Here is a 56,816-nt window from a genome sequence, read left to right as displayed (position 1 = left end):
CGTCGATCAGGAAAGAACCGCGCAGCGCAACGCCCGCTTCCGGGTGCTCAATGCCGTAGGCTTTCTGGATTTCGCGTTTGATGTCAGCAACCATTGCGTATTTCACTGCACCGATGCCGCCTTTGTCGACAGGGGTGTTACGCCATGCGTTGTGGACAAATTCAGAGTCGAAGGAAACGCCAACAACTTCAACGCCGCGCTTCTGGAATTCTTCGTAACGTTTGTCGAATGCGATCAGTTCAGACGGGCAAACGAAGGTGAAGTCCATCGGCCAGAAGAACAGAACGGTGGTTTTACCGTTGGTATGCTGTTTGAAGTTGAAGTTTTCAACGATCTCACCGCTACCCAGTACCGCAGCTGCTGTGAAATCCGGAGCCTGACGAGTTACCAGTACCATATAATTCTCCTGCAAAGTTAAGGGGTTTTTGGAACGCAACGCGGGCCAGTATAGAGAGTGTTCGGGAATAAGACAAAGAGGCGCTGGCAATCAATGAGACAGGTTTTGTCTATCAATCTTTTGCCGGATGGCGGCTACAGCTTATCCGGCGGGCAATGCGGGCTGCGATCAAAGGGTTTTACGCCGCGCCTGTTCCATCATTTGCGGATAAAACTGCCAGAATCGTTCTTCTAACGCATCGTAATGCGTATCGAGGTCATACCATGAGTCGCGTAGGGCATCGAGCCGTGGACGGCGGCTGGCCATGCCGTTCAGGACGTTCTGGATAAAATCCATGTCCCGGTAGCGCTCAAGCCATTTCTCTGACCATATATAGTTGTTCAGATTGATAAAGCGCGGCGGCGATTCCGGCAAAATAGTGGTTACCTGGGTACGGGCATAGCGCACAAAGTCCGTCAGCGGGAAGTCAGGGGAGATTTCCGACCAATGGCGCGACAGAAAATGATCCCACATAACGTCCAGCGTAATCGGCGCGACGCGGCGCGTTTCGCTACGAAACCACTCTTTGGCTTCACGCACCTGCGGTAAGTTATCGGTCATCACATCGATACGACGATGCATAAAGATGCCTGCTACCACATCAGGCGAGTAGTGCGTTTCCGGATTACCCCGGACAAAATCGGCCAGCAGATTGCCGGAAAGCGAGCTATCGGCAAGGTGAGCGAGATGCAAATGTGCAAGAAAATTCATAGTTAAACGTTTATCCAGAGGGGTAAAGGTTGCAGGGAGAACGCCCCGGCACTAGACTACCCGCCTCTTATTTTAGTCTGAGTCAGTGTCATGCGCGTTACCGATTTCACCTTTGAATTACCCGAATCCCTGATTGCCCACTATCCGCAAACTGAGCGCAGTAGCTGCCGCTTGCTGTCTTTGGACGGGCCGACGGGCGCGCTGACGCACGGTACTTTCACCGATTTGCTCGATAAGCTCAACCCTGGAGATTTGCTGGTCTTTAACAACACCCGCGTCATTCCTGCGCGTCTGTTTGGTCGTAAAGCCAGCGGCGGCAAGATTGAAGTGTTGGTCGAGCGTATGCTGGATGACAAACGTATTCTGGCGCATATTCGTGCCTCGAAAGCGCCGAAACCGGGTGCCGAGCTGCTGCTGGGCGACGACGAAAGTATTAAAGCGACGATGGTTGCCCGCCATGACGCGCTGTTTGAAGTTGAGTTTAACGACGAACGCAGCGTGCTGGATATCCTCAACGCCATCGGCCATATGCCGTTGCCGCCATATATCGACCGTCCGGATGAAGACGCCGACCGCGAGCTGTACCAGACCGTATACAGCGAAAAACCGGGTGCCGTCGCTGCACCGACCGCGGGTCTGCATTTTGACGATCCGCTGCTGGCTAAACTGCGCGATAAAGGCATTGAAATGGCGTTCGTCACCCTGCACGTTGGCGCGGGTACTTTCCAGCCGGTGCGCGTAGACACCATCGAAGACCACATTATGCATTCCGAATATGCGGAAGTGCCGCAGGATGTGGTGGACGCGGTGCTGGCGGCGAAAGCGCGCGGTAATCGCGTGATTGCGGTAGGTACCACCTCCGTGCGTTCGCTGGAAAGTGCGGCGCAGGCGGCCAAAAACGATCTCATCGAGCCGTTCTTCGGCGATACACAAATCTTTATTTATCCAGGCTATAAATATCAGGTGATTGATGCTCTGGTCACTAACTTCCACCTGCCGGAATCGACGCTGATTATGCTGGTTTCCGCATTTGCTGGTTATAAAAACACCATGCACGCCTATCATGAAGCGGTAAAAGCGGAATATCGCTTTTTTAGTTACGGGGATGCCATGTTTATCACGTACAATCCGCAGGCTATTTCTGAGCGACCGTGAGAAGGCTATCTCACTTGCCATTTTGATGTCGGGCAGTGCTCGCCATCCTCTCGTACTGCGTGTACGCTCCGGTGGCTGTGCGCTGGTCGCCCCCCAAACTGGCTGCGCCGATTGCGCCTTCGCCAGTGGGTTAATATATTTTTACTCCGTGGAGTAATTCCGTGGGGAAAGTTTAATCATCAGACTGTCTCTCTGATGCAGGAGAAAAAATGAAATTTGAACTGGATACCACAGACGGTCGCGCTCGCCGCGGCCGCCTGGTTTTTGAACGTGGCGTAGTAGAAACGCCTGCTTTTATGCCGGTCGGTACTTACGGCACCGTGAAAGGCATGACGCCGGAAGAAGTTGAAGCAACCGGCGCACAGATCATCCTCGGCAACACCTTCCACCTGTGGCTGCGCCCGGGTCAGGAAATCATGAAACTGCACGGCGATCTGCACGATTTCATGCAGTGGAAAGGGCCGATCCTCACCGACTCCGGCGGCTTCCAGGTGTTCAGCCTGGGCGATATCCGTAAGATAACCGAGCAGGGCGTGCATTTCCGTAACCCGATCAACGGCGATCCGATTTTCCTCGATCCCGAGAAGTCGATGGAGATTCAATATGATCTCGGTTCCGATGTCGTGATGATCTTCGACGAATGTACACCGTATCCGGCCGACTGGGACTATGCTAAACGCTCAATGGAGATGTCTTTGCGTTGGGCGAAGCGCAGCCGTGACCGTTTTGATAGTCTCGGCAACAAAAATGCGCTTTTTGGCATCATTCAGGGCAGTGTTTACGAAGATTTACGTGATATCTCCGTCAAAGGTCTGGTAGATATCGGCTTTGATGGCTACGCTGTCGGCGGTTTGGCTGTCGGTGAGCCGAAGGAAGATATGCACCGCATTCTGGAACATGTTTGCCCGCAGATTCCGGCAGATAAACCGCGTTACCTGATGGGCGTCGGCAAACCAGAAGATCTGGTTGAAGGCGTGCGTCGCGGTATCGATATGTTTGACTGCGTGATGCCAACGCGAAATGCCCGTAATGGTCATTTGTTTGTGACTGACGGCGTGGTAAAAATTCGTAACGCGAAACATAAAAGCGACACCAGTCCGCTCGATGCTGAGTGTGATTGTTACACCTGTCGCAATTATTCGCGCGCTTACTTGCATCATCTCGACCGTTGCAACGAAATATTGGGCGCGCGACTCAACACGATTCATAACCTTCGCTACTACCAGCGTTTGATGGCGGGTTTACGCAAGGCTATTGAAGAGGGTAAATTAGAGAGCTTCGTGACCGATTTTTACCAACGTCAGGGTAGACCAGTTCCACCTGTGAACGTTGATTAATTTTAATAATGAGGGAATTTGAATGAGCTTTTTTATTTCTGATGCGGTAGCGGCAACAGGTGCTCCGGCGCAGGGCAGCCCGATGTCTCTGATTCTGATGCTGGTGGTGTTTGGTCTGATTTTCTATTTTATGATCCTGCGCCCACAGCAAAAGCGTACCAAAGAACACAAGAACCTGATGAACTCCATTGCGAAAGGCGATGAAGTACTGACTAACGGTGGTCTGGTGGGTCGCGTGACTAAAGTAGCAGAATCTGGCTACATCGCTATCGCGCTGAACGACACCACTGAAGTGGTTATCAAACGTGATTTCGTAGCTGCCGTTCTGCCGAAAGGCACCATGAAGGCGCTGTAATTTATTGTTTTCCCAAAGGGAACTGCCGTGTTAAACCGTTATCCTTTGTGGAAGTATGTCATGCTGATCGTCGTTATTGTCGTCGGTCTGCTCTATGCGCTTCCCAACCTGTATGGTGAGGATCCGGCTGTTCAAATCACTGGCGTGCGCGGTGCCGCCGCCAGTGAGCAAACGCTGATCCAGGTCCAGAAAACGTTACAAGAAGATAAAATCACACCTAAGTCTGTGGCTCTGGAAGAGGGTGCTATTCTCGCGCGCTTCGACTCCACTGATACCCAACTGCGCGCACGTGAAGTATTAATGGGCGTACTGGGCGATCAGTACGTCGTGGCGCTTAACCTTGCTCCGGCAACCCCACGCTGGCTGGCTGCCATTCACGCAGAACCGATGAAACTCGGTCTTGACTTGCGTGGCGGCGTTCACTTCCTGATGGAAGTGGATATGGACACCGCGCTGAGTAAGTTGCAGGAACAAAATATCGATAGCCTGCGCAGCGATCTGCGTGAAAAAGGCATTCCTTATACTACTGTTCGCAAAGAAGATAACTACGGTCTGAGCATCACTTTCCGTGATAGCAGCGCCCGTGATGAAGCTATCTCTTACCTGAGCAAACGTCACCAGGATCTGGTTATTTCCAGCCAGGGCAGCAATGCTCTGCGTGCGGTAATGACCGATGCGCGCCTGAGCGAAGCCCGTGAATACGCGGTACAGCAGAACATCAACATTCTGCGTAATCGTGTTAACCAACTGGGTGTTGCTGAGCCGGTGGTACAACGTCAGGGTGCTGACCGCATTGTGGTCGAACTGCCGGGTATTCAGGATACCGCGCGTGCGAAAGAAATTCTGGGCGCAACCGCGACGCTGGAATTCCGTCTGGTAAATACCAACGTTGACCAGTCCGCTGCGGCATCCGGGCGTGTACCGGGTGACTCGGAAGTGAAACAGTCTCGTGAAGGTCAGCCGGTTGTGCTGTACAAGCGCGTGATCCTGACCGGTGACCATATCACCGACTCTACTTCCAGCCAGGACGAATACAATCAGCCGCAGGTTAACATCTCGCTGGATAGCGCAGGTGGTAACATCATGTCCAACTTCACTAAGGACAACATCGGTAAGCCGATGGCGACCCTGTTTGTGGAGTACAAAGACAGCGGTAAGAAAGATGCTAACGGTCGTGCAGTACTGGTGAAACAGGAAGAGGTGATTAACATCGCCAATATCCAGTCTCGTCTGGGTAACAGCTTCCGTATCACCGGTATCAACAACCCGAACGAAGCACGCCAGCTTTCCCTGCTGTTACGTGCCGGTGCGTTGATTGCGCCAATTCAGATTGTTGAAGAACGTACCATCGGCCCAACCCTGGGTATGCAGAACATTAAACAGGGTCTGGAAGCATGTCTGGCCGGTCTGGTGGTGTCTATCCTGTTCATGATCTTCTTCTATAAGAAGTTCGGTCTGATTGCGACCAGTGCGCTGATTGCTAACCTGGTGCTGATTGTCGGTATTATGTCGTTGCTGCCGGGTGCTACGCTGAGTATGCCGGGGATTGCGGGGATCGTCTTAACCCTTGCTGTCGCGGTCGATGCGAACGTACTGATCAACGAACGTATCAAAGAAGAGTTGAGTAACGGGCGTTCGGTGCAGCAGGCCATCAATGAAGGTTATGCGGGCGCATTTAGCTCCATCTTTGATGCGAACATTACGACGCTGATCAAGGTCATCATCCTGTACGCAGTGGGCACCGGGGCAATTAAAGGGTTCGCGATTACTACCGGTATTGGTGTGGCGACGTCGATGTTTACCGCGATTGTCGGTACACGTGCCATCGTAAACCTGCTGTATGGCGGCAAGCGCGTCAAAAAGCTGTCAATCTGAGGAGTGCGAAGTGGCACAGGAATATACTGTTGAACAATTGAACCACGGCCGTAAAGTCTGGGACTTTATGCGCTGGGACTACTGGGCTTTCGGCATTTCAGGTTTCCTGCTGATTGCGGCCATCGTGGTGATGGGCGTACGCGGGTTTAACTGGGGTCTCGATTTCACCGGTGGTACGGTTATTGAAATCACGCTGGAAAAACCGGCCGATATGGACGTGATGCGCGATGCGCTGGAGAAAGCGGGCTTCGTTGATCCGCTTCTGCAGAACTTCGGCAGCAGCCACGACATTATGGTACGTATGCCGCCAACTGAAGGTGCAGACGGCGGTCAGGTGCTGGGTAGTAAAGTGTTGAGTGTGATTAACGAATCCACCAACCAAAACGCCGCGGTGAAGCGAATTGAATTCGTGGGTCCGAGCGTGGGTGCAGACCTGGCGCAAACCGGTGCGATGGCGCTGATGGCGGCGTTGATCTCCATCCTGGTGTACGTCGGTTTCCGTTTTGAGTGGCGACTGGCGGCAGGGGTAGTTATCGCGCTGGCGCACGACGTGATTATCACACTTGGGATCCTGTCGTTGTTCCATATCGAGATTGACCTGACTATCGTCGCATCACTGATGTCGGTAATCGGTTACTCGCTGAACGACAGTATCGTTGTATCTGACCGTATTCGTGAAAACTTCCGCAAAATTCGTCGCGGTACGCCTTACGAAATCTTTAACGTGTCACTGACTCAAACGCTGCACCGTACGTTGATTACGTCCGGTACAACGTTGATGGTTATTCTGATGCTGTTCCTGTTCGGTGGTCCGGTACTGGAAGGCTTCTCGCTGACGATGCTGATCGGTGTTTCTATCGGTACTGCGTCTTCTATCTACGTGGCATCGGCGCTGGCGCTGAAGCTGGGTATGAAGCGTGAGCACATGCTGCAGCAGAAGGTCGAGAAAGAAGGGGCGGATCAACCGTCGATTCTGCCTTAACCCATCCAGGAGTGAAGATACTGGAATCCCGATCGCAAGGTCGGGATTTTTTTTGCCTGTGAATTAGCGACAGGTAATTATCTTTTCCTGTCGCCACACTACTGACAGTATGCTGTCAGTAGCCCTGTCTTATAGTCCTCCTGAGATTACCCACACAGGCAGGAGGAAGTATGAGCAACGTAATTAATTGGTTTGAAATCCCCGTGGCACAAATGGATCGCGCCATCGCTTTTTATGAGCCAGTGATGCAGGTTTCTTTGCGTAGGGAGAACATGGACTGCGCTGAGCTCGCCGTATTTCCGCATCAGGATCCCGCTCCCGGCGGGGCGCTGGCTAAATTTGATGGTATTACGCCTTCAGCGCAGGGCGCTATTATTTATCTGCATACGGACGATTTGGCTGCAACGCTTGAACGCGTCGCCACTGCTGGCGGTCAGTGTGTGTTTGGCCCACTCGAACTGGGGCAGGACATTGGTACGATTGCGCTATTTACTGACAGCGAAGGCAATCGTGTTGGTTTACATCAACCCGCGTAATATTTTCAGCACTGAGGATTAAAATGAGCAGACGCGCCGACCGCTTGTTTCAGATTGTGCAAATCCTGCGTGGCAGGCGAGTGACAACGGCGGCGCTGCTGGCAGAGCGTCTTGAGGTTTCTGAACGGACGATTTATCGCGATATCCGCGATCTCTCTTTATCCGGCGTGCCTATTGAAGGCGAAGTGGGCAGCGGATACCGCTTAATGGCCGGGTTTGATCTACCGCCGTTGATGTTAACGCATCACGAATCAGAAGCATTGATGGTAGCGATTCGGTTGCTGAAAACATGGGGTGGGGATTCACTCTCACAGGCGTTGGAATCCGCGCAGGAAAAAGTGTTGGCGATATTGCCGCCAGAGAGTCGGCGCAGAGCCGAGCAAACGCGGATTTTCGCGCCAGATTTTGGTAATCAGCCGCATTCACGTAGTGCCTTCGATCTCATACATCGCGCGGTTTCAGCACAGCAGGTGCTGGCGCTGCATTATCGCGATGAGTCCGGGAACCTCTCCTGGCGCGACGTTCAGCCGCTGGGATTATTTTTCTGGGGCGAGCACTGGCTGCTGGTTGGCTGGTGCGAGAAGCGTGACGATTATCGTTGCTTTCGCGTTGATCGATGTCTGAAGATTACGCCACTCGACAGGCATTTTCGCGAATCGGCAGATCGCTCGCTAAGTGACTTTTTGCGTAAAGTACGCTGTGAAGACCAGCCATAAAAAAGCCAGCGGTTAAGCTGGCTTGTCTGCGAAACATTGTCTGGATTAGAAGTTGTAACCTACGACCAGGTAACCACCCCAACCGGTAGATTTCGCGCTGAAATCGCCTTCGCCCCAGTTCAGGGTATCTCCACCTTTCCACTGGCCGCCGTTATGGAAGTAACGCGCTACGACGGAGTAATGCCAGTGATCGTAGTTCAGCGCCAGGACGTGGCTGGACGCGATAGAGTTGCTGGTGCGGTTCGGATCATCACCCAAATCTGAGCCCCAGTCGAAGTTGGTGAAGCCGATGTAGGTCAACTGGCCGCCCCAAACCTGGGTGATCGGCACAAAGTATTTCACTTTGAAACGGTAGCCATCCCACTCGTTTTCGTTGGATGCGCCATAGTTCTGCCACTGGTATTTAGCATACACGTTCAAAGACAGACCCATCGGCAGACCGGTATCGATATCGGTACCCAGACCCATATACCAGGTGCTCTGGCGGCTGGCTTTGTTATCACCCATATCGTAGATGTAGTTGTTGGCGAAATACCATTCTTTGAACGGACCAAAGCTCAGGTCAGCACCGGTCAGTTTGTCGATGGAGAAACGCGGTTCGATTTCCATAAACAGCGGGGAACCGTCAGACCAGATACCTTTATCGTTGCCGTTACCCCAGTCGAAGGTTTTCGGAATATCGATGTAGCCATAGAAGTCAAACCAGTCTTTTTTAGCAAACGCTTCGTATTCCAGATACACGTCGTTGTTCAGTTTCGGGGAGAAACGGGTGTGATAGCTACCCACCACGTTAACGCTCTGGTGCCACCAGTCGGACAGATATTGCGGTTTGTCATTTTCTGCTGCGTTGGCAGTAAAAGACGAGGAGAGCGCCAGCACTGCACCGGCTGCAAGTAATGTTTTTTTCATATGTATGCCACTGTTTGAAATCCCTTTCGGGAGTGAAAAATGCGCAATTTGCGTTTCTAAATATTTCGTAATTCTTCGGAGCCTATTATAAAAATCATTGTTCACAAAAATATGTCTTGTTTCACAGTTCTATCATTTACGTAATCGATTGCGTTCACGTTTGCGTACTTTAGGCGGCGAATTGTACTGGCTCCCATGAATGTTGCCAAGTTTTACCAGAAATATCGGTTATGTCAGGGGAGTAACAAAATGGAGCAGAGTGATGTTGCGGAACGCACAAAACGTTCCGCAAAAAAGTTTATTGGCTAACAGGCTGGACGTCGTGGATGCGCACAAATCCTAACTGATCTGGAGTGAGGCCATTTATCTGTAACGGAATGTCTACGTCGCTGGGAGCAAGAATACTCGCCGGAGCGTTGACCAACTGGTTATGAACGTTCACTTCCTGATAGTTGTCCGTGGTGCCCTGAATTTGCCCGTACTCGACGGTGGCGCTAAAAGCGGGTAAAGGCGTGTTGGATTCACCCTGAATCCGTAGCGTCAGGCGCGTACCATCGGCGTTCGGTGCAATGTTCACCAGCGACATGCGTAAGGTGCCAATCTGGCTGTCCAGTCGTGCCGGGGTTTTGGAACCCGGTAGCAGATAGACGCCGCTGGTTGATTTTGCATTCAACATATTTTGTTGCGTAATTTTTACCGTTTCCTGATTAAGCTGCGTCATCTCTTTATTCAACGTGCTAACGCTTTGATGCATCTGGCGTACTTCGCTTTGCTGTGCGCAGGCACTAAGACTAAAGAGACTTCCCACCAGGAGAATTCTTAGGTAACGTCTTGTCATTGTGATTACTTCCTTCATTGTCGCGATAGCATAATGGTAGTGTGCACTGAGCACGAAGGCATCGATCCTTTGTCTCAAAAGCGCAGCGCCTTTGTTGTCACGGCAGTTCAGGGTAAAATAGATTCTGTTAACCACTGAGGTACAGGACGCCGTATGCATTGCCCATTCTGTTTCGCCGTAGACACTAAGGTAATTGACTCTCGTCTTGTAGGCGAGGGCTCCTCGGTACGCCGCCGTCGGCAGTGTCTGGTTTGTAACGAACGTTTCACCACTTTTGAAGTGGCTGAACTTGTCATGCCGCGCGTTGTGAAAAGCAACGATGTGCGTGAACCCTTTAATGAAGAAAAGCTGCGCAGCGGCATGCTCAGAGCGCTTGAGAAACGGCCTGTCAGCGCAGATGACGTCGAAATGGCGTTAAACCATATCAAATCACAGCTGCGTGCGACGGGCGAGCGTGAGGTGCCGAGTAAGATGATTGGCAACCTGGTGATGGAGCAGTTGAAAAAGCTCGATAAAGTCGCCTACATCCGCTTTGCCTCTGTCTACCGGAGTTTCGAAGATATCAAAGAATTTGGCGAAGAGATTGCTCGCCTACAGGACTAAGCCATGCAGGATGAATTGTACATGGCGCGCGCGCTGAAGCTTGCTGCGCGCGGACGTTTTACCACTCACCCCAACCCCAACGTGGGCTGCGTGATTGTGAAAGATGGGGAGATCGTCGGTGAAGGATATCATCACCGTGCGGGCGAACTGCATGCCGAAGTTTATGCTCTGCGGATGGCCGGAGAAAAAGCGCAGGGGGCAACTGCCTACGTGACGCTCGAACCCTGCAGTCATCATGGTCGCACGCCGCCGTGTTGCGATGCGCTGATTGCGGCGGGGGTGTCGCGTGTGGTTGCGGCGATGCAGGATCCCAATCCGCAGGTCGCAGGACGTGGGCTCTACCGTTTACAGCAGGCGGGCATCGACGTCAGCCACGGGCTGATGATGAGCGAAGTTGAGCAACTGAATAAAGGCTTCCTCAAGCGCATGCGTACGGGATTCCCGTATCTTCAGCTTAAGCTTGGCGCGTCGCTTGATGGCCGTACGGCGATGGCCAGCGGTGAAAGCCAGTGGATTACCTCGCCACAGGCGCGCCGCGATGTGCAACGCTTGCGCGCGCAAAGCCATGCCATTTTAACCAGCAGTTCTACGGTGCTGGCAGACGACCCTCAGCTTACCGTGCGTTGGTCGGAGCTAGGGGAGTCAACTCAGGCGAGTTACCCGCAGGAAGAGCTGCGCCAGCCAATCCGCATTGTTCTTGATAGCCAGAATCAGGTCACACCGGAGCACCAAATTGTGCAACAGCCAGGAGAAACCTGGATTGTCCGGACTGAAGACGACCCTCGTAGCTGGCCGGAGACGGTGCGCAGCCTGAAGGTGCCGGAACATAACGGGCATCTGGATCTGGTGGTGCTAATGATGCAACTGGGCAAACAGCAAATTAACAGCATTTGGGTTGAAGCAGGCCCAACGCTCGCAGGGGCATTATTACAGGCCGGTTTGGTCGATGAGCTAATCGTTTATGTTGCGCCTAAACTGTTAGGCAGCGATGCGAGAGGATTATGTGTGCTTCCAGGCCTTGAGAAACTGGCTGACGCACCCCATTTCAAATTCAATGAGATACGCCAGGTGGGCTCGGACGTTTGCCTGCATTTAACGACTGCGTGAGGCTTTCTGATTTAGAGGAAGCAGCGCACAGAATATTATGATAAAATCCGCCCCCCTTACGGGGCCATAAATCGAACCCGAAGGAAGAATATGAACATTATTGAAGCTAACGTTGCTACCCCGGACGCTCGCGTCGCCATCACCATTGCGCGTTTCAACAACTTTATCAATGACAGCCTGCTGGAAGGTGCTATCGACGCCCTGAAACGTATTGGCCAGGTTAAAGATGAAAACATTACCGTTGTTTGGGTTCCAGGTGCATATGAGCTGCCACTGGCGGCCGACGCACTGGCAAAAACCGGTAAATACGACGCGGTGATTGCGCTCGGTACGGTGATCCGTGGCGGTACCGCGCACTTCGAATATGTGGCTGGCGGTGCAAGCAATGGCCTGGCGCATGTCGCTCAGGACAGTGGCATTCCGGTAGCCTTCGGTGTTCTGACCACCGAAAGTATTGAACAAGCCATCGAACGTGCTGGCACTAAAGCCGGTAACAAAGGCGCAGAAGCTGCACTGACTGCGCTTGAAATGATTAATGTATTGAAAGCCATCAAGGCCTGATTTTTGTAAGGGGAAATCCGTGAAACCTGCTGCTCGTCGCCGCGCCCGTGAGTGTGCCGTCCAGGCGCTCTACTCCTGGCAGTTGTCCCAGAACGACATCGCTGATGTTGAATACCAGTTCCTGGCGGAACAGGACGTTAAAGATGTCGACGTTCTGTATTTCCGTGAACTGCTGTCCGGGGTGGCGACTAACAGCGCGTACCTGGATGGATTAATGAAGCCTTATCTGTCTCGTCTGTTGGAAGAGCTGGGTCAGGTAGAAAAAGCTGTACTGCGTATTGCGCTGTTTGAATTGTCTAAACGTAGTGATGTGCCGTACAAAGTGGCCATCAACGAAGCGATTGAACTGGCAAAAACCTTCGGCGCCGAAGATAGCCACAAATTCGTGAACGGCGTACTGGATAAAGCAGCACCTGTGATTCGCCCCAACAAAAAGTAATCCCGAGGCCGGCTGGATGGTGGAACCTGTTTCCGCTGTCCCCGGCTTTTTCTTTTTTTTCTGCTGAGGCATAACGTATGGCATGTGGCGAGTTTTCCCTGATTGCCCGTTATTTTGACCGCGTAAGAACTTCTCGTCTTGATGTCGAAACCGGTATTGGTGACGACTGCGCACTTCTGAACATCCCTGAAAAACAAACGCTGGCGATCAGTACCGATACGCTGGTGGCAGGTAACCACTTCCTCCCCGACATTGATCCGACCGATCTCGCGTGGAAAGCGCTGGCGGTGAATTTGAGCGATCTGGCGGCGATGGGGGCAGATCCTGCGTGGTTGACGCTGGCGCTCACGTTACCTGACGTCGATGAAGCCTGGCTGGAAGCCTTCAGCGATGGCCTGTTTGAACTCCTCAATTACTATGATATGCAGCTGATTGGCGGTGACACCACGCGTGGGCCGCTGTCGATGACGCTGGGTATCCATGGCTACGTCCCCGTTGGGCGGGCCTTAAAACGCTCTGGCGCGAAACCGGGTGACTGGATTTATGTTACCGGCACGCCGGGTGACAGTGCGGCCGGGCTGGCGATTTTGCAGAACCGATTGCAGGTTGCAGATGCAACAGACGCGGACTATCTGCTGAAACGCCATCTGCGTCCCACGCCGCGTATTTTGCAGGGACAAGCCCTGCGCGATCTGGCCAGTGCGGCTATCGATATTTCCGACGGTTTGATTTCCGATTTGGGGCACATCGTTAATGCCAGCGGCTGTGGCGCACGGGTTAACGTTGATGTGCTGCCATACTCCACGGCATTGTCACAGCACGTTGAGCCGGAACAGGCCCTGCGCTGGGCGCTCTCGGGCGGTGAAGATTATGAGTTATGCTTTACCGTACCGGAAATTAATCGTGGTGCGCTGGACGTGGCGCTGGGAAATCTCGGCGCAGCGTTTACCTGCATTGGGCAGATGAGCGCGGACGTGGAAGGCATTCACTTTACGCGCGATGGAAAACCCGTCACGTTTGACTGGAAAGGATATGACCATTTTGCCGCGCCTTAAAAAAGATGTCGCCAAAAGCCGCCTGAGTATGCGCAATCCGTGGCACCTGTTAGCCACCGGTTTTGGCAGCGGGCTGAGCCCAATTGTTCCTGGCACGATGGGATCGCTGGCGGCGATCCCTTTTTGGTATTTAATGACCTTTCTGCCGTGGCAGCTGTATTCGCTGGTGGTGATGTTATCTATCTGTATCGGCGTTTATCTGTGCCATCAAACGGCGAAAGATATGGGCGTGCACGATCACGGTAGTATTGTCTGGGACGAGTTTGTCGGGATGTGGATTACCCTGATGGCGCTGCCGACAAACGACTGGCAGTGGGTTGCCGCCGGATTTGTGATTTTCCGTATTCTGGATATGTGGAAGCCGTGGCCGATTCGTTGGTTCGATCGCAACGTGCATGGCGGGACGGGAATCATGATCGACGATATTGTGGCTGGAATACTCTCTGCCGGAATTTTGTATTTTATCGGTCATCACTGGCCGGTAGGTATCATTTAACCCTTTTCAGGGGCTATTGTAGGCCCGATAAACGCCGAGACATCGGGCGATCAGTGCCGGATGCGCTATGCTTATCCGGCCTACAATCTTCAACCGCGCTTATTTAAATCCCACCACCGGATGCTGTTTGTACGGCGTTTCCAGCTCGGCAATTTGCTCCGGCTTCAACGTTAAATCTACCGCGTTGAGCAACTCATCCAGCTGTTCCTCACGCGAAGAGCCAATAATTGGCGCTGCCACGCCGGGTTTGCTCAGCAGCCAGGCCAGCGCAACCTGTGCCCGCGTTACACCCAACTCCTCACTGACACCGGTCAGTCGTGCGGCGATTTGCGCGTCGTTTTCATCGCTCTCGTTGTACAAATTTTTACCGACTTCATCGGAAACCAGACGTGCGGTCGTTTCTCCCCAGGGACGCGTCAGGCGACCGCGCGCCAGCGGGCTCCATGGGATGACGGCCACGCCTTCCTGATAGCAAAGCGGCAGCATTTCGCGTTCTTCTTCGCGGTAGATTAGGTTGTAGTGATCCTGCATGCTGACGAACTGCGCCCAGCCGTGTTGCTTCTGTAAGGCCAGAGCCTGGGCAAACTGTGAAGCGTGCATGGATGAGGCGCCAATATAGCGAGCTTTACCGGCTTTCACGACGTCGTTTAGAGCCTCCAGCGTTTCTTCGATTGGCGTGTTGTAATCCCAGCGGTGAATTTGCAGGATGTCCACATAGTCCATACCCAGGCGTCTGAGGCTGTCGTCGATTGAGCGCAGGATTTGTGCGCGGGATAAACCTTCCGCTAAATCATCCACCTGGTGAAAAACCTTGGTAGCGACCACGACATCTTCGCGGCGGGCGAAATCACGCAGCGCACGGCCGACAATCTCTTCGCTACTGCCAGCGGAGTAGCTGTTGGCGGTATCGAAAAAATTAATGCCGCCCTCAAGGGCGTGTTTGATTATTGGGCGGCTGCTTTCTTCAGGTAGCGTCCAGGCGTGATTGCCGCGATTGGGTTCGCCAAATGTCATGCAACCCAGGCAAAGGCGGGAGACCCGTAGGTCGGTTTTTCCTAAGATGTTGTATTTCATCAATCCACTCCTGCTTAGCTCGTGATGAATTAAGCATAGCAGGAGCGGGGAGGGGATTATGCCAGCCAGGCCTTGATTTTGGTCTCAATTCCGGCGGCATTCAGACCCAGATCGGCACGAGCTTCATCCTGAGTTCCCTGCGGGATGAAGAAGTCTGGTAGGCCAATGTTCAGCACCGGGACGGGCTTACGATGGGCCATCAGCACTTCGTTTACGCCGCTGCCAGCACCACCCATAATGGCGTTCTCTTCAATGGTAACCAGCACCTCGTGTTGGGCAGCCATTTCAAGGATCAACGTTTCATCCAGTGGTTTTACAAAACGCATATCGACCAGCGTGGCGTTCAGCGACTCTGCTACCTGAGCGGCTTCCGGCATCAGGGTACCGAAGTTGAGAATCGCCACTTTTTCCCCGTGACGTTTCACGATGCCTTTACCAATTGGCAGTTGTTCCAGCGGGGTCAGCTCAACGCCTACCGCGTTGCCGCGTGGGTAGCGCACGACCGTTGGACCGTCATTGTAGTGATAGCCGGTGAACAGCATCTGGCGGCATTCGTTTTCATCACTCGGGGTCATGATGACCATTTCCGGGATGCAGCGCAGGAAGGAGAGATCGAAAGCCCCCTGATGGGTTTGTCCATCTGCGCCAACAATCCCTGCCCGGTCAACGGCGAACAGGACCGGCAGTTTCTGGATGGCTACATCGTGCAGCACCTGATCGTAGGCGCGTTGCAGGAAGGTCGAGTAAATGGCTACCACCGGCTTGTAGCCGCCAATCGCCAGACCGGCAGCAAACGTCACCGCGTGCTGCTCGGCAATCGCCACATCGAAATAGCGGTCCGGGAACTTACGTGAAAACTCCACCATTCCGGAACCTTCGCGCATCGCCGGGGTGATTGCCATCAGCTTATTGTCTTTCGCTGCGGTCTCGCACAGCCAGTCACCGAAAATTTTTGAATAGCTCGGCAGGCCGCCACTGCTTTTCGGCAGGCATCCGCTGGACGGATCGAATTTGGGTACCGCGTGGAAGGTTATCGGATCTTTTTCCGCAGGCTCGTAGCCACGACCCTTTTTGGTCATGATGTGCAGGAACTGCGGGCCTTTCAGATCGCGCATGTTTTTGAGCGTAGTAATAAGCCCCAGCACGTCGTGACCGTCCACCGGACCGATATAGTTAAAGCCCAGTTCTTCAAACAGAGTCCCCGGCACAACCATACCTTTAATGTGTTCTTCAGTACGTTTGAGCAGTTCTTTAATCGGCGGCACGCCGGAGAAGACTTTCTTCCCGCCTTCGCGCAGCGAGGAGTAGAGTTTGCCAGAGAGCAGCTGTGCCAGATGATTGTTCAGCGCGCCAACGTTCTCTGAAATCGACATTTCGTTGTCGTTGAGGATAACCAGCATGTCGGGCCTAATATCGCCCGCGTGGTTCATCGCTTCAAACGCCATCCCTGCGGTGATGGCTCCATCACCAATCACACACACGGTACGGCGCTCTTTACCTTCTTTCTCGGCGGCAACGGCAATACCGATACCTGCGCTGATGGAGGTTGAAGAGTGCCCAACGCTCAGTACGTCATACTCGCTTTCACCGCGCCATGGGAACGGATGCAGGCCGCCTTTCTGACGAATGGTGCCGATTTTATCGCGGCGACCAGTCAGAATTTTGTGCGGATAAGCCTGATGTCCCACATCCCAGATTAACTGGTCAAACGGGGTGTTGTAGACATAGTGCAGCGCGACGGTGAGTTCCACCGTGCCCAGACCAGAGGCGAAGTGCCCGCTGGAACGGCTTACGCTGTCGAGCAAATAGCGGCGCAGTTCGTCGCAAAGCTTTGGCAGGCTCTCTTTTGGCAGCAGACGTAACTCCTGGGTGGAGTCGACCAGCGCCAGGGTCGGGTATTTGGCTATATCAAAACTCATCGCAAGCTCATGGGATATGTTGGTTTATTTATCACGCTGGATTATGTAGTCCGCTAGCGCTTCCAGTGCCGAGGTATCGAGTGACTGTGCGGCCAGCAGACTTAGCGACTGGCGGGCGTCCTCGATTAAATCCCGGGCTTTATTCTGGGCTTGCTCAAGACCCAGAAGTGCAGGATAGGTACTTTTGCCAAGCTGCTGGTCAGCACCCTGACGTTTACCCAATGTTGCAGTATCGCCTACCACATCCAGGATGTCATCCTGAACCTGGAAAGCCAGACCGATGCTTTCTGCGTATTTGTCGAGTATTGGCAGGCATTCTCGCCCTTTATCGCCAGCACTTAACGCCCCCAAACGCACGGCGGCGCGAATCAATGCTCCGGTTTTATGGCGGTGAATCCGCTCCAGTGCATCCAGCTCAACCTGATGACCTTCAGCTTCCAGATCCAGTGCCTGGCCGCCGCACATACCGGCGATGCCGCTGGCCTGAGCCAGTTCAGAGATCATCGCGATGCGGTCATGGTCAGTGACTTCCGGCATTGGGGCGTCGCTGATAATGGAGAATGCCAGCGTTTGTAGCGCATCTCCGGCCAGGATCGCATTTGCCTCGCCAAATTTTACGTGGCAAGTCGGCAGACCGCGTCGCAGGTCATCGTCATCCATCGCGGGCAAATCATCGTGCATCAGCGAATAGGCATGAATGCATTCGACGGCGGCAGCGGGAGCATCAAGCGTACTCAGGCTGACACCAAACATCTGACCGGTCGCATACACCAGGAACGGGCGCAGACGTTTACCGCCTAATAATGCGCCATATTGCATGGTTTCTACCACGGGAGTGTTCTGAAAGGGCAGTGGCGCGATAAAACGGCTCAGTGCCTGGTTTGCCTGCTCAACGCAAGCCTGTAGCTGCTGCGTAAAATCCATTTACTCATTATCCGGTGTAAAAGGCGTAAGGGCGGCGTCTTCAGTATCTGACAGCAGGATTTGTACGCGCTGTTCAGCCTGTTGTAATTTGACCTGTCCCTGACGCGCCAACTGTACGCCACGTTCGAATTCGTTCAACGCTTCTTCTAACGGCAGGTCGCCGCCTTCCAGACGGGTAACAATTTGTTCCAGCTCGCTCAGCGCGGTTTCAAAACTGGCGGGCGCTTCATTTTTCTTCGGCATAATGAATGTCTGACTCTCTGTATTGGCAGCACAAGACTATGGTAACGGACTCGCACTGATAAGCAAATAACGCGCAATGTGCACAGTAGCCGCGTGATGGTGATATACTTGCGCGCCTGGATGCAGTCGCGGGTATGGGCTGCTGTATTTTTTTCCATTACAAGTCATTCAGACTTGCCTAAGAACCATTGCCGCCATGAAGTTTATCATTAAATTGTTCCCAGAAATCACCATCAAAAGCCAATCTGTGCGTTTGCGCTTTATAAAAATTCTGACAGGGAACATTCGTAACGTTTTAAAGCACTATGATGAAGACCTTGCCGTTGTCCGTCACTGGGATCACGTTGAGGTTCGCGCTAAAGATGAAAGCCAGCGCCTGGATATTCGCGACGCGCTGACCCGTATTCCGGGTATCCACCACATTCTCGAAGTAGAAGACGTGCCGTTTACCGATATGCACGATATTTTTGAGAAGGCACTGGTGCAGTATCGCGATCAACTGGAAGGTAAAACCTTCTGTGTACGCGTGAAGCGTCGCGGGAAGCATGAGTTTAGCTCCATTGAGGTGGAACGTTATGTTGGCGGTGGACTGAACCAACATATTGAATCTGCACGCGTGAAGCTGACGAAGCCGGATGTGACCGTTAATCTTGAAATCGAAAACGACCGTCTGCTGCTGGTTAAAGGCCGCTATGAAGGTATTGGTGGTTTCCCGATTGGGACGCAGGAAGACGTACTGTCGCTGATTTCCGGCGGTTTCGACTCCGGTGTGTCCAGCTATATGCTGATGCGTCGCGGCTGCCGTGTGCACTATTGCTTCTTTAACCTTGGCGGCGCAGCGCATGAAATCGGCGTTCGCCAGGTGGCGCATTACCTGTGGAATCGCTTCGGTAGTTCGCATCGCGTGCGTTTTGTTGCTATCAACTTTGAACCGGTGGTCGGTGAGATCCTGGAGAAAGTTGATGACGGCCAGATGGGCGTGGTTCTCAAACGTATGATGGTTCGCGCGGCGTCGAAAGTCGCTGAGCGCTACGGCGTACAGGCGCTGGTAACCGGTGAAGCACTGGGCCAGGTGTCCAGCCAGACGCTGACCAACCTGCGTCTGATCGATAACGTATCCGACACCCTGATCCTGCGCCCGCTTATCTCCCATGATAAAGAGCACATCATCAATCTGGCGCGTGAAATTGGTACCGAGGACTTTGCCCGTACCATGCCGGAATACTGCGGTGTGATTTCAAAAAGCCCGACGGTGAAAGCGATCAAAGCGAAGATTGAGGCCGAAGAAGAAAACTTCGATTTCTCTATCCTCGATAAAGTGGTTGAAGAAGCGAACAATATCGATATTCGCGATATCGCCCAGCAGACGCAGCAGACCGTGGTAGAAGTGGAAACCGTGAGCGGTTTCGGCCCGAATGACGTAATCCTTGATATCCGTTCTGTGGATGAACAGGATGATAAACCGCTGAAGATTGAAGGTGTGGGCGTCGTTTCTCTGCCATTCTACAAGCTGAGCACTAAATTCGGCGATCTGGACCAGAGTAAAACCTGGCTGCTGTGGTGTGAACGCGGAGTGATGAGCCGTCTGCAGGCGCTTTATCTGCGCGAGCAGGGCTTTGAGAACGTGAAGGTGTATCGCCCGTAATTGACTAAACACCGTGTTGTAGGCCGGATAAGGCGGGTACGCCGCCATCCGGCAATATAACGATATTATTCAAACCGCACGGGAAGCGTCTTCCCGTTCGACTCCCAGACCCCCTGATAGACACCGTCTTTTAACTTTAGCGTTATCTTCTCTTGCGTTTGTTCAGCCGCAGATGTCTTTAGTTCATAATGTCGATTGTCGGCTGCGTCGCATTTGCCGGTCAATTCAATCGGTGCGCCAAATTTTTGGTAAAAGTAAGCCCCTTCAAAAAAATCACCGTATTTGCAGTCCACCTTCAACACAATACGCATGCTTTTTCCCAGCGTGCCGTACATGACTTTGCCGTCAATGCCGGGCGCTGGCGAAACTGGTGTTGTACTCTTTGCGGTAGTCAGATATTGGCCGTACGGTGTGAGTCGATTTTGCAGTTCTGCGGTTGGGATTTTCGTTGTGAAATCACCCAACTCGTCGAGCGCACGGCTGGCGTGGTTGCTACAGCGTCCGTTCAGGAAAGCCAGATGGTCTTTTTGCAGGGAGAATTTGTCGATGTAGTACAAACCGTCGGTGTAGGTTGCGCACGATGCGTAGAATTCGGCATAGTTAAAATCTTCACCTTTCTCTTCTTTTATTTGTTCTGGTGTTTGCGAATTATGTGCCGTAACAAAGGTATCGATTTGGCCGCGGATATTTTTTCTGATGCGGGTGTTTAATTCGGCGATTGTAGCCCGGGAAAAGAGATCGTTAAGGGTAATTGCCGCACCGCTGGCTAAATCGAAGCTGATCGGCACATTGTACGACTCGCAATACGCCCCGCAACCTTCGATAAACATGTTGAGCGTCAGGATTTTTGCGTCGCGATACTCAACCGTGTAGTCAAGGTTTGCGGTGGGATTCATGGCTGATTTCGCAAACTGATTTACTGTGGCCTTTGGAGTATTGCCCGGTAGCTGATTGATAAAGCTTGCGAAAATATAATCGTTAATGCGTTTTGCAACTTTGGGGTTATCCGTCGAGGAAAACCATGGCACGCGATACTGCATTTCAGTGCTTCCGGGATAGCGATACTCAATACTCTTTATTTCGAGTTGCGTCGCTGTGGCATAACCGGAAAGGAGCAGTAAAGCCACTCCACTCAGATATCCTTTCATTATGATTCCTTATAAGGGAGTGGCTCGAAGATTTACTCGTAGTAGTTATAGATTCCCGCGGCCATCACCAGTTGTGACGCCACCTCGTGAGCTTTTTCGCGACTCACCAGAAGATCAATGATTTTCAAACCGAAATCGATTGAGGTTCCCGGTCCCTGGCTGGTTAACAGATTGACGCGCGGATCCCATACGACGCGCTTGTCCTGCCACTGGTCAGCGGGAATTTTGTCTTTCAGCGCCGGAAAACCGGTCATGTTACCGATGGGGAAAATATCGTGTGGGACGAGTACGGTGGCGGCCGCGGCGCAAATTGCCGCGACAATGCGCCCGGAACGATGAAACTGTTTCACGGTTTCGATAAGCAGCGGGCTGTCGCGAAAACACTCGGCGCCTTTAATACCGCCCGGTAGCACGATAATGTCGAAATCGCCGTCAGCAACTTCGACTAATGGTGCATCCGCCAGCAGCTTTACTCCGCGTGAGCACACAATAGTCAGGCCGCCATCGCTGGCGACGCTGGCGGTTGTGACCTTAATTCCGCCGCGAACCAGCAGATCGATAGTGGTGACCGCTTCGGTCTCTTCACTACCAGGGGCGAGACATACCAGTGCTTGAGCGCTCATACTCACTTTCCTTTCTCTTAACCATTTCAAACAGGTGGGCATTTTCCGGAACGGCGATGCCGTGCGCGCGGGCGCGTTTTAACAAATAACCGGTAATGTAGTCGATCTCAGTATGGCGCAGGGCACGTATGTCTTGCAGCATCGATGAGATATTTTCCGCCGTACTGTCAATCACTTGCTCGACATAATAGCGTAAATCATCCACAGATGTGTGGTGGCCTTCGCGTTCAATGACCGCGGCCACTTCCTCGCAGATGAGTGCTATTTTTTCAGGATGATGGCGTAACTCGCCGTTTGGGCAATCCCATAATGCGGTCAGCGGGTTAATGACACAGTTGACGGCCAGTTTGCGCCACAGCTCGGCGCGAATAGTGTCGTGCCAGGCGACGTCCGGTAGCACCTCTTGCAGGACTTCAGCCAGATAACTGAAATCACCGTCTTGTTCACGCGCCGGACCAATGCGCGTTGTTCCCTGAGCGACATGAATGATGACGTTGCCGTCACGGCGTGCCGCGTGGGTGGTGGTGCCCATCAGCAGAGGTTGCTTAATGCTATGCAGCTCTTCAATCGTCCCCATACCGTTGTGAATCAGCAGAATCGGGGTGGTTTCAGGCAGAATTGCGGCCAGGCCTTTTACCGCATCAGAAACCTGCCAGGCTTTCAGGGTGACCAGCAGCAGGTCGCTTTTTGCCAAAAAGTCGGGGTCGTTTGCCGTCAGGGATTCATTAAAAACTGACCCATCCGTGTCGATCAGGTTTACGCTACAATAGGGTTGCGGTACGCGTAGCCACCCTTGCACCTCATGTCCATGTTTGCATAGCGTGGTAAGCCAAAGCTGTCCTAGCGCTCCACATCCCAGTACGGTAATTTTCATTCTTCCTCCTCACCTGCAACAGCACCAGGTGTTAATCCATATCGGCCGTACCCCATTATTGTTCGCAGGTATCAGTACCACGTACAATTAAAGGATACAGCCTAGTATAGCGCTGTCTGTTGGGTAACTTTGCAGGTATTATGCTTCGCATCAAAAATGAAGGGAGAGGAAAAGATGCCATCTTTCGATATTGTCTCTGAAGTTGATCTTCAGGAAGCCCGTAACGCGGTAGATAACGCCAGCCGCGAAGTGGAGTCACGCTTTGATTTTCGTGGCGTTGAAGCGACTTTTGAGCTGAATGAGTCAAATAAGACGATTAAGGTGCTGAGCGAGTCTGATTTTCAGGTCAATCAGTTACTGGATATTCTGCGTGCCAAGCTGCTCAAACGCGGTATTGAAGGCACGTCGCTGGACGTACCAGAAACCTTCGTGCACAGCGGTAAAACCTGGTTTGTTGAAGCTAAGCTGAAACAAGGCATTGAAAGTGCAGTGCAAAAGAAGATCGTTAAGCTGATCAAAGACAGCAAACTGAAGGTGCAGGCGCAGATTCAGGGCGAAGAAATCCGTGTAACCGGCAAGGCGCGTGACGACCTGCAATCCGTTATGGCGCTGGTTCGCGGCGGCGACCTCGGTCAACCGTTCCAGTTCAAGAACTTCCGCGATTAAGTCGTTATGTCAGATGGCGTAAGCCGCCATCTGACAAATCTCATCTTTACGCCTGGCTGATGGCCTGCTCAACCTCAAATCGATTGGTGACTTTGCTGTCGATTTTCACGTAGGCCGAATGTTCTTTCGCGACAATTAACACTTCGCTTATCCCTTCTTTAGCCAGCAGACGCTGCTTCAGGGTGTCATCCGCAGCAATTTCAGGTGGGATTTCCACCCGCAGGCTGCTGACATACGGCGGCTCTTTCATTGTACTCGCCACCAATAACCACACTGCCGCCAGAAGCGCACCGGCCAGGAATACGGCCTGACCATCAAACATTTCAACCACCCAACCGCCGAGCGAACCGCCAATCGCCACGCCAAGAAACTGGCTGGTGGAGTAAACGCCCATTGCCGTGCCTTTATAGCCAGCCGGAGACTCTTTACTGATAAGCGAGGGGAGGAGGGCTTCCATCAGGTTGAAGGCGAGGAAGAATATCTGCACGCCCGCAATCAACCCCCAGAAACGCACGTTAGCGCTCCACAATACAATCTCTGCAATAAGTATCAGTAACACGCAGGCGAGGAACACGCGTTTCATGCGGCGCTTCACTTCGGCGTAAATGATGAACGGCACCACGGAAACAAAAGACAGCAACATCGTCACCAGATAAATTTTCCAGTGCTCTGCGGCGGGGAAGCCTGCTTTCGCGAGTTGGCCTGGTAAGGCAACGAAGGTGGACATCAGCAATATGTGCAGACACATGATGCCAAAGTTGAGCTTCAGCAGTTTGGGCTCTGCCAGCACTTTACTGAAGCTGCCTTTTACCATCCCCGACTCGCGGTTCAGCACGTGGGTAGTGCTATTGGGAACGACCCAAATGGTCAGCACGATACCCGTGGTAGCAAGGGCTGCAATCATCCAGAACAGCGCGTGTAGCCCCAGCGCATGGGTAACGATTGGTCCCAGCACCATCGCAATGGCGAAGGTGATACCAAAGCTGACGCCGATAAACGCCATCGCTTTGGTACGGTTTTGCTCACGGGTTAAGTCGGAAAGCAGCGCCATTACGGCAGCAGCAATCGCGCCAGAACCTTGTAGGGCACGACCAAGAATAATGCCCCAGATTGAATCGGAGAGGGCGGCAATTATGCTGCCGAGAACGAATACCGCCAGCCCGCCGACGATAAGTGGCTTACGACCAATGCGGTCAGAGAGCAGGCCAAAGGGGATCTGGAAAACGGCCTGGGCCAGACCATAAATACCGATAGCAAGGCCTATCAGCGCTTCGCTGGCACCCTGTAGCGCCATACCGTACGTGGTCAGAACCGGCAGGACCATAAACATGCCAAGCATGCGCAACGAGAATACGGTCCCTAAACCCCAGGTGGCGCGCAACTCACCGGGCGTCATTTTGTAATCGTTCATTCCCACCTCTGTATTAATTTCGCGCCTAGTGTAAAGCGCTAAGCAGGCTGGGTAAATATGCGCTTTATTAACAAATGTTGGGGTTGTGAGGGGCGTCGGCTGGAGACGAAAATGCCGGATGGCGATTTGAACGTAACTTACCCGGCCTACAAGCAATGTGCTTTTTTGTAGGCCGGATAAGGCGTCAGCCGCCATCCGGCAAAGAAGGTGTGACGATTAACTTACCAGACGTAAGTCAGCAGGTTCTGCGAGTTTGGCACCATAAAGTCAACGGACATCATCACGGAAAGCGCGGTAATGGCGATGATAGAGAAGCCGAACAGCTTGCGCGCCCAGACTCTGTCATCTTCCACTTTATAACCGCGCAGCGCCATGCCCAACCACCAGACGCTCACCGCCGCGGCAACAATCAGGTATTTATAACCTGCATAGCCGCCCAGGGTTAGCATCAGCGTGGCGATAGCAAACGCCACGATGTACAGCGTGATATGGTTCTTCGCGACCGAAATACCTTTCACCACCGGAAGCACCGGGATGTTGGCAGCCTGATAATCCTTGAAGCGGAAAATCGCAATCGCGTAAGAGTGCGGCATCTGCCACAGGCTGAAAATAGCCAGCAGAATCAGCGCACCGCTATCGAACTCACCGGTTACGGCACAGTAGCCAATCACCGGCGGCGCAGCGCCGGAGAGTGAGCCAATCAGCGTGCCATAAACGGAATGGCGCTTCATGTACAGGCTATAAACGCCCACATAGACCACGAAGCCCATTACCCCCAGCCAGCAGGCCAGAGGGTTCGCGCCAAACCACAGCAGCATAAAGCCAGCAATACCCAGCAGGGTGGCGTATACCAGCGAGACCGCAGGGGAAATCAGACCTTTAACCAGCACGCGGTTTTTGGTCCTCTCCATCTTCCTGTCGATATCCCTGTCGATGTAGTTGTTAAATACACAACCCGACGCCACAACCAGTGACACCCCAACCAGCGTGTAGATAAACAGGGGATAATCAATGCTGCCTTTCGAGGCCAGCAGGAATCCCCCAATCACCGAGATCAGGTTGCCAAAGATGATGCCTGGTTTCGTTACTTGCAGGTATTGCTTAAACATCATAATCGCCGCTCTTAGTGCATCATCATGTTGTAGTTAAGGTTCCACATAATCCAGATGGAGCCCACAACCAGGATGGCGATGATTAGCACAGTAAAGACAAAGGCCGTCATGTTCCAACCTTCATCAGATTTGCTATTCATGTGCAGGAAGCACACCAGGTGCACCAGAATCTGTACCACTGCCATTGCCAGAATAGTTCCCAGAATGACGGCCGGTGAGGCAGAACCTGTCATCACCATCCAGAACGGAATGACCGTCAGGATGATCGACAGGATAAAACCTGTCATGTAGGTTTTTACGCTGCCATGGGATGCGCCGCCGCTCTCGTTAGAATGACTCATTACATCGCCCCCATCAGATAAACAACAGTGAACACACAGATCCACACCACATCCAGGAAGTGCCAGAACAGGCTCAGGCACATGATGCGGGTACGGTTAGTACTGGTCAGGCCGCGACGAGCAACTTGCACCATCAGCACTGCCATCCAGATAAGACCGGAGGTGACGTGCAGACCGTGCGTGCCGACCAGCGCGAAGAACGCAGACAGGAAGCCACTGCGATCCGGGCCCATACCGTTAACAATCAGGTGATGGAATTCATAGAGTTCCATCCCGATGAATCCGGCACCGAACAAGAAGGTCAACGCCAGCCAGGAGATAACCTGGCTCTTGTTGTTCTTGTACATGGCAATCGCTGCCATGCCGTAAGTAATGGAGCTGAATAACAGCAGGAATGTTTCAACCAGAACGAACGGCAGTTCAAAAATGTCCTTACCTGTCGGGCCACCTGCGGTGCCGTTCACCAGAACGGCATAGGTTGCAAACAGAATAGAGAACAGAATGCAGTCGCTCATCAGGTAGACCCAGAATCCGAAGATCTTGGTCTGGCCTGCATCGTGGTGCCCGTGTTCGTGCGCGTGGGCAGTCGCGTGCGTTAAAGTATCAGTTGCCATTTTTCAGCCCTGCCTTAGTAATCTCATCGAAATGCTGGTTTTCCAGTTTTTCGACTTCCGGGACCGGCACGTAGTAATCCACGTCTTCATCAAAGCTTTTCACAATCCAGCTGATGATCATGCCTGCGAAGCTTGCAATCGCCAGCCACCAGATATGCCAGATCATGGCGAAACCAAACAGTGTTGCGAAGGCGGTAATGACGATACCGGCACCGCTGTTCTTCGGCATATGAATTTCTTCATAGTGCGCAGGCTGCTTGTACGCTTCACCTTTTTCTTTCATTTCCCAGAAGGCATCACGCTCGTGAACGTGCGGCACAACGGCAAAGTTATAGAACGGAGGCGGGGAAGAGGTTGCCCACTCCAGCGTACGACCACCCCATGGGTCACCGGTCAGGTCACGGTTCTGCTCGCGGTCGCGAATAGAAACGAAGATCTGAATCAGCTGGCACAGGATACCCAGTGCAATCAGCGCGGCGCCGCAGGCGGCAACGACCAGCATCGGATGGAACTGTGGATCAATCTGCTGGCTGAGGCGACGGGTCATACCCATGAAGCCCAGCACGTACAGTGGCATAAATGCTACGAAGAAGCCGATGATCCAGAACCAGAATGCGCGTTTACCCCAGGTTTCGTTCAGCGTGAAGCCAAACGCTTTTGGCCACCAGTAGGTCATACCAGCGAAGCATCCAAATACGACACCGCCGATGATAACGTTATGGAAGTGCGCGATCAGGAACAGACTGTTGTGCAGAACGAAGTCCGCACCCGGCACCGCCAGCAGTACACCGGTCATGCCGCCGACTGAGAAGGTGACGATAAAGCCAATCGTCCACAGCATTGCTGAGTGGAATACGATACGGCCCTGATACATGGTGAACAGCCAGTTGAAGATCTTCACCCCGGTCGGGATGGCGATAATCATGGTGGTGATACCGAAGAAGGCGTTTACGTTAGCGCCTGCACCCATGGTGAAGAAGTGGTGCAGCCAAACAACGAACGACAGAACGGTGATACACACGGTTGCCCACACCAGCGAGGTGTAACCAAACAGACGTTTACGCGAGAAGGTTGCCGCGATTTCGGAGAACACACCGAAGACTGGCAGAACCAGAATGTACACTTCCGGATGGCCCCAGGCCCAAATCAGGTTGATGTACATCATCATGTTGCCGCCCATATCGTTGGTAAAGAAATGGGTGCCCAGATAGCGATCCAGGGTTAGCAACGCGACGGTAACCGTCAGGATTGGGAAAGAGGCGATAATCAGGATGTTCGCGCACAGAGATGCCCAGCTAAACACCGGCATCTTGAACATGGTCATTCCTGGTGCACGCATCTTAATGATGGTCACAAAGAAGTTGATACCGGTCAGGGTTGTACCAATACCGGACAACTGGACTGCCCATATCCAATAGTCGACCCCGACGCTTGGACTGTACTCTATTCCCGAAAGTGGCGGATACGCCAGCCAACCGGTCTGCGCGAATTCACCCACGCCCAGAGACAAGTTAACCAGGATTACGCCGACAACGGTGAACCAGAAGCTCAGGTTGTTCAGGAACGGGAATGCAACGTCACGTGCGCCGATCTGCAGCGGAACCACCAGGTTCATCAGACCGATAACAAATGGCATTGCCACGAAGAAGATCATAATCACGCCGTGAGCCGTGAAGATCTGGTCGTAGTGGTGAGGAGGCAGGAAGCCCGCTTCACCTGCAGAAGCCAGCGCTTGCTGACTACGCATCATGATGGCGTCGGCAAAGCCACGAATCAACATGACGATTGCGACGATGACATACATGATGCCAAGGCGTTTGTGGTCAACCGAGGTTAGCCACTCTTTCCACAGGTAGGTCCACTTACCGAAGTAAGTGATAAGGCCCAGTAAGGCCGCACCACCGATGATAATGGCAGCAATCGTAACCATGACAATAGGTTCATGGAACGGAACTGCATCCAGCGTCAATTTTCCGAACATCGTATTCTTCCTCGGCCCCTTAGTGAGCGGATTCCGCGTGGCTCATGTCCATGCCTTCCATTCCTTCGTGTGCGCTGTGCTCACCTTCGGGTTGGGACATGTCCATGCTCTTACCGTGAGCCATAAATTTGTTAATAACGTCTTTAAACAAATCCGGTTTCACGTTGGAGAAGTATTCCACCTGGTTGTATTCGCTTGGCGCAGCCACTTTCTCGAACGCTGCCATGTCGCTCATGGTGTTCGTGGACTGTTTAGCTTTAGCAACCCATTGGTCGAATTCGGCGCGGTCCTTTGTTGCGATAGCCTTGAACTTCATACCGGAGAAGCCTGGTCCGCTATAACTTGCGGAGATACCATCATAAGTACCGACTTCGTTGGCGATCAGATGCAGTCGAGTCTGCATACCGGCCATGGCATAAATCTGGCTACCCAGACGCGGGATAAAGAAGGAGTTCATCACGGAGTTGGAAGTCACTTTGAATTCAACCGGAGTATTCGCCGGGAAGGCGATTTCATTCACGGTAGCGATACCCTGTTCCGGATAGATGAAGAACCATTTCCAGTCCATGGAAACCACTTCGATGGTAATGGGCTTCTCGTCATGCGCCAGCGGTTTGCTTGGCTCAAGAGCGTGAGTGGTTTTCCAGGTCAGGACGGCAAGGAAAATGATGATTAAGATCGGCACCGTCCAGACCACAGCTTCCACTTTATTGGAGTGTGACCAGTTCGGGCTGTACTTCGCATCTTTATTGCTTGCACGATACTTCCAGGCAAAACCAACAGCCATCAAGATGGCGGGAATAACGACAATCAACATCAGGCCAAATGCCGTCAGTATCAATGACCGTTGTTCCAGTCCAATCTGTCCTTTAGGGTCAAGCAGCGCAGAATTACAGCCACTGAGTAATGCAGTGCCTGCAATTAATGACAACCATCCCAAACTTTTATTGTATTTCCTGAGTCTCATTTAACGACCTCAATTCCACGGGACCGGGTGGCGTTTAAAGTGTGAGGGCATTTTACGGGAAGGTTACATTACTGTAAACATCTCTAGATCTGTGTTACTGGGTTCTGCCGTGCATGTCACATATGTTGCAATATATGTCGCTTTGGCTTTAAGAACCTGTTGCAACATCACGTTATAACGAAAGCGGGGAGGCGGGGGGCGTACTGAGGGCAATTGGTATAACCAATACGAAAATAAAACAATTGCTTAACAATTGATTATCAATAAACGGACAATTGAAGAACAAAAAATAAATCTATCGTGGCTGAATCGAGTAAGGAAAATAGTATATATAAAAGGCGTCAATAATTTCCAAATTCTTTGGCGCACAAAATAACAAATATTATTTTTAGCAGTTGTTGCTTATTTCGCCGTTATAATTACGTAGGGTGATTACAACGGCGATATTAATGCGGGTTTTTTACGCCAGACGTGTTTTACGCAGTGCCAGATAATCCAGCAATCCACCAAAAACGACCCCGCAGACTGCGACCACCACCGAGACTTCAAGCAGTTCTGGCAGGAAGGAGAAGTTGGTGTAATCCAGCGCGTTCATGGTTAACAGCAGCAGCCAAACCAGCAGCAGGCAGCAGCCCGCAACCAGCGTCATTAATGCCAGACTGTACGCCCCACGAAATTCCGTGCGTGGAATAAAGCTTTCATTTTGCCAGCTATGTTCCAGAGTCTGGCGGCATACCAGCAGCAGTATCAGACCAGGAATCGCGGCAAACACCGAGAACAGATAAAACGTCGGCCAGCCGTGTGCTTCGACAAACCAACCCGCTATCGGGCCAACGTAAACGCGGCCAACGGCAGAAAGCGCGGAGAGGAGGGCGAACTGGGTCGCTGAGAAGGACTTATTGCACAGCGTCATTAATAAGGCGACAAATGCTGCCGTGCCCATTCCACCGCACAGATTTTCAAAGAAGACGGCGGCCGCCATGCTAAACATGTGTTTGTCCGTGATGGACAGTAGCCAGTAGCCCGCATTCGACGCCCCTTGCAGGATGCCGAAAATAAGCAATGCGCGGAACAGCGAAAGGCGCTGCATCAGGATCCCGCCGTACAGCGCGCCAACAATGGTGGCCAGTAGCCCCAGTGTTTTATTCACCACGCCAACTTCACCGGCATCAAACCCAACGCCGCGGATTAAAAAGGTGGTGGTCAGGCTCATGGCAAAGGCATCCCCGAGCTTATACAGCACAATAAGCAGTAAGATCAGCCAGGCGTTGTTACGACCAAAGAAGTCGCGCAGCGGAGCCGCAACCGCCTGTTCCAGCGTTTTAGGCACCGGAATGGTGTCAGTCGGTTCGGGTGCTAACAGGGTGGCGATGATACAAGGAATCAACAGCGCAGCCATCAGCCAGTACATCCCTTGCCAGCCCAGCCAGCGATCGGCCATCCACAGGGCCAGTCCGCCTGAAACCAGCATCCCTAATCGATAGCCCAGCACGCTGATCGCCGCGCCGGTGCCGCGGTCTTCAGCGGGCAATACGTCGGTTTTCCAGGCATCAAAGACAATATCCTGCGATGCAGAGCAAAATGCGATCACTACTGCGAGTGCAGCCATCCAGCGTAACTGTGTGCCAGGCTCCAGAAAGCCCATCGCGGCGATAGAAATTAACAACAGCACCTGGGTCGCCAGCAGCCAGCCGCGACGTCGACCTAAAAACGGTGGCGTGTAACGGTCCATCAACGGTGACCAGAGAAACTTAAAAACGTAGGCCTGACCGACCAGGGAAAAGAAACCGATGGTTTTAAGATCGATATTCTCGACCGTCATCCACGCCTGGAGCGTACCGGAGGTGAGCGCGAGCGGTAAACCGGAGGCGAACCCCAGAATGAGCAGGATAGCTGAGCGTGGCTGCTGAAAAATACGTAAGTAATGACTGGACATGGGCTTCTATAGGCCCGACGAACGCCGGGCCATATGGGCAGAAATTAACGAGCGTTCTGCTTGATGAAATCGTGAACGCTGGTGTCCTGAGACATATCAGCGATGGTGTCGGTCAGTACGCTGTTAACGGCGTTAGCGATATTTTTGTTAGAGGCCTGCAGAGCACCTTCAACAGAATAGCTTGCACGGTAGTTTTTGGTCATCTTGTTACCGTTGGCGGCAGTTGCAATGATGGCGATGTCTGCTTTGGTAGCGATGTTATAGCGCACGCTACCCTGAGACACGTCAGCATACAGCTGGTTAACAATGATTTGCAGGTTGACTGCACCGTTTGGTCCAATCATATAACCACGTGCGGTCATCTGTTTTTCCAGCACTTCTTGCAGCAGGAAACGCAGATCGCGGGATGCGGTCAGGGTAACCAGTTGGTTGTCACGGGTGACTTTTGCCAGCGCTTGATCCTGACGCTGGTCGGCACCGTTGATGCTAACGGTCACGCCCATCAGGCTCGGGTCCTGCTGTGGCAGGGTAATTTTCGGGGAGACTTCAATAGTGGTCGGCGGCGTTGCGCATCCAGCTAACATAAACAGTGCGACAAACGGGACGAGGATTTTTTTAAACATGCCAGGGCTCTCAGCGAATCTAAATTGTATGGTTAGAGAAAATTCCCGCCATCATAACATCGCCAACGATGAGGGGAAGTGGGTAACGCATGTAAATTCATTGTGTTGTCCGTTTTATGACTTTGTAGAGACTATAAACGGACTTTTTGCAATAAATTGGAGTGAGGAATCAGTGAACTTCATCCGTTTGAATGAGAAAATCAGACAAGCGCTAATTTTTTGTTGCTAAGGTGTAATGAAAACGGTAAAAGCGGCTAGTATTTAAAGGGATGGGTGACATCTCAGCGTTGTCGGAGGAAAAATTTCATGATGATTCGTGAGCAAATAGAAGAAAAATTAAGGGCAGCGTTCGAACCCGTGTTCCTCGAAGTTGTGGATGAAAGCTATCGTCACAATGTCCCGGCTGGTTCTGAAAGCCACTTTAAGGTTGTACTGGTTAGCGATCGCTTTACAGGTGAACGTTTTCTTAATCGTCATCGGATGATTTACAGCACATTAACGGCGGAACTTTCCACAACCGTTCATGCGCTTGCCCTGCATACCTACACTATTAAGGAGTGGGAAGCGTTGCAGGATACGATTTTTGCATCGCCTCCGTGTCGTGGAGCGGGAAGCATCGCGTAAAAACGGATTTGCAACAACCGACGCTTTTCCAGTATGTTGCTACAGATTATGTGAAAACGGCCTGCGGGCCGTTTTGTTTTGTCTGAATTCTGGGGCAGTCGTACAGTATTCAGACAAAAATTAGCCGGGAATTGTGAAAAAAGCCGCAGCAACGCGCGATAACCGTTCTCGACTCATAAAAGTGATGCCGCTATAATGCGCGTCTTATTTTTCGGAATGTCTTCGGGATGATTCTGACGACAGGGAATGTGATTGCTTATGAGAACATCCCAGTTCCGCGAAGCCAACAACCTGTGCTTGCGGAGAAGAGTTGACCGAGCACTGTGATTTTTTGAGGTAACAAGATGCAAGTTTCAGTTGAAACCACTCAAGGCCTTGGCCGCCGTGTAACGATTACTATCGCTGCTGACAGCATCGAGACCGCTGTGAAAAGCGAGCTGGTCAACGTAGCGAAGAAAGTGCGTATTGACGGTTTCCGCAAAGGAAAAGTACCGATGAATGTTGTTGCTCAGCGTTATGGCGCGTCTGTTCGCCAGGACGTTCTGGGTGACCTGATGAGCCGCAACTTCGTTGACGCGATCATCAAAGAAAAAATCAATCCAGCTGGCGCACCGAACTACGTTCCGGGCGAATACAAACTGGGTGAAGATTTTACTTACGCGGTAGAGTTCGAAGTTTACCCGGAAGTTGAGCTGACTGGCCTGGAAGCAATCGAAGTTGAAAAACCGGTTGTTGAAGTTACCGACGCTGACGTTGACGTAATGCTGGACACCCTGCGCAAGCAGCAGGCTACCTGGAAAGACAAAGACGGCGCTGCTGATGCAGAAGACCGTGTAACCATCGACTTCACCGGTTCTGTAGACGGCGAAGAGTTCGAAGGCGGCAAAGCGTCTGACTTCGTACTGGCGATGGGCCAGGGTCGTATGATCCCGGGCTTTGAAGAAGGCGTTAAAGGCCACAAAGCTGGCGAAGAGTTCACTATCGACGTGACCTTCCCGGAAGAGTACCACGCTGAAAACCTGAAAGGTAAAGCTGCGAAGTTCGTTATCAACCTGAAGAAAGTTGAAGAACGCGAACTGCCGGAACTGACTGAAGAATTCATCAAACGTTTCGGCGTTGAAGATGGTTCCGTAGCAGGTCTGCGCGCTGAAGTCCGTAAAAACATGGAACGCGAGCTGAAAGGCGCTGTGCGTAACCGCGTTAAGTCTCAGGCGATCGAAGGTCTGGTAAAAGCTAACGACATCGACGTTCCGGCTGCGCTGATCGACAGCGAAATCGACGTTCTGCGTCGTCAGGCTGCACAGCGTTTCGGTGGCAACGAGAAACAAGCTCTGGAACTGCCGCGTGAATTGTTCGAAGAACAGGCTAAGCGTCGCGTAGTTGTTGGTCTGCTGCTGGGCGAAGTGATTCGTACCAACGAACTGAAAGCTGACGAAGATCGCGTTAAAGGCCTGATCGAAGAGATGGCTTCTGCTTACGAAGATCCGAAAGAAGTTGTTGAGTTCTACAGCAAAAACAAAGAGCTGATGGACAACATGCGTAACGTCGCTCTGGAAGAGCAGGCTGTTGAAGCCGTTCTGGCGAAAGCGAAAGTGACTGAAAAAGCCACTTCCTTCAACGAACTGATGAACCAGCAGGCGTAATTCGTCGCTTTTTTAGCTCGAATTTCGTACGCAAGCCCGTCACCTTTTGGTGGCGGGTTTTTTTTTGTCACGCATTTTGCATGGGAAGAGTGCGAAAACAGCGTTTCAGTGTTAGCGTTACAACAAAAGATTGTTATGCTTGAATTATGGCGATGTCGTACCCATTACTGAGGGACTAGCTGATAATCCGTCCATAAGGTTACAATCAGCACAGCAGGTTTTTTCAAATTTTATCCAGGAGACGGAAATGTCATACAGCGGCGAACGAGATAACTTTGCACCCCATATGGCGCTGGTGCCGATGGTCATTGAACAGACCTCACGTGGTGAGCGCTCTTTTGATATCTATTCTCGTCTACTTAAGGAACGCGTCATTTTTCTGACCGGCCAGGTCGAAGACCATATGGCTAACCTGATCGTGGCGCAGATGCTGTTCCTGGAAGCAGAAAACCCAGAAAAAGATATCTACCTGTACATCAACTCCCCTGGTGGAGTGATCACTGCCGGGATGTCTATCTATGACACCATGCAGTTTATTAAGCCGGACGTCAGCACCATTTGTATGGGCCAGGCGGCCTCAATGGGTGCGTTCCTGCTGACCGCCGGGGCGAAAGGCAAACGTTTTTGCCTGCCTAACTCTCGCGTCATGATCCACCAGCCTCTGGGCGGTTACCAGGGCCAGGCAACGGATATTGAAATTCATGCCCGTGAAATCCTGAAGGTAAAAGGGCGCATGAACGAACTTATGGCGCATCATACGGGTCAATCTCTTGAGCAGATTGAACGTGATACCGAGCGCGATCGCTTCCTCTCCGCTTCTGAAGCGGTAGAGTACGGTCTGGTCGACTCGATTTTGACCCATCGTAATTAATGCCCAGTGCGCAGGTGTGCCGCTATAATTACCTGGAGCGGCACAACGCTGACTAGCGTCTTGCGCCTGAGAATGGCATTTGCGTCGTCGTGTGCGGCACAAAGAACAAAGAAGAGGTTTTGACCCATGACAGATAAACGCAAAGATGGCTCGGGCAAATTGTTGTACTGCTCTTTTTGCGGCAAAAGCCAGCATGAAGTGCGTAAGCTGATTGCCGGTCCATCCGTGTATATCTGCGACGAATGTGTTGATTTATGCAACGACATCATTCGCGAAGAGATTAAGGAAGTAGCACCGCACCGTGAACGCAGTGCGCTGCCGACGCCACATGAAATTCGCAACCACCTGGACGATTACGTTATCGGTCAGGAGCAGGCGAAGAAAGTGCTGGCGGTCGCGGTATACAACCATTACAAACGTCTGCGCAACGGCGACACCAGCAATGGTGTTGAGTTGGGCAAAAGTAACATCCTGCTGATTGGCCCGACGGGTTCCGGTAAAACGCTGCTGGCTGAAACGCTGGCGCGCCTGCTGGACGTTCCGTTCACCATGGCTGATGCCACCACGCTGACCGAAGCCGGTTATGTGGGTGAAGATGTTGAAAATATTATTCAGAAGCTGTTGCAGAAGTGCGATTACGACGTGCAGAAAGCACAGCGTGGGATCGTCTATATCGATGAGATCGACAAGATTTCACGTAAGTCTGATAACCCATCTATTACCCGTGACGTTTCCGGCGAAGGCGTACAGCAGGCGCTGTTGAAACTGATCGAAGGGACGGTTGCTGCCGTTCCGCCGCAGGGTGGTCGTAAACATCCTCAGCAGGAATTCCTGCAGGTTGATACCTCCAAGATCCTGTTTATCTGCGGTGGTGCCTTTGCCGGCCTGGATAAAGTGATTGCTAACCGTGTTGAAACCGGCTCCGGCATTGGTTTTGGCGCAACGGTAAAAGCGCAGTCTGATAAAGCCAGCGAAGGTGAACTGCTGTCGCAGGTTGAACCGGAAGATCTGATCAAGTTTGGTCTGATCCCTGAGTTCATCGGTCGTCTGCCGGTTGTGGCAACGCTGAGCGAGCTGAGCGAAGAAGCGTTGATCCAGATCCTCAAAGAGCCGAAAAACGCCCTGACCAAGCAGTACCAGGCGCTGTTCAATCTTGAAGGTGTCGATCTGGAATTCCGTGAGGAAGCGCTGGATGCGATCGCTAAGAAAGCGATGGCGCGTAAAACCGGTGCTCGTGGTCTGCGTTCTATCGTCGAAGCCGCGCTGCTCGACACCATGTACGATCTGCCTTCTATGGAAGACGTCGAAAAAGTGGTGATCGATGAGTCGGTGATTGGCGGTCAGAGCAAGCCATTGCTGATTTACGGTAAGCCGGAAGCGCAGCAGGCATCTGGCGAATAATTCATCAATTCATACAGACATTTAATTAAAAAGGGGGGATTTTATCTCCCCTTTTATTTTTCCGTAAACATGGCGTTGAATGTGTGGGAAACATCCCCATATACTGACATACATGTTAAAGGTGGTGTGAAGCACAGTCGTACCACCTGATTACCTGGCGGAAACTAAACTAAGAGAGAGCTCTATGAATCCTGAGCGTTCTGAACGCATTGAAATCCCCGTATTGCCGTTGCGCGATGTGGTGGTTTATCCGCACATGGTCATACCCTTATTTGTAGGGCGGGAAAAATCTATCCGTTGTCTGGAAGCGGCTATGGACCATGATAAAAAAATCATGCTGGTCGCACAGAAAGAAGCGTCAACGGATGAGCCGGGTGTAAACGATCTTTTCACCGTCGGGACCGTGGCCTCTATTTTGCAGATGCTGAAACTGCCTGACGGCACCGTAAAAGTGCTGGTCGAGGGGTTACAGCGTGCGCGTATTTCTGCGCTGTCTGACAACGGCGAGCATTTCTCTGCGAAAGCAGAGTACCTTGACTCGCCTGCTATTGATGAGCGCGAACAGGAAGTGCTGGTGCGTACCGCTATCAGCCAGTTCGAAGGCTATATCAAGCTGAACAAGAAAATTCCACCAGAAGTGCTGACGTCGCTGAACAGCATTGACGATCCTGCACGTCTGGCGGATACCATCGCTGCACACATGCCGCTAAAGCTGGCTGACAAGCAGTCCGTGCTGGAGATGTCCGACGTTAACGAACGTCTGGAATATCTGATGGCGATGATGGAGTCTGAAATCGATCTGCTGCAGGTTGAGAAACGCATTCGCAACCGCGTGAAAAAGCAGATGGAAAAATCTCAGCGCGAGTACTATCTGAACGAGCAGATGAAAGCTATTCAGAAAGAACTCGGTGAGATGGACGATGCACCGGACGAAAACGAAGCGTTGAAGCGTAAAATCGACGCGGCGAAAATGCCGAAAGAGGCAAAAGAGAAAGCGGAAGCAGAGCTGCAGAAGCTGAAAATGATGTCTCCTATGTCGGCGGAAGCGACCGTGGTGCGTGGCTACATCGACTGGATGGTACAGGTGCCGTGGAATGCGCGTAGCAAGGTCAAAAAAGACCTACGTCAGGCGCAGGAAATCCTCGATACCGACCATTATGGTCTGGAGCGCGTCAAAGACCGTATTCTTGAGTATCTCGCGGTTCAAAGCCGTGTAAATAAAATCAAGGGGCCGATCCTGTGTCTGGTTGGACCGCCGGGGGTAGGTAAAACCTCTCTGGGGCAGTCCATCGCTAAGGCAACTGGGCGTAAATACATCCGTATGGCGCTGGGCGGCGTGCGTGATGAAGCCGAAATTCGCGGTCACCGCCGGACCTATATCGGTTCTATGCCGGGTAAACTGATCCAGAAAATGGCCAAAGTGGGCGTTAAAAACCCGCTGTTCCTGCTTGATGAGATCGACAAAATGTCTTCCGACATGCGTGGCGATCCGGCTTCCGCACTGCTCGAAGTGCTGGATCCAGAGCAGAACGTGGCGTTCAGCGATCACTACCTGGAAGTGGACTACGATCTCAGCGATGTGATGTTTGTTGCGACCTCTAACTCCATGAATATTCCGGCACCGTTGCTGGATCGTATGGAAGTGATCCGTCTGTCCGGTTATACCGAAGACGAAAAGCTGAACATTGCCAAACGTCACCTGTTGCCGAAACAGATTGAGCGTAATGCGCTGAAAAAAGGTGAGCTGACGGTCGACGATAGCGCCATTGTGGGCATTATTCGTTACTACACTCGTGAAGCAGGCGTGCGTAGTCTGGAACGTGAAATCTCTAAACTGTGCCGTAAAGCGGTGAAACAGCTGCTGCTGGATAAATCGCTGAAACATATTGAGATCAATGGCGACAACCTGCACGACTATCTGGGTGTACAGCGCTTTGACTATGGCCGCGCGGACAACGAAAACCGCGTTGGTCAGGTGACGGGTCTGGCGTGGACGGAAGTTGGCGGCGATCTGCTGACTATCGAAACCGCCTGCGTACCGGGTAAAGGTAAGTTGACCTACACCGGTTCTCTGGGTGAAGTCATGCAGGAGTCGATTCAGGCTGCGCTGACTGTGGTGCGCGCGCGTGCGGAAAAACTGGGTATTAACCCGGACTTTTACGAAAAACGCGACATCCACGTTCACGTACCTGAAGGGGCGACGCCGAAAGACGGTCCAAGTGCGGGTATTGCTATGTGTACTGCGCTGGTGTCTTGTCTTACCGGTAACCCAGTTCGCGCCGACGTAGCGATGACGGGTGAGATCACCCTGCGTGGTCAGGTTCTGCCTATCGGTGGTTTGAAAGAAAAACTGCTGGCGGCACACCGTGGCGGCATTAAGACGGTCTTAATTCCCGATGAGAACAAACGTGACCTGGAAGAGATTCCGGACAACGTAATTGCCGATCTTAATATTCACCCGGTGAAACGTATTGAGGAAGTTCTGACTCTTGCGTTGCAAAATGAACCCTCTGGAATGCAGGTTGTGACGGCAAAATAGTGACCTCGCGCAAAGAGCATTAATAAAAACAGGGCTGGCAGGCCATTTCGGGCTTGCCAGTCTTTTTTTGTATAGCTAATTTAGATAACGGATTAGGCTTGCCATCATTAACGGGTGTTGTAAGGGCATGGCAGGCCTGATATAACTGCTGCGCGGTCGCACTTTGAAGGATTCAGGTGCGATATAAATTATAAAGAGGAAGAGAAGAGTGAATAAATCTCAACTGATCGACAAAATTGCTGCAGGGGCTGATATCTCTAAAGCTGCGGCTGGACGTGCGTTAGATGCAATTATTGCTTCTGTTACCGAATCTCTGAAAGAAGGTGATGACGTAGCGCTGGTAGGTTTTGGTACTTTTGCCGTTAAAGAGCGTGCTGCCCGTACTGGTCGCAACCCGCAAACAGGTAAAGAGATCACCATCGCCGCGGCTAAAGTACCGGGCTTCCGTGCAGGTAAAGCACTGAAAGACGCGGTAAACTAAGTGATTTCCCCTTTGGGGATGTGACGAAGTACAAGGGCGCATCGACTGATGTGCCTTTTTTATTTGTAATTCCGGTACTTTCTACGCGTTGTGGGCTGACAATTGCCCCTGTTTCTTGTCACAATAGACCTTTGTGCGCAGCGTTCAGGAAACGCTATGCTGCGTGAAGCATATATACTCAAAATCCTTGTTGCCGTTGTTGTCATCAACGCGGGGGCAGCAGAGAGGATAACGCGTATAGTCATCTACAGCGGAGTGTGGTTACACCATGATGGACAGCTTACGCACGGCTGCTAACAGTCTCGTGCTCAAGATTATTTTCGGTATCATTATCGTGTCGTTCATTTTGACCGGCGTGAGTGGTTACCTGATTGGCGGGGGCAATAACTTCGCCGCCAAAGTGAATGGCCAGGAGATCAGCCGCGGGCAGTTCGAGAATGCGTTCAACAGCGAGCGTAACCGCATGCAGCAACAGCTGGGCGATCAATACTCCGAACTGGCCGCGAACGAAGGCTACATGAAAACGCTGCGTCAGCAGGTGCTGAATCGTCTTATTGACGAAGCGCTGCTGGATCAGTACTCCCACGAGCTTAAGCTCAACATCAGCGACGATCAGGTTAAACAGGCTATTTTCGCCACGCCTGCGTTCCAGGTGGACGGCAAGTTTGATAACAACCGCTACAACGCGATTGTGAATCAAATGGGAATGACTGCAGACCAGTACGCACAGGCATTACGTAATCAGCTCACGACGCAGCAGCTGATTAACGGTGTTGCCGGTACGGACTTCATGCTGAAAGGCGAAACGGACGAACTGGCGGCGCTGGTCGCACAGCAGCGTATCGTGCGCGAGGCGACGATTGACGTTAACGCTCTGGCCGCGAAGCAGTCTGTTACCGAGCAGGAAGTTGCCAGCTACTACGAGCAGAATAAAAACAACTTTATGACGCCGGAACAGTTCCGCGTGAGCTACATCAAGCTGGATGCTGCTGCTATGCAGGAGACGGCCAGCGATGCTGATATTCAGTCTTACTATGACCAGCATCAGGATCAGTTCACTCAGCCGCAGCGTAACCGCTATAGCATCATTCAGACCAAAACTGAAGATGAAGCCAAAGCGGTACTGGACGAGCTGAGCAAAGGCGGTGACTTCGCCGCGCTGGCGAAAGAAAAATCTGCCGATATCATCTCTGCCCGTAAAGGTGGCGATATGGGATGGCTGGAAGATTCCACCACCCCGGATGAGCTGAAAAATGCGGGTCTGAAAGAAAAAGGCCAACTGTCTGGCGTAATTAAGTCTTCCGTTGGTTTCCTCGTTGCGCGTCTTGACGACGTACAGCCTGCACAGGTTAAACCGTTGAGCGAAGCCCGTGACGACATTGCGGCAAAAGTGAAGCAGGAAAAAGCGCTGGATGCCTACTATGCGCTGCAACAGAAAGTCAGCGACGCGGCCAGCAACGATAACGAATCTCTGGCGGGTGCAGAGCAGGCAGCAGGTATGAAAGCGGTTGAAACGGGCTGGTTTAGCCGTGACAGCCTGCCGGAAGAACTGAATTTCAAACCGGTCGCTGACATTATTTTCAATGGTGGTCTGGTTGGCGAAAACGGTACGCCTGGCAGTAACTCCGACATCATCACCGTGGATGGCGATCGCGCGTTTGTACTGCGTATTGCAGAGCACAAAGCCGAAGCCGTGAAGCCACTGGCTGAAGTGAAAGATCAGGTAACTGCGCTTGTTAAGCACAATAAAGCAGAGCAGCAGGCGAAGCTTGATGCCGATAAACTGCTGGCGGATCTGAAAGCCGGTAAAGGCGATGAAGCGATGAAAGCGGCGGGTCTGAGCTTTGGCGAGGCGAAAACGCTGAGCCGTACGGGTCAGGATCCGCTGAGCCAGGCTGCCTTTGGTCTGAGCCTGCCGGCGAAAGACAAACCGAGCTACGGCGTCGCGAACGACATGCAGGGTAACGTTGTTCTGTTGGCGTTGGACGAGGTGAAAGCTGGTTCTATGCCTGAAGCGCAGAAGAAAGCGATGGTTCAGGGGATCACTCAGAACAACGCGCAGATTGTCTTCGAAGCGCTGATGAGCAACCTGCGTAAAGCCGCAAAAATTAAAATCGGTGATGCGCTGGAACAGCAGCAATAACCGAGGCAGTTCGCAAAAAATTGCAAAAAGTTGTATCTACCAAAGGCCGCTTTCGCGGCCTTTTCCATTTCTGATATTTGCCGTTTGTCTGCCGTTCTGCACCTCGCTATCGTGATTCCACTGTTAACAAACAAGGAGAAAACAGTATGAAACATGGAATCAAAGCTCTGCTTATCACTCTTTCATTGACCTGCGCTGGTATGGCCCAAACCGCATTGGCGGCTGAGCCTGTCGCCAAAAGCCAGGCGACTCAAACCAAAGCGGAAAACCCAGGGGCGGCACAAAGCAAAGCCACACTGCCCGCTAAAGCAAGCGACGATGAGGGCACCAGGGTAAGCATCAACAGCGCTTCTGCGGAGGATTTAGCGCGAGTTATGAATGGCGTGGGTCTAAAGAAAGCGCAGGCGATTGTGAGCTATCGTGAGGAGTACGGGCCGTTTAAAACGGTGGATGATTTAAAACAGGTGCCGGGCATGGGCAGTTCACTGGTTGAGCGTAACCTGGCAGTTTTAACACTTTAATAACTTGCAGAGCGCTGAAAGTTTGCCAGACTGTAGAGGTCATACCAGTTATGACCTCTTTACTCAAAAGTCTGTTCCTATAAAAACAACGTAAGGCTCCTGCGCTATGCAAACACAAATCAAAGTCCGTGGTTTTCATCTTGATGTCTATCAGCACGTTAACAATGCCCGCTATCTGGAGTTTCTGGAAGAGGCCCGCTGGGATGGTCTGGAAAACAGCGACAGCTTTCAGTGGATGACCGCACACAACATCGCTTTTGTGGTCGTGAATATTAATATCAACTACCGGCGACCTGCGGTGCTGAGCGATCTGCTGACCATCACCAGTCAGGTTCAACAGTTAAATGGCAAAAGTGGCGTGTTAAACCAGACCATTACCCTGGAGCCGGAAGGGCAGGTGGTGGCAGACGCGCTGATTACGTTCGTCTGTATTGATTTGAAAACGCAAAAAGCGTTGCCGTTGGAAGGGGAGTTGCGCGAAAAACTGGAGCAGATGGTGCAGTAGTGGCTGCGACTGCCGGAAGGTGACGCTCAAGCGTCTTATCCGGCCTACATGAGTTGCTGCGACTGCCTGTAGGCCGGATAAGCAAAGCGCCATCCGGCAATACAATCACTTTAACCCGGTTTTCTGCTTCATTGCCGCCATCACTGCCGGTTTATCCGCCAGATAATGGTTCAGGCCGTTGGCACGCAGATTACACGCCGCACAGTGACCGCAACCGTCACCTTTGATGCCGTTATAGCAGGTTAGCGTTTCTTCGCGTACCAGGTCCAGCTTGCCCCAGTAATCAGCCAGTGCCCAGGTTTCGGCTTTATCGATCCACATCAGTGGGGTTTCAAAGCGAATATCTTTCGCCATCCCCAGGCTTACGGCATGGTTCAGGGCTTTGACGAACTCATCGCGACAGTCTGGGTATCCGGAGAAATCCGTTTCGCAAACGCCGGTAATGACTGCCTCTGCCTGCACCTGGTACGCGTAAATTGCTGCCAGCGTTAAGAACAGAATATTGCGTCCTGGCACAAAGGTATTGGGAATGCCGTTCGCATCCGGTTCGTAATTGGGTACCGGAATGTTATCGCGGGTCAGGCTGCTGACAGCCAGTTCACTGAGCAATGTGACATCAAGTACTTTGTGCGCGCGTGCGCCAAGTTTTAAGGCCAGGTCACGTGCGACATCAATCTCAGCGCGATGGCGCTGACCATAATCAAAGGTCACGCAGTGCACTTCATCATACTGATGCAGCGCTTGCGCCAGACAAGTCGTGGAGTCCTGACCTCCACTGAATACAACAACGGCACGTTTCATGGCTTTTCCTGACAAAATAACGAAGCCCTTATGGTAGCGCCTGGACGTGCCGTCGACCAGCTTCTTCACGCTGAAGGAGGTGGCAGCCAGGCTTCGGTAAACTCGAACCAGCCACGAGGATTCAGGCGTACGCCGTTCACGCCCGGTGGCGCGCTGATGCGATAGTGATAATTGAACAGTGGGGTCAGGGTAGCGTCATGCATTAGCGTGGCGAAAACTTGTTGTAAAGCAGCGTGGCGATCGTCCTCATCGGCCTGGATTTGAAGGGCATCCAGGGTCGTTTGCAAATGTGTGTATGCTGGCGCATTCAATACATGTGACCAGAGCTGATCGCAGCGCAACCACTGTTCGAGAGTATATTCAGGTGCCTCACCAATCAGCCTGTCGCCCATCATCAGGTCGGCCTGGGCTAAGGGATGATCGCCATCCCAGTTTTTAGCATTATGAAAAATAAGCGTTAATTCACAGCCGAGCAGCGCCAGCGCCTGGCGAAGCTGTTCAGCCATAGCGTGAAGTTCTACCGGCAGGTGATAAGCCAGCGTCAGCTTTTCCGGTAATGCCACCTCATCGAGTTCATCCCATTGTGGGATAGTCCATCCGGGGAGCAGTGCATTGCTTGGCGTGATCAGATTTTCATCCACTTCAAGCGTTTGTAGCAGGGAAGAACGGTGGATGATATTGATCAGTCTACGGGCCTGCTGCGTATTCAGGTGCGCGCTTTTTCTGAGCGTGAGATAGCAAAAACCAAGACTGATCCCGCTGCTTACCTGGCTTAGCATAGGCAACTCTTCGGGTTTACCAATCGCAATTTGCACCGGATGGCGACAGCTGGTGCCCAGATCCTGGGAGAAGAGCTGTGGGGTTATCCAGTATTCAATGGCTTTTAGCAGCGGATGATTCAGATGGTAGTGATCGTGGCTCTCGATACGCACCAGCTCAGGAGTAAACAGCGTCAACCGGAACGGGCCGGTACCCACAAACGGGTACTCAGGATGCGCCAGGTGACTGCTGTAGCTTGCCAGACGGTGCGCCAGCCAGAAGTTGGGACGATGCAGAATAAAGGTCAGACACTGGGGATGCGTCACCTCAATGCGCTTTACGCTGATAAACAGCTTATTCAGCGCGGGGAGTTCTAACAGCTTCAGCAACTGCTGATGTAGCTGTGAGCTGCTTACCGTATCACCGTTATGCCAATGCAGGGTGGAACGAATATAGAAATCCCAGCGCAGGCCGTCAGCGGAAATATTCCAGTGGTGGGCTAAGTCTCCACAAGGACGTTGCGTAGTGCTGTCAAACCGGGTCAGGCCAGAGAAAACTTGTCCGGCGAGGTGTTGCTCCGCGCGACCAGGGAGAAAACCGGGGTGCAAGGGGTCGAGCGGGCGGTAATAGGGGATACGTAGGGTTGGCGTGTCGTTTTGCCACTGACCGCCCATAAACGGTTGTAGCAGTGTTCTTAATTCGCCCGGAGCCAACTGAGCCAGTTCCAGTACGCTAAGCTGCTCTCCCTTTTGCAGCGCCTGTTCCATCATGGTGTTGCGCAGTGAATCTGGCGTCACTAAAAACCGCAGTTGCCCGCGTTTCCCGCGCCCCGACTGGGCATGCCACTCCAGCCAGCCCGCATCCTGCGCTTGCTTTAGCAGGGTACGCACATGGCGTTCGCTACAAAAACAGCGTTCGGCCAGTTCCCCGACGGTCACTGACTGCGGTTCGCCGTTCGAGGGCAGCCACAGGCGTTGGTACTGGTTCAGGCGATTAAGCAGACGCATTGATACTTTTTCCTTCAGGATGTCCGTTAACGGTTTATGCGTAGAGAAACCCGGAACAATTCATTTTATCTATTCACTATTACTTCCGTATATCTCAGGTGATACTGGATCACAAGTTAACCGCGTCACAGTGTGGAGAAAGAAATGGCTCGTCTGGCTGCATTTGATATGGATGGCACCCTTTTGATGCCGAATCACCATTTAGGTGACGAAACGCTTTCAACGCTGTCGCGCCTGCGTGAACGCGATATTACTCTGACATTTGCTACCGGCCGACATGTGCTTGAGATGCGCCATATTTTAGGCTCGATCTCACTGGACGCCTTTTTGATCACGGGTAATGGCACGCGTATTCACTCTCTTGAGGGCGATGTGTTACACCGTCAGGATCTGGATCCGAATGTCGCGGATATTGTGTTGCATCAGAAGTGGGACACTACCGCCAGCATGCATGTCTTTAATGACAACGGTTGGTTCACCGGACAAGAGATCCCCTCGCTGCTGCAGGCGCATGTGTATAGCGGATTTCGCTACCAGATCGTCGATGTGAAACGTATTCCGGCGCATCAGGTCACGAAAGTCTGTTTCTGCGGCGATCATGACTCTTTGATCCAATTGCGAATTCAACTGAATGAAGCGCTGGGTGAACAGGCGAATCTCTGTTTTTCCGCGTTTGATTGCCTTGAGGTGCTGCCGCTGGGCTGTAATAAAGGATCGGCATTGGCGGTGTTGAGCGACCATTTAGGTTATTCAATGGCCGAGTGTATGGCGTTTGGCGATGCTATGAACGATCGCGAAATGTTAGGCAGCGTTGGGCGCGGCCTGATTATGGGTAACGCGATGCCGCAACTGATTGCTGAACTGCCTCATTTATCGGTGATTGGGCATTGCCGTAATCAGGCAGTGTCACACTTTTTGACGCATTGGCTGGACAATCCACATCTACCTTATTCCCCCGAATGAGAGATCCCTTCCAGCAAGCCAGACTTCGCGTCTGGCTTTTTTTTATACCATTAATGGGTGTTCAGTAGTCGGGCGAGCTCCGCTTTCCACGGCGTTAAATCACCGATGTGCGTGTCGACCCACTGTGGGTTGTAGTAGGTTTCCAGATAGCGTTCGCCGCTGTCACACAACAGCGTCACCAGTGAGCCGCTTTCTCCGGCATCGCGCATACGGGCGGCAAGTTGCAGTGTTCCCCACATATTGGTACCCGTAGAGGCGCCGACTTTACGGCCCAACTGCGTTTCCAGCCAGTGTGCGGTGGCCACGCTTGCGGCATCCGGCACGCGCAGCATTTCATCGACCACGTCAGGAATGAAAGACGGTTCGACACGCGGGCGGCCAATGCCTTCAATTTTACTTCCTACCGGACTGCGTAACGTGGCATCGCGATCCTGCCAGAAGGGCAGAAAGACCGAGTTTTCCGGGTCCACTACCATCAGTTGAGTGTCGTAGCCCTGACAACGGATATAGCGGCCAATGGTTGCTGAGGTGCCACCGGTTCCGGCGCTCATCACAATATGGCGGGGAACGGGGTTGGGCTCGCACTGCATCTGACGAAAGATGCTGTCGGCGATATTATTATTGCCGCGCCAGTCGGTGGCGCGCTCAGCGTAAGTGAACTGGTCCATGTAATGACCGTTCAGCTCACGCGCCAGTTGCTCAGAGGCCGCATAGATTTCGCAGGCGCTTTCCACGAAATGACAGCGACCGCCGTAAAATTCAATCTGTTCAACCTTACGTTTTGCCGTACAGGAAGGCATGACGGCAATAAATGGCAACCCTAACAGTCGAGCGAAATAAGCCTCAGAGACCGCCGTTGAACCGGACGATGATTCAATGATGGTGGTGCCTTCTTTGATCCAGCCATTGCACAATCCGTACAGAAACAGTGAGCGCGCCAGACGATGCTTCAGACTCCCGGTCGGATGCGTGCTCTCATCTTTTAAATAGAGCTGAATGCCCGGGAACGCCGGTAGCGACAGGCGAATGAGATGCGTATCCGCAGAACGCTGATAATCCGCGTTGATTTCATTGATGGCGTTTTTAACCCAGGAGCTATTCATCATTAATAGATATCCATTTGTCATTTTGTGCCCAGAATAGCGAAAAGCACGGAAAAAATTGTTGCCATTTAGCCTTTAAAATAGAATGTAAGGAGAAAATTCTTCTCTGTGGAGTGGATATGTTAGACAAAATTGACCGCAAGCTACTCGGCTTGCTGCAACAGGACTGCACCCTTTCTTTGCAGGCATTAGCAGATGCCGTTAATCTGACTACCACCCCCTGCTGGAAACGTCTCAAACGACTTGAGGATGACGGTATCCTGCTGGGCAGAGTCGCCCTGTTGGATCCAGAAAAACTGGGGCTTGGACTCACCGCGTTTGTGCTGATCAAAACTCAGCATCACAGCAGCGAATGGTATTGCCGCTTTGTCACTGAAGTGACCGGAATGCCCGAGGTTCTGGGGTTCTGGCGTATGGCAGGGGAGTATGACTACCTGATGCGAGTGCAGGTTGCTGATATGAAAAGCTATGATGAATTCTATAAGCGCCTGGTGAATAGCGTACCGGGCCTGTCTGACGTCACCTCCAGCTTTGCCATGGAACAGATTAAATACACAACTGCTCTACCTATTGAATAATTCTCCCGGCGCTTATTGCCGGAAATCTTGTCAGGACATAACGCGTGCGATTATTTGCTCAATTAAGCTGGTACTTCCGCCGGGAGTGGCGTCGCTACCTCGGGGCAGTGGCCTTGCTTATCATCATCGCTATCCTTCAGCTTATTCCGCCGAAAGTGGTCGGGATCATTGTGGATGGCGTGACGACTCAACGTTTCATCACCGAGCGGCTGCTGATGTGGGTGGGGACAATTGCCCTGATTGCCGTGGTGGTTTATTTGCTGCGCTATGTCTGGCGCGTGCTGCTGTTTGGCGCATCCTACCAACTGGCGGTTGAGCTGCGGGAAGATTATTACCGTCAGTTGAGTCGCCAGCATCCAGAATTTTATCTGCGGCACCGTACGGGCGATCTGATGGCGCGGGCAACCAACGATGTCGATCGCGTCGTATTTGCCGCCGGAGAAGGGGTGCTGACGCTGGTGGATTCGCTGGTCATGGGGTGTGCGGTGCTGATCGTGATGTCAACGCAGATAAGCTGGCAACTGACGTTGATTGCGCTGCTGCCGATGCCGGTGATGGCGTTGATGATCAAACGTTACGGCGATCGACTCCATAACCGTTTTAAGCTGGCGCAGGCGGCGTTTTCCAGTCTCAACGATCGTACTCAGGAAAGCCTGACCAGTATTCGTATGATCAAGGCCTTTGGTCTGGAGGATCGACAGTCGGCATTATTTGCCGCTGATGCTGAAGATACCGGTAAGAAAAACCTGCGCGTGGCGCGCATTGACGCCCGCTTTGATCCCACGATTTATATCGCCATTGGTATGGCTAACCTGCTGGCGATTGCCGGGGGAAGCTGGATGGTGGTACACGGCTCGCTGACGCTCGGGCAGCTCACCAGCTTTATGATGTATCTCGGTCTGATGATTTGGCCGATGCTGGCGCTGGCCTGGATGTTTAACATCGTCGAACGCGGCAGCGCCGCGTATAGCCGAATTCGCGCCATGCTGGCAGAAGCGCCGGTAGTGGATGACGGTACTGAACCGGTGCCGGAAGGACGCGGCGAGCTGGCGGTGGCGATTCGCGAATTTTGCTACCCGCAAACCACTCACCCGGCGCTGGAAAATGTGAATTTCCAGCTCAAACCTGGACAGATGCTGGGCATCTGTGGTCCGACCGGCTCGGGAAAAAGTACGGTGCTGTCGCTGATCCAGCGTCATTTTGATATCACCCAGGGCGATGTGCGCTTTCATGATATCCCATTAACGCGCTTACAGCTGGATAGCTGGCGTAGCCGACTGGCGGTTGTCAGCCAGACGCCATTTCTGTTTTCCGATACCGTCGGCAATAACATCGCCTTAGGACGCCCGCAGGCCACGCAGGAAGAGATCGAGCATGTGGCGCGTCTTGCCAGCGTTCATGAGGATATTTTACGTCTTCCGCAGGGCTATGACACCGAAGTGGGCGAACGCGGGGTGATGCTGTCTGGCGGGCAAAAACAGCGTATTTCTATCGCTCGAGCGCTTCTGCTGAACGCTGAAATCCTGATTCTGGATGATGCGTTGTCGGCGGTAGATGGTCGTACCGAACATCAGATTTTGCATAACCTGCGCCAGTGGGGCGAAGGCCGAACCGTGATTATTAGCGCACACCGTTTGTCGGCTCTGACGGAAGCCAGCGAGATTATCGTGATGCAGCATGGGCATATTGCCCAGCGCGGTGAGCATGAATCTTTAGTGCAGCAGCCTGGCTGGTATCGCGATATGTACCGCTATCAGCAACTGGAAGCGGCGCTGTCTGATGCGCCAGAGATAAACGAGGAGGCGGCTAATGCGTAGTTTCGGGCAATTATGGCCGACTCTGAAAAGACTGCTGGCGTATGGTTCCCCATGGCGAAAACAGTTAGCGATTGCGGTCGTCATGCTGTGGGTGGCGGCGGCGGCGGAAGTCAGCGGCCCGCTGCTGATTAGCTATTTTATCGATAACATGGTGGCGAAGAACAATCTGCCGCTGGCGATGGTTGCCGGGCTGGTTGCCGCCTATGTCGGTCTGCAACTGCTGGCGGCAGGGCTGCATTACGCGCAGTCGTTACTGTTTAACCAGGCGGCGGTTGGCGTAGTACAACAGTTACGTACCGACGTAATGGACGCTGCGCTGCGCCAGCCGCTCAGCGCCTTTGATACTCAGCCCGTCGGGCAGCTTATCTCCCGCGTGACCAATGACACCGAAGTGATTCGTGACCTGTACGTGACGGTGGTCGCAACGGTTCTGCGCAGCGCGGCCTTAATTGGCGCCATGCTGGTCGCGATGTTCAGCCTCGAGTGGCGTATGGCGCTGGTGGCGATGGCCATTTTCCCGGCCGTGCTGGTGGTGATGGTTATTTACCAACGCTACAGCACCCCGATTGTGCGTCGGGTGCGCGCTTATCTGGCGGATATTAACGATGGCTTTAACGAAGTCATCAACGGCATGAGCGTTATCCAGCAGTTCCGCCAGCAGGCAAGGTTTGGCGAGAGAATGGGCGAGGCCAGCCGCTCGCACTATATGGCGCGCATGCAAACCCTGCGACTGGATGGTTTTTTGCTGCGTCCGCTGCTGAGCCTTTTCTCGGCGCTGATCCTCTGCGGCTTGCTGATGCTGTTCAGTTTTACCTCTGGCACCTCCATTGAGGTTGGCGTGCTGTACGCGTTCATCAGCTACCTCGGCCGTTTGAACGAACCGCTGATCGAGCTGACCACCCAGCAATCAATGCTGCAGCAGGCGGTTGTCGCTGGTGAGCGAGTGTTCGAACTGATGGACGGGCCTCGTCAGCGCTATGGTGAAGACGATCGCCCGCTCAAAAGCGGAGACATTGAGGTGGATAACGTTTCATTTGCCTATCGCGACGACAATCTGGTGCTGCAAAACATCAGTCTGTCCGTGCCTTCGCGCAGCTTTGTGGCTTTGGTCGGACACACAGGCAGCGGCAAAAGCACGCTGGCCAGCCTGCTGATGGGATATTACCCGCTGACGAAGGGGGAAATCCGCCTTGACGGACGTCCGTTGTCTTCTCTGAGCCACGGTGCGTTACGTCAGGGCATCGCGATGGTGCAGCAGGATCCGGTGGTGATGGCGGATACCTTCCTGGCAAACGTCACGCTGGGTCGCGATATCTCAGAAGAGCGGGTCTGGCAGGCGCTGGAGACTGTGCAACTGGCAGAACTGGCTCGGGGTTTGAGCGAGGGGATTCATACCCGCCTGGGCGAGCAGGGCAATAATCTCTCCGTTGGGCAGAAACAGCTGCTGGCGCTGGCGCGGGTATTGGTTGAAACGCCGCAGGTGCTGATCCTCGATGAAGCCACAGCCAGTATTGATTCCGGTACTGAACAGGCCATTCAGCACGCGCTGGCGGCGGTCCGTGAACACACTACGCTGGTGGTGATTGCGCATCGGTTATCGACGATTGTCGATGCGGATACCATTCTGGTGCTGCATCGCGGTCAGGCGGTTGAGCGTGGTACGCATCAGCAATTACTGGCGGCGCAAGGCCGTTACTGGCAGATGTATCAGCTGCAGCTGGCGGGCGAAGAGTTAGCCGCCAGCACGCAAGAGGATTCTGTTATCGCCTGACGGCGCAGTGCTTATCCGGCCACGCGGTATCGTAGGCCGGGTAAGGCGTTTACGCCGCCATCCGGCAATCAACAATCTGGTGCAAAAATGTAACGCACTGTGCACCGTTATAGTGCGTTTTTTCTGTTTCTCTCCCGGCAGCACCCGGCGAACCTGAATCATTCCGCGTTTTTCATTCCTGGCACACCCCTTGCAATATTCCTCTCGTGTATCTGCAGCCACTACTGAATTCTGACTGGAGGGGATCTATGAAGCTGGTTACCGTGGTAATCAAACCGTTCAAACTGGAAGACGTCCGTGAAGCACTGTCGTCTATTGGTATTCAGGGGCTGACCGTCACCGAAGTGAAGGGGTTTGGCCGACAGAAAGGTCATGCTGAGCTGTACCGTGGGGCTGAATATAGCGTCAATTTTCTGCCAAAGGTGAAGATTGATGTGGCGATTGCCGACGACCAACTGGATGGCGTGATTGATGTCATCAGTAAGGCGGCATACACCGGAAAAATTGGCGACGGCAAAATCTTCGTCGCCGAGCTGCAACGTGTGATTCGTATTCGTACCGGCGAAGCCGACGAAGCCGCACTGTAACTTCTGGCACACAGTGATAGGAAACCAAAAAATGAAGATAGCAACGATGAAAACAGGTATTGCTTCACTGGCGCTACTGCCGGGACTGGCGATGGCGGCACCGGCGGTTGCGGATAAAGCAGATAACGCTTTTATGATGATCTGTACCGCGCTGGTGCTGTTTATGACTATCCCTGGCATTGCGTTGTTCTACGGCGGTTTGATTCGCGGTAAGAACGTGCTGTCGATGCTGACTCAGGTGACGGTGACATTCGCTCTGGTTTGTATTCTATGGGTGGTTTATGGCTACTCACTGGCCTTTGGCGAAGGGAATAATTTCTTCGGCAACTTCAACTGGGTATTGCTGAAGAACATCGAGCTGACGGCGGTCACGGGGAGCTTCTACCAATACATTCACGTTGCTTTTCAGGGATCTTTTGCCTGCATCACCGTTGGGCTGATTGTCGGGGCTCTTGCTGAGCGTATTCGTTTCTCTGCGGTGCTGATTTTTGTGGTGGTGTGGTTAACGTTGTCGTACATCCCCATTGCCCATATGGTCTGGGGCGGCGGCTTACTGGCTTCTCACGGCGCACTGGATTTTGCCGGCGGGACGGTCGTGCACATCAACGCAGCGATTGCTGGTCTGGTTGGTGCGTATCTGATTGGCAAACGCGTCGGTTTTGGCAAAGAAGCCTTTAAACCGCATAACCTGCCGATGGTCTTCACCGGTACCGCTATTCTCTACATTGGTTGGTTTGGCTTTAACGCCGGTTCAGCGGGAACGGCGAATGAAATTGCCGCACTGGCCTTCGTCAATACCGTGGTCGCCACCGCTGCCGCCATCCTCGGATGGATCTTCGGTGAATGGGCGCTGCGTGGCAAACCGTCTCTGCTGGGCGCTTGTTCTGGTGCTATTGCAGGTCTGGTGGGCGTAACACCTGCATGTGGCTACATTGGTGTCGGAGGAGCGCTGATTATCGGTGTCGTTGCGGGGCTGGCTGGCCTGTGGGGAGTGACCATGCTGAAGCGTTTTCTGCGCGTGGACGATCCGTGTGATGTGTTTGGCGTGCACGGCGTGTGCGGTATTGTTGGCTGCATCCTGACCGGCGTTTTCGCTGCCAGCTCTCTGGGCGGCGTGGGCTTTGCCGAGGGCGTGACCATGGGGCATCAGCTGCTGGTGCAACTGGAAAGCGTGGCGATCACCATCGTCTGGTCCGGCGTGGTGGCCTTCATTGGCTATAAGCTGGCAGATATGACGGTGGGTCTGCGCGTACCGGAAGAGCAGGAACGCGAAGGTCTGGATGTGAACAGTCACGGCGAAAACGCCTACAACGCTTGATGTTTCAATCTGCCGGATGGCAACGCTTTTGCGCCACCATCCGGTAATTCTCAATTGCGATTACGCATTACCCCTTCCTGCACGGTAGAGGCGACCAGTACGCCGTCCTGGGTATAAAACTCCCCGCGTACAAAACCCCGGGCACCGGAGGCCGAAGTGCTCTCGACGTTATACAACAGCCACTCATTAATATTGAACGGACGGTGGAACCACATTGAATGGTCAATGGTGGCGATCTGAATCCCTTTTTCCAGAAAACCAATCCCGTATGGCTGCAGTGCAACAGGCAGGAAGTTCAGGTCTGAGGCATAGCCAAGCAGATATTGATGGACGCGCAGATCGTCCTGCAGCTCGCCGTTTGCGCGGATCCATACCTGGCGCGCCGGAGGTGCGACGTGACCTTTTAAGGGGTTGTGAAACTCAACCGGGCGCACTTCCAACGGACGATCGTTGATAAATTTTTCTTTCAACAGCGGCGGCAGTAAATGCGCCACTGAACGGGCAATTTCCGTTTCTGATTTCAGCTCATCGGGACCCGGCGCATCCGGCATGGTTTTCTGATGTTCAAATCCGTCTTCCGGTGCCTGGAAAGAGGCGGTCATGTAAAAAATGGGTTTACCATTCTGAATTGCGGCAACGCGGCGCGCGCTGAAGCTGTTACCATCACGCAAGACTTCAACATCATAGATGATGGGCTTTTGGCTATCGCCGGGGCGTAAAAAATAGCTGTGAAAAGAGTGGACCAGACGCTCTTCCGGTACGGTTTCTTTGGCGGCATACAGCGCCTGACCGACAACCTGTCCCCCAAAAACCTGACGCAACCCTAAGTCTTCACTTTGGCCCCGAAAGAGTCCTTCTTCAATTTTTTCCAGATTTAACAATGTCAGCAAATTTTTCAGCGCCAGACTCATACGTGCTCTCCAGGTTATATCGTTCTCGCAGCGAGGTAGGCAGAGTATAACGCAATTTTGAAAGTGGTCCGATGGGTGCAATTGTCTGAATTAAAGGCCTATTACAGGCAAAAACAGCTGTCTTGTGCCACACTTAGTCACGTTATGTTTTTGTTAACCACTCTTCTGGCGAGGAAAGTTCTCGCTGGTGCATAGATGATAAGGAGAATTTAATGAAACTCGTGCACATGGTAAGTGGTTTAGCGGTTGCGGTCGCTCTGGCGGCCTGTGCTGATAAAAGTGCAGATATTCAGACACCTGCGCCAAGCCCTAATACGTCAATTGCTGACACACAGTCTAAAATTCAACAGCCAAATGTTTCTGGTACGGTATGGATCCGCCAGAAAGTGGCCTTGCCACCCGATGCGGTGCTGACCGTCACGCTGTCAGATGCGTCGCTGGCCGATGCGCCGTCAAAAGTGCTGTCGCAAAAAGCGGTCCGTACTGAAGGCAAGCAGGCGCCATTCAGCTTCGTATTACCGTTTAATCCAGCAGATATTCAGCCTAACGCTCGTATTCTGCTGAGTGCGGCAATTACGGTTAATGACAAACTGGTCTTTATTACTGATACCGTTCAGACGGTCATTAATCAGGGTGGTACAAAAGCTGACCTGACGCTGGTCCCTGTACAGCAAACGGCAGTACCGGTTCAGGCGAGCGGTGGGGCTGCCACCACGGTGCCGTCAACGTCACCAACCCAGGTGAATCCGTCTTCTGCCGTTCCTGCCCCCACGCAGTACTAAGGTAGTCGTAACCCTCTCCGCCTGGAGAGGGTTAGTACACCCAGCGATAACGCTGTAAATCGATCTGTCCGCTTCCAGAAACCACAATTCCCTCTGCCAGTAACGCCTGACGCTGCCGTTGCAGGTCGGGGCCGGTCAGCGAAATGGTACCATGGCGATTGACCACCCGATGCCAGGGCAGAGTGCTGCCTTCGGGGAGACGCTTAAGCACGCCGCCTACCTGGCGCGCAGCACGCGGCGAACCGGCAAGCCTGGCAACATCGCCATACGTAGTGACGAAACCTTCGGGGATTGACGCGACGATTTGCCAGACGCGTTGGGGGAAAGAGTCTTGTATATCCATTATTTATTCCTGCGCTAATCCTCCAGCATAATGCTGAATGGCGAAGGAGTGAAGCTGCATTGCACAAGAAAACAGCATCCGATGCTGGATGGGTTGCAATTACAGGGTGCAGCAGTGATAATGCGCCTGCGCGTTGGTTAACAACGCTCTCAATGGGGGCTCTGTTGGTTCTCCCGCAACACTACTCTGTTTACCAGGTCAGGTCCGGAAGGAAGCAGCCAAGGCAGATGACGTGTGTGCCGGGATGTAGCTGGCAGGGCCCCCACCCAATTCTGCCGTCCGGCAATTTCCCTTCTGCTTATCTTCTTTTCTTTGTCATCGTATTGTCATTTTATTGTCATCAAATGCTGTCAATGTGTTTCGGGGATGTTATTTGATGCTTTTGCCGCCGCCATCGCACTGTAACGACAGAGTCTTACATTCGGTGTGTTTTGGCTGACCACAAGGATTTTCTACGATGTCGACCGCTGTATTGAATGTCAAAATTGATGAGGCGCTAAAAGAAAAGCTTCGCCATTACGCTGAAGTGCATAACGAAAATTTAAGTGTTGCGACGGAAAAACTGCTGCTGATTGCGTTTACCGCCGTTGAAGAGGCGGGAGTCTCCGCTGAGGATATCGATAGCCAGCATACGGAAGAGTCCGTAGTTGAAGCACTGACTCCTAAAGAAATCAAAGCGTTGCGCAGACTACTGAAGAAGAAAAAATGAAACAACAACCGCTCTCAACCGCCTGTAATTACGGCGAAGCTTGTGAAATGCTGCGTTCCGGTTATGTGAAACATGTTCGTCTGAGCTGGGGAAGGTGCGAACAAGTTCCTGATATGAGATCATCATATTCATCCGGAGCGCATCCCAGAGGGACATCATGAGCCATCAACTCACCTTCGCCGATAGTGAATTCAGCACTAAGCGCCGTCAGACCCGAAAAGAGATTTTCCTCTCCCGCATGGAGCAGATTCTGCCATGGCAGAATATGACCGCTGTCATCGAGCCGTTTTATCCCAAGGCGGGCAATGGCCGACGGCCCTATCCGCTGGAGACCATGCTGCGTATTAACTGCATGCAGCATTGGTACAACCTGAGCGACGGTGCCATGGAAGATGCCCTGTACGAAATCGCCTCCATGCGCCTGTTT

The 56,816-nt window shown here is 52.6% G+C and carries 57 protein-coding genes, 1 other RNA gene and 1 pseudogene (1 of these 59 running past the window's edge); 35 read left to right on the top strand and 24 right to left on the bottom strand.

All coding sequences use genetic code 11. The features are described from left to right. Both OGY18_RS06415 and acpH read right to left on the bottom strand, forming a co-directional pair. Positions 1–397: the 5' portion of a peroxiredoxin gene (locus OGY18_RS06415; protein ID WP_003021524.1), read on the bottom strand. The gene continues 206 nt to the left of window position 1, outside the view; 397 of the gene's 603 nt are visible here — the first part of the coding sequence; it begins with the start codon at positions 395–397; its stop codon lies beyond the left edge, outside the window. A gap of 168 nt (positions 398–565) precedes the next feature. Next, positions 566–1,147, bottom strand: coding sequence for an ACP phosphodiesterase (gene acpH / locus OGY18_RS06410; RefSeq protein ID WP_032942524.1), 582 nt, complete (start codon positions 1,145–1,147; stop codon positions 566–568). A 90-nt stretch (positions 1,148–1,237) separates the two neighbouring features. On the opposite strand from acpH, the gene queA reads away from it, so the two are divergent. The 7 genes from queA to OGY18_RS06375 all read left to right on the top strand — a co-directional run bounded on the left by queA (position 1,238) and on the right by OGY18_RS06375 (position 8,103). Beyond that, complete coding sequence (gene queA / locus OGY18_RS06405; protein WP_286552303.1) at positions 1,238–2,302, top strand: tRNA preQ1(34) S-adenosylmethionine ribosyltransferase-isomerase QueA; 1,065 nt, start codon at positions 1,238–1,240, stop codon at positions 2,300–2,302. Positions 2,303–2,511: 209 nt separating this feature from the next. Next, positions 2,512–3,639, top strand: a complete 1,128-nt coding sequence (tgt, locus tag OGY18_RS06400) for a tRNA guanosine(34) transglycosylase Tgt (protein ID WP_063941300.1) — start codon at positions 2,512–2,514, stop codon at positions 3,637–3,639. Positions 3,640–3,661: 22 nt separating this feature from the next. Continuing rightward, positions 3,662–3,994 (top strand): preprotein translocase subunit YajC, encoded by a 333-nt coding sequence (gene yajC, locus OGY18_RS06395; RefSeq protein WP_003021544.1) that lies wholly within the window; start codon positions 3,662–3,664, stop codon positions 3,992–3,994. A 27-nt stretch (positions 3,995–4,021) separates the two neighbouring features. Next, positions 4,022–5,869, top strand: a complete 1,848-nt coding sequence (gene secD, locus OGY18_RS06390; RefSeq protein WP_003021547.1) for a protein translocase subunit SecD — start codon at positions 4,022–4,024, stop codon at positions 5,867–5,869. Between the two features lie 10 nt (positions 5,870–5,879). Further along, positions 5,880–6,851: a protein translocase subunit SecF gene (gene secF, locus OGY18_RS06385; protein WP_003021550.1), complete on the top strand. Its 972-nt coding sequence runs from the start codon at positions 5,880–5,882 to the stop codon at positions 6,849–6,851. Between the two features lie 170 nt (positions 6,852–7,021). Beyond that, a complete protein-coding gene (locus OGY18_RS06380) occupies positions 7,022–7,387 on the top strand; it encodes a VOC family protein (protein ID WP_003021554.1) in 366 nt (121 codons plus the stop codon). Between the two features lie 23 nt (positions 7,388–7,410). After that, the gene (locus tag OGY18_RS06375; protein WP_032942528.1) at positions 7,411–8,103 is read left to right on the top strand and encodes a helix-turn-helix transcriptional regulator; all 693 of its coding nucleotides are present in this window, start codon (positions 7,411–7,413) and stop codon (positions 8,101–8,103) included. A 45-nt stretch (positions 8,104–8,148) separates the two neighbouring features. On the opposite strand, the gene OGY18_RS06370 is transcribed toward OGY18_RS06375, so the two are convergent. Both OGY18_RS06370 and OGY18_RS06365 read right to left on the bottom strand, forming a co-directional pair. Next, the gene (locus OGY18_RS06370) at positions 8,149–9,012 is read right to left on the bottom strand and encodes a nucleoside-specific channel-forming protein Tsx (protein ID WP_003021561.1); all 864 of its coding nucleotides are present in this window, start codon (positions 9,010–9,012) and stop codon (positions 8,149–8,151) included. Between the two features lie 298 nt (positions 9,013–9,310). Beyond that, a complete protein-coding gene (locus tag OGY18_RS06365; protein WP_003830983.1) occupies positions 9,311–9,850 on the bottom strand; it encodes a SadB/YajI family lipoprotein in 540 nt (179 codons plus the stop codon). Between the two features lie 153 nt (positions 9,851–10,003). Between OGY18_RS06365 and nrdR the strand changes: the two genes are divergently transcribed. The 6 genes from nrdR to pgpA all read left to right on the top strand — a co-directional run bounded on the left by nrdR (position 10,004) and on the right by pgpA (position 14,111). After that, the gene (gene nrdR, locus OGY18_RS06360) at positions 10,004–10,453 is read left to right on the top strand and encodes a transcriptional regulator NrdR (protein ID WP_003021571.1); all 450 of its coding nucleotides are present in this window, start codon (positions 10,004–10,006) and stop codon (positions 10,451–10,453) included. 3 nt (positions 10,454–10,456) lie between these two features. Continuing rightward, on the top strand, positions 10,457–11,560 hold the full coding sequence (ribD, locus tag OGY18_RS06355; protein WP_286552300.1) for a bifunctional diaminohydroxyphosphoribosylaminopyrimidine deaminase/5-amino-6-(5-phosphoribosylamino)uracil reductase RibD: 1,104 nt from the start codon (positions 10,457–10,459) through the stop codon (positions 11,558–11,560). 90 nt (positions 11,561–11,650) lie between these two features. Beyond that, positions 11,651–12,121 (top strand): 6,7-dimethyl-8-ribityllumazine synthase, encoded by a 471-nt coding sequence (gene ribH / locus OGY18_RS06350; protein ID WP_003021575.1) that lies wholly within the window; start codon positions 11,651–11,653, stop codon positions 12,119–12,121. A gap of 19 nt (positions 12,122–12,140) precedes the next feature. Then, positions 12,141–12,560, top strand: a complete 420-nt coding sequence (gene nusB, locus OGY18_RS06345; RefSeq protein ID WP_000801129.1) for a transcription antitermination factor NusB — start codon at positions 12,141–12,143, stop codon at positions 12,558–12,560. 77 nt (positions 12,561–12,637) lie between these two features. Next, complete coding sequence (gene thiL / locus OGY18_RS06340) at positions 12,638–13,615, top strand: thiamine-phosphate kinase (protein WP_126319044.1); 978 nt, start codon at positions 12,638–12,640, stop codon at positions 13,613–13,615. Next, entirely contained in the window at positions 13,593–14,111 is a 519-nt protein-coding gene (pgpA, locus tag OGY18_RS06335) for a phosphatidylglycerophosphatase A (RefSeq protein WP_003021578.1), read from the top strand. The genes thiL and pgpA overlap by 23 nt, the downstream gene beginning before the upstream one ends. Positions 14,112–14,210: 99 nt before the next feature. On the opposite strand, the gene yajO is transcribed toward pgpA, so the two are convergent. Genes yajO through xseB form a run of 4 tightly spaced genes read right to left on the bottom strand, consistent with a single transcriptional unit; the run spans position 14,211 to position 18,271 of the window. Continuing rightward, positions 14,211–15,185, bottom strand: a complete 975-nt coding sequence (yajO, locus tag OGY18_RS06330) for a 1-deoxyxylulose-5-phosphate synthase YajO (protein ID WP_008783931.1) — start codon at positions 15,183–15,185, stop codon at positions 14,211–14,213. A 56-nt stretch (positions 15,186–15,241) separates the two neighbouring features. Then, a complete protein-coding gene (dxs, locus tag OGY18_RS06325; protein ID WP_003830996.1) occupies positions 15,242–17,104 on the bottom strand; it encodes a 1-deoxy-D-xylulose-5-phosphate synthase in 1,863 nt (620 codons plus the stop codon). Between the two features lie 24 nt (positions 17,105–17,128). Continuing rightward, positions 17,129–18,028, bottom strand: coding sequence for a (2E,6E)-farnesyl diphosphate synthase (ispA, locus tag OGY18_RS06320; RefSeq protein WP_126319042.1), 900 nt, complete (start codon positions 18,026–18,028; stop codon positions 17,129–17,131). Then, complete coding sequence (xseB, locus tag OGY18_RS06315; protein ID WP_003021586.1) at positions 18,029–18,271, bottom strand: exodeoxyribonuclease VII small subunit; 243 nt, start codon at positions 18,269–18,271, stop codon at positions 18,029–18,031. Positions 18,272–18,467: 196 nt separating this feature from the next. Between xseB and thiI the strand changes: the two genes are divergently transcribed. After that, complete coding sequence (thiI, locus tag OGY18_RS06310) at positions 18,468–19,916, top strand: tRNA uracil 4-sulfurtransferase ThiI (RefSeq protein ID WP_126319040.1); 1,449 nt, start codon at positions 18,468–18,470, stop codon at positions 19,914–19,916. Positions 19,917–19,981: 65 nt separating this feature from the next. Here the strand turns inward: thiI and OGY18_RS06305 are convergent, their stop codons facing one another. Genes OGY18_RS06305 through panE form a run of 3 tightly spaced genes read right to left on the bottom strand, consistent with a single transcriptional unit; the run spans position 19,982 to position 22,561 of the window. Beyond that, positions 19,982–21,064: a hypothetical protein gene (locus OGY18_RS06305; protein ID WP_286552296.1), complete on the bottom strand. Its 1,083-nt coding sequence runs from the start codon at positions 21,062–21,064 to the stop codon at positions 19,982–19,984. A gap of 32 nt (positions 21,065–21,096) precedes the next feature. Continuing rightward, positions 21,097–21,687 carry a protein deglycase YajL gene (gene yajL / locus OGY18_RS06300; RefSeq protein WP_126319036.1) on the bottom strand — a complete coding sequence of 197 codons (591 nt, stop codon included), beginning with the start codon at positions 21,685–21,687 and terminating at the stop codon, positions 21,097–21,099. Beyond that, positions 21,650–22,561, bottom strand: coding sequence for a 2-dehydropantoate 2-reductase (gene panE / locus OGY18_RS06295; protein ID WP_003831001.1), 912 nt, complete (start codon positions 22,559–22,561; stop codon positions 21,650–21,652). Before panE ends, yajL begins: the two co-directional genes overlap by 38 nt. Before the next feature lie 174 nt (positions 22,562–22,735). Between panE and OGY18_RS06290 the strand changes: the two genes are divergently transcribed. Next, positions 22,736–23,227, top strand: coding sequence for a YajQ family cyclic di-GMP-binding protein (locus OGY18_RS06290; RefSeq protein WP_003831002.1), 492 nt, complete (start codon positions 22,736–22,738; stop codon positions 23,225–23,227). A gap of 46 nt (positions 23,228–23,273) precedes the next feature. Here the strand turns inward: OGY18_RS06290 and OGY18_RS06285 are convergent, their stop codons facing one another. The 8 genes from OGY18_RS06285 to OGY18_RS06250 all read right to left on the bottom strand — a co-directional run bounded on the left by OGY18_RS06285 (position 23,274) and on the right by OGY18_RS06250 (position 32,212). Then, the gene (locus OGY18_RS06285; protein WP_071445875.1) at positions 23,274–24,638 is read right to left on the bottom strand and encodes an MFS transporter; all 1,365 of its coding nucleotides are present in this window, start codon (positions 24,636–24,638) and stop codon (positions 23,274–23,276) included. 221 nt (positions 24,639–24,859) lie between these two features. After that, positions 24,860–25,750, bottom strand: a complete 891-nt coding sequence (cyoE, locus tag OGY18_RS06280) for a heme o synthase (protein WP_003831005.1) — start codon at positions 25,748–25,750, stop codon at positions 24,860–24,862. An 11-nt stretch (positions 25,751–25,761) separates the two neighbouring features. Further along, positions 25,762–26,091 (bottom strand): cytochrome o ubiquinol oxidase subunit IV, encoded by a 330-nt coding sequence (locus OGY18_RS06275; protein ID WP_003831006.1) that lies wholly within the window; start codon positions 26,089–26,091, stop codon positions 25,762–25,764. Next, positions 26,091–26,705: a cytochrome o ubiquinol oxidase subunit III gene (locus OGY18_RS06270; protein WP_003831007.1), complete on the bottom strand. Its 615-nt coding sequence runs from the start codon at positions 26,703–26,705 to the stop codon at positions 26,091–26,093. Before OGY18_RS06270 ends, OGY18_RS06275 begins: the two co-directional genes overlap by 1 nt. Then, positions 26,695–28,686: a cytochrome o ubiquinol oxidase subunit I gene (gene cyoB / locus OGY18_RS06265; RefSeq protein WP_003831008.1), complete on the bottom strand. Its 1,992-nt coding sequence runs from the start codon at positions 28,684–28,686 to the stop codon at positions 26,695–26,697. The genes OGY18_RS06270 and cyoB overlap by 11 nt, the downstream gene beginning before the upstream one ends. A gap of 19 nt (positions 28,687–28,705) precedes the next feature. Then, the gene (gene cyoA, locus OGY18_RS06260; protein WP_003831009.1) at positions 28,706–29,653 is read right to left on the bottom strand and encodes a cytochrome o ubiquinol oxidase subunit II; all 948 of its coding nucleotides are present in this window, start codon (positions 29,651–29,653) and stop codon (positions 28,706–28,708) included. A gap of 460 nt (positions 29,654–30,113) precedes the next feature. Continuing rightward, the gene (gene ampG / locus OGY18_RS06255; protein WP_286552293.1) at positions 30,114–31,589 is read right to left on the bottom strand and encodes a muropeptide MFS transporter AmpG; all 1,476 of its coding nucleotides are present in this window, start codon (positions 31,587–31,589) and stop codon (positions 30,114–30,116) included. A 44-nt stretch (positions 31,590–31,633) separates the two neighbouring features. Further along, on the bottom strand, positions 31,634–32,212 hold the full coding sequence (locus OGY18_RS06250) for a lipoprotein (protein ID WP_032941838.1): 579 nt from the start codon (positions 32,210–32,212) through the stop codon (positions 31,634–31,636). Between the two features lie 306 nt (positions 32,213–32,518). On the opposite strand from OGY18_RS06250, the gene bolA reads away from it, so the two are divergent. The 9 genes from bolA to fadM all read left to right on the top strand — a co-directional run bounded on the left by bolA (position 32,519) and on the right by fadM (position 42,940). Beyond that, positions 32,519–32,836: a transcriptional regulator BolA gene (gene bolA / locus OGY18_RS06245; protein ID WP_003021619.1), complete on the top strand. Its 318-nt coding sequence runs from the start codon at positions 32,519–32,521 to the stop codon at positions 32,834–32,836. A 344-nt stretch (positions 32,837–33,180) separates the two neighbouring features. Further along, positions 33,181–34,479, top strand: coding sequence for a trigger factor (tig, locus tag OGY18_RS06240; protein WP_003021622.1), 1,299 nt, complete (start codon positions 33,181–33,183; stop codon positions 34,477–34,479). A gap of 247 nt (positions 34,480–34,726) precedes the next feature. Then, a complete protein-coding gene (gene clpP / locus OGY18_RS06235; protein WP_003021624.1) occupies positions 34,727–35,350 on the top strand; it encodes an ATP-dependent Clp endopeptidase proteolytic subunit ClpP in 624 nt (207 codons plus the stop codon). 126 nt (positions 35,351–35,476) lie between these two features. Then, positions 35,477–36,751 (top strand): ATP-dependent protease ATP-binding subunit ClpX, encoded by a 1,275-nt coding sequence (gene clpX, locus OGY18_RS06230; RefSeq protein ID WP_003831013.1) that lies wholly within the window; start codon positions 35,477–35,479, stop codon positions 36,749–36,751. A gap of 184 nt (positions 36,752–36,935) precedes the next feature. Further along, a complete protein-coding gene (lon, locus tag OGY18_RS06225; RefSeq protein WP_003831014.1) occupies positions 36,936–39,290 on the top strand; it encodes an endopeptidase La in 2,355 nt (784 codons plus the stop codon). A 190-nt stretch (positions 39,291–39,480) separates the two neighbouring features. Continuing rightward, positions 39,481–39,771, top strand: a complete 291-nt coding sequence (gene hupB / locus OGY18_RS06220; RefSeq protein ID WP_219352570.1) for a nucleoid-associated protein HU-beta — start codon at positions 39,481–39,483, stop codon at positions 39,769–39,771. 268 nt (positions 39,772–40,039) lie between these two features. Beyond that, the gene (ppiD, locus tag OGY18_RS06215; protein ID WP_286552291.1) at positions 40,040–41,914 is read left to right on the top strand and encodes a peptidylprolyl isomerase; all 1,875 of its coding nucleotides are present in this window, start codon (positions 40,040–40,042) and stop codon (positions 41,912–41,914) included. A gap of 146 nt (positions 41,915–42,060) precedes the next feature. Beyond that, a complete protein-coding gene (locus tag OGY18_RS06210) occupies positions 42,061–42,435 on the top strand; it encodes a helix-hairpin-helix domain-containing protein (RefSeq protein WP_003831017.1) in 375 nt (124 codons plus the stop codon). Between the two features lie 106 nt (positions 42,436–42,541). Continuing rightward, a complete protein-coding gene (gene fadM / locus OGY18_RS06205) occupies positions 42,542–42,940 on the top strand; it encodes a long-chain acyl-CoA thioesterase FadM (RefSeq protein ID WP_003021636.1) in 399 nt (132 codons plus the stop codon). Positions 42,941–43,045: 105 nt separating this feature from the next. Here fadM and queC read toward each other — a convergent pair whose 3' ends face one another. After that, positions 43,046–43,741 (bottom strand): 7-cyano-7-deazaguanine synthase QueC, encoded by a 696-nt coding sequence (gene queC / locus OGY18_RS06200; protein WP_149384066.1) that lies wholly within the window; start codon positions 43,739–43,741, stop codon positions 43,046–43,048. A gap of 65 nt (positions 43,742–43,806) precedes the next feature. After that, positions 43,807–45,507, bottom strand: coding sequence for an SgrR family transcriptional regulator (locus OGY18_RS06195; protein WP_286552288.1), 1,701 nt, complete (start codon positions 45,505–45,507; stop codon positions 43,807–43,809). 144 nt (positions 45,508–45,651) lie between these two features. On the opposite strand from OGY18_RS06195, the gene cof reads away from it, so the two are divergent. Continuing rightward, complete coding sequence (gene cof / locus OGY18_RS06190) at positions 45,652–46,470, top strand: HMP-PP phosphatase (protein WP_048235970.1); 819 nt, start codon at positions 45,652–45,654, stop codon at positions 46,468–46,470. 50 nt (positions 46,471–46,520) lie between these two features. On the opposite strand, the gene OGY18_RS06185 is transcribed toward cof, so the two are convergent. Then, the gene (locus tag OGY18_RS06185) at positions 46,521–47,576 is read right to left on the bottom strand and encodes a PLP-dependent cysteine synthase family protein (protein ID WP_286552286.1); all 1,056 of its coding nucleotides are present in this window, start codon (positions 47,574–47,576) and stop codon (positions 46,521–46,523) included. 116 nt (positions 47,577–47,692) lie between these two features. Between OGY18_RS06185 and decR the strand changes: the two genes are divergently transcribed. From decR to amtB, 5 genes are all read left to right on the top strand, one after another. Next, complete coding sequence (gene decR, locus OGY18_RS06180; protein ID WP_003831023.1) at positions 47,693–48,151, top strand: DNA-binding transcriptional regulator DecR; 459 nt, start codon at positions 47,693–47,695, stop codon at positions 48,149–48,151. Positions 48,152–48,195: 44 nt separating this feature from the next. After that, entirely contained in the window at positions 48,196–49,968 is a 1,773-nt protein-coding gene (locus OGY18_RS06175) for a SmdA family multidrug ABC transporter permease/ATP-binding protein (protein WP_286552284.1), read from the top strand. Continuing rightward, positions 49,961–51,739 carry a SmdB family multidrug efflux ABC transporter permease/ATP-binding protein gene (locus OGY18_RS06170; protein ID WP_284968863.1) on the top strand — a complete coding sequence of 593 codons (1,779 nt, stop codon included), beginning with the start codon at positions 49,961–49,963 and terminating at the stop codon, positions 51,737–51,739. The genes OGY18_RS06175 and OGY18_RS06170 overlap by 8 nt, the downstream gene beginning before the upstream one ends. Before the next feature lie 248 nt (positions 51,740–51,987). Next, positions 51,988–52,326, top strand: a complete 339-nt coding sequence (gene glnK / locus OGY18_RS06165; RefSeq protein WP_003021657.1) for a P-II family nitrogen regulator — start codon at positions 51,988–51,990, stop codon at positions 52,324–52,326. 31 nt (positions 52,327–52,357) lie between these two features. Continuing rightward, positions 52,358–53,644 (top strand): ammonium transporter AmtB, encoded by a 1,287-nt coding sequence (gene amtB, locus OGY18_RS06160; protein WP_126319016.1) that lies wholly within the window; start codon positions 52,358–52,360, stop codon positions 53,642–53,644. A 50-nt stretch (positions 53,645–53,694) separates the two neighbouring features. On the opposite strand, the gene tesB is transcribed toward amtB, so the two are convergent. Further along, complete coding sequence (tesB, locus tag OGY18_RS06155; protein ID WP_003831027.1) at positions 53,695–54,555, bottom strand: acyl-CoA thioesterase II; 861 nt, start codon at positions 54,553–54,555, stop codon at positions 53,695–53,697. 212 nt (positions 54,556–54,767) lie between these two features. Here tesB and OGY18_RS06150 point away from each other — a divergent pair, with 212 nt between their 5' ends. Beyond that, the gene (locus OGY18_RS06150) at positions 54,768–55,337 is read left to right on the top strand and encodes a YbaY family lipoprotein (protein WP_003021666.1); all 570 of its coding nucleotides are present in this window, start codon (positions 54,768–54,770) and stop codon (positions 55,335–55,337) included. Between the two features lie 31 nt (positions 55,338–55,368). On the opposite strand, the gene OGY18_RS06145 is transcribed toward OGY18_RS06150, so the two are convergent. Next, positions 55,369–55,680: an MGMT family protein gene (locus tag OGY18_RS06145; protein WP_003831028.1), complete on the bottom strand. Its 312-nt coding sequence runs from the start codon at positions 55,678–55,680 to the stop codon at positions 55,369–55,371. A 162-nt stretch (positions 55,681–55,842) separates the two neighbouring features. Here OGY18_RS06145 and ffs point away from each other — a divergent pair. The 4 genes and pseudogenes from ffs to OGY18_RS06125 form a co-directional block, all read left to right on the top strand. After that, positions 55,843–55,939, top strand: an RNA gene (gene ffs / locus OGY18_RS06140) — signal recognition particle sRNA small type. Positions 55,940–56,137: 198 nt separating this feature from the next. After that, positions 56,138–56,389, top strand: coding sequence for a hypothetical protein (locus OGY18_RS06135; RefSeq protein WP_003831029.1), 252 nt, complete (start codon positions 56,138–56,140; stop codon positions 56,387–56,389). After that, a pseudogene (locus OGY18_RS06130) lies at positions 56,386–56,478 on the top strand (hypothetical protein); the annotation flags it as partial. The gene OGY18_RS06135 and the pseudogene OGY18_RS06130, both read left to right, overlap by 4 nt. 68 nt (positions 56,479–56,546) lie before the next feature. Next, a partial coding sequence (locus OGY18_RS06125; RefSeq protein WP_286552278.1) for a transposase occupies positions 56,547–56,816 on the top strand: 270 nt, incomplete at its 3' end.

Source organism: Citrobacter sp. Cpo142 (assembly GCF_030332425.1).
GTDB lineage: Bacteria > Pseudomonadota > Gammaproteobacteria > Enterobacterales > Enterobacteriaceae > Citrobacter > Citrobacter portucalensis.
The sequence above is the reverse complement of the archived record's forward strand: the minus strand, read 5'-3'. Positions and strand labels throughout refer to the sequence as shown.

Excerpts from the sequence above, each read along its gene's own strand:
- yajO (WP_008783931.1), bottom strand. The coding sequence starts at position 15,185 with ATGAAATACAACATCTTAGGAAAAACCGACCTACGGGTCTCCCGCCTT.
- OGY18_RS06305 (WP_286552296.1), bottom strand. The coding sequence starts at position 21,064 with ATGAAAGGATATCTGAGTGGAGTGGCTTTACTGCTCCTTTCCGGTTAT.
- ribH (WP_003021575.1), top strand. The coding sequence starts at position 11,651 with ATGAACATTATTGAAGCTAACGTTGCTACCCCGGACGCTCGCGTCGCC.
- amtB (WP_126319016.1), top strand. The coding sequence starts at position 52,358 with ATGAAGATAGCAACGATGAAAACAGGTATTGCTTCACTGGCGCTACTG.
- acpH (WP_032942524.1), bottom strand. The coding sequence starts at position 1,147 with ATGAATTTTCTTGCACATTTGCATCTCGCTCACCTTGCCGATAGCTCG.
- tesB (WP_003831027.1), bottom strand. The coding sequence starts at position 54,555 with ATGAGTCTGGCGCTGAAAAATTTGCTGACATTGTTAAATCTGGAAAAA.
- cyoB (WP_003831008.1), bottom strand. The coding sequence starts at position 28,686 with ATGTTCGGAAAATTGACGCTGGATGCAGTTCCGTTCCATGAACCTATT.
- tgt (WP_063941300.1), top strand. The coding sequence starts at position 2,512 with ATGAAATTTGAACTGGATACCACAGACGGTCGCGCTCGCCGCGGCCGC.
- cof (WP_048235970.1), top strand. The coding sequence starts at position 45,652 with ATGGCTCGTCTGGCTGCATTTGATATGGATGGCACCCTTTTGATGCCG.
- ispA (WP_126319042.1), bottom strand. The coding sequence starts at position 18,028 with ATGGATTTTACGCAGCAGCTACAGGCTTGCGTTGAGCAGGCAAACCAG.
- clpX (WP_003831013.1), top strand. The coding sequence starts at position 35,477 with ATGACAGATAAACGCAAAGATGGCTCGGGCAAATTGTTGTACTGCTCT.
- panE (WP_003831001.1), bottom strand. The coding sequence starts at position 22,561 with ATGAAAATTACCGTACTGGGATGTGGAGCGCTAGGACAGCTTTGGCTT.
- OGY18_RS06370 (WP_003021561.1), bottom strand. The coding sequence starts at position 9,012 with ATGAAAAAAACATTACTTGCAGCCGGTGCAGTGCTGGCGCTCTCCTCG.
- OGY18_RS06150 (WP_003021666.1), top strand. The coding sequence starts at position 54,768 with ATGAAACTCGTGCACATGGTAAGTGGTTTAGCGGTTGCGGTCGCTCTG.
- dxs (WP_003830996.1), bottom strand. The coding sequence starts at position 17,104 with ATGAGTTTTGATATAGCCAAATACCCGACCCTGGCGCTGGTCGACTCC.
- ppiD (WP_286552291.1), top strand. The coding sequence starts at position 40,040 with ATGATGGACAGCTTACGCACGGCTGCTAACAGTCTCGTGCTCAAGATT.
- OGY18_RS06185 (WP_286552286.1), bottom strand. The coding sequence starts at position 47,576 with ATGATGAATAGCTCCTGGGTTAAAAACGCCATCAATGAAATCAACGCG.
- ampG (WP_286552293.1), bottom strand. The coding sequence starts at position 31,589 with ATGTCCAGTCATTACTTACGTATTTTTCAGCAGCCACGCTCAGCTATC.
- bolA (WP_003021619.1), top strand. The coding sequence starts at position 32,519 with ATGATGATTCGTGAGCAAATAGAAGAAAAATTAAGGGCAGCGTTCGAA.
- OGY18_RS06290 (WP_003831002.1), top strand. The coding sequence starts at position 22,736 with ATGCCATCTTTCGATATTGTCTCTGAAGTTGATCTTCAGGAAGCCCGT.
- queC (WP_149384066.1), bottom strand. The coding sequence starts at position 43,741 with ATGAAACGTGCCGTTGTTGTATTCAGTGGAGGTCAGGACTCCACGACT.
- thiL (WP_126319044.1), top strand. The coding sequence starts at position 12,638 with ATGGCATGTGGCGAGTTTTCCCTGATTGCCCGTTATTTTGACCGCGTA.
- pgpA (WP_003021578.1), top strand. The coding sequence starts at position 13,593 with ATGACCATTTTGCCGCGCCTTAAAAAAGATGTCGCCAAAAGCCGCCTG.
- OGY18_RS06365 (WP_003830983.1), bottom strand. The coding sequence starts at position 9,850 with ATGACAAGACGTTACCTAAGAATTCTCCTGGTGGGAAGTCTCTTTAGT.
- OGY18_RS06285 (WP_071445875.1), bottom strand. The coding sequence starts at position 24,638 with ATGAACGATTACAAAATGACGCCCGGTGAGTTGCGCGCCACCTGGGGT.
- yajC (WP_003021544.1), top strand. The coding sequence starts at position 3,662 with ATGAGCTTTTTTATTTCTGATGCGGTAGCGGCAACAGGTGCTCCGGCG.
- fadM (WP_003021636.1), top strand. The coding sequence starts at position 42,542 with ATGCAAACACAAATCAAAGTCCGTGGTTTTCATCTTGATGTCTATCAG.
- xseB (WP_003021586.1), bottom strand. The coding sequence starts at position 18,271 with ATGCCGAAGAAAAATGAAGCGCCCGCCAGTTTTGAAACCGCGCTGAGC.
- ribD (WP_286552300.1), top strand. The coding sequence starts at position 10,457 with ATGCAGGATGAATTGTACATGGCGCGCGCGCTGAAGCTTGCTGCGCGC.
- nrdR (WP_003021571.1), top strand. The coding sequence starts at position 10,004 with ATGCATTGCCCATTCTGTTTCGCCGTAGACACTAAGGTAATTGACTCT.
- OGY18_RS06375 (WP_032942528.1), top strand. The coding sequence starts at position 7,411 with ATGAGCAGACGCGCCGACCGCTTGTTTCAGATTGTGCAAATCCTGCGT.
- OGY18_RS06195 (WP_286552288.1), bottom strand. The coding sequence starts at position 45,507 with ATGCGTCTGCTTAATCGCCTGAACCAGTACCAACGCCTGTGGCTGCCC.
- OGY18_RS06380 (WP_003021554.1), top strand. The coding sequence starts at position 7,022 with ATGAGCAACGTAATTAATTGGTTTGAAATCCCCGTGGCACAAATGGAT.
- OGY18_RS06135 (WP_003831029.1), top strand. The coding sequence starts at position 56,138 with ATGTCGACCGCTGTATTGAATGTCAAAATTGATGAGGCGCTAAAAGAA.
- decR (WP_003831023.1), top strand. The coding sequence starts at position 47,693 with ATGTTAGACAAAATTGACCGCAAGCTACTCGGCTTGCTGCAACAGGAC.
- cyoA (WP_003831009.1), bottom strand. The coding sequence starts at position 29,653 with ATGAGACTCAGGAAATACAATAAAAGTTTGGGATGGTTGTCATTAATT.
- thiI (WP_126319040.1), top strand. The coding sequence starts at position 18,468 with ATGAAGTTTATCATTAAATTGTTCCCAGAAATCACCATCAAAAGCCAA.
- yajL (WP_126319036.1), bottom strand. The coding sequence starts at position 21,687 with ATGAGCGCTCAAGCACTGGTATGTCTCGCCCCTGGTAGTGAAGAGACC.
- cyoE (WP_003831005.1), bottom strand. The coding sequence starts at position 25,750 with ATGATGTTTAAGCAATACCTGCAAGTAACGAAACCAGGCATCATCTTT.
- clpP (WP_003021624.1), top strand. The coding sequence starts at position 34,727 with ATGTCATACAGCGGCGAACGAGATAACTTTGCACCCCATATGGCGCTG.
- OGY18_RS06210 (WP_003831017.1), top strand. The coding sequence starts at position 42,061 with ATGAAACATGGAATCAAAGCTCTGCTTATCACTCTTTCATTGACCTGC.
- OGY18_RS06145 (WP_003831028.1), bottom strand. The coding sequence starts at position 55,680 with ATGGATATACAAGACTCTTTCCCCCAACGCGTCTGGCAAATCGTCGCG.
- lon (WP_003831014.1), top strand. The coding sequence starts at position 36,936 with ATGAATCCTGAGCGTTCTGAACGCATTGAAATCCCCGTATTGCCGTTG.
- OGY18_RS06275 (WP_003831006.1), bottom strand. The coding sequence starts at position 26,091 with ATGAGTCATTCTAACGAGAGCGGCGGCGCATCCCATGGCAGCGTAAAA.
- OGY18_RS06250 (WP_032941838.1), bottom strand. The coding sequence starts at position 32,212 with ATGTTTAAAAAAATCCTCGTCCCGTTTGTCGCACTGTTTATGTTAGCT.
- tig (WP_003021622.1), top strand. The coding sequence starts at position 33,181 with ATGCAAGTTTCAGTTGAAACCACTCAAGGCCTTGGCCGCCGTGTAACG.
- queA (WP_286552303.1), top strand. The coding sequence starts at position 1,238 with ATGCGCGTTACCGATTTCACCTTTGAATTACCCGAATCCCTGATTGCC.
- glnK (WP_003021657.1), top strand. The coding sequence starts at position 51,988 with ATGAAGCTGGTTACCGTGGTAATCAAACCGTTCAAACTGGAAGACGTC.
- OGY18_RS06170 (WP_284968863.1), top strand. The coding sequence starts at position 49,961 with ATGCGTAGTTTCGGGCAATTATGGCCGACTCTGAAAAGACTGCTGGCG.
- OGY18_RS06270 (WP_003831007.1), bottom strand. The coding sequence starts at position 26,705 with ATGGCAACTGATACTTTAACGCACGCGACTGCCCACGCGCACGAACAC.